Origin of the sequence: Rhodopseudomonas palustris (genome assembly GCF_003591005.1) — a bacterium.
Taxonomy (GTDB): domain Bacteria; phylum Pseudomonadota; class Alphaproteobacteria; order Rhizobiales; family Xanthobacteraceae; genus Rhodopseudomonas; species Rhodopseudomonas palustris_K.
In genome coordinates, this window is record NZ_QYYD01000034.1 from 1 (window position 1) to 45,100 (window position 45,100).

Genomic DNA, 45,100 nt, shown 5'->3' on the forward strand with positions numbered 1-45,100 from the left:
CGATCGACGCCCTGCTCAAACCGCCGCCGACCATCAAAGATCAGCGACAGTTGAGCCTCAGTATTGATCAAATTTAAACCGGACAGCCGTGGGACAAGCCCGGCCATGACGAAGTTTGTGAGCAAACTAAGCGAGCGATGATGGCCTTACCCCCGCAATGCAACGAAAAAGGCGCCCCGCGAGGGGCGCCCTGGTCGTCTCGGCGGGCCGGCGTTTGCCGGCGCGGCGCTCAGTAGGAGTAGTACATCTCGAACTCGACCGGGTGCGGCGTCATTTCGAAGCGCGCGACCTCGGTCATCTTCAGTTCGATGTAGGCGTCGATGAAGTCGTCGTCGAACACGCCGCCGGCCTTGAGGAAGGCGCGGTCCTTGTCGAGGCTCTCGAGCGCCTCGCGCAGGCTGCCGCAGACGGTCGGGATCTGCTTCAGTTCTTCCTTCGGCAGATCGTACAGGTCCTTGTCCATCGCCGGACCCGGATCGATCTTGTTCTTGATGCCGTCGAGGCCGGCCATCAGCATCGCCGCGAAGGCGAGGTAGGGGTTGGCCATCGGGTCCGGGAAGCGGACTTCGACGCGCTTGGCCTTCGGCGAGGTGGTGTAGGGGATGCGGCAGGAGGCCGAACGGTTGCGGGCCGAATAGGCCAGCAGCACCGGCGCCTCATAGCCCGGGACCAGACGCTTGTAGGAGTTGGTCGATGGGTTGGTGAAGGCGTTGATCGCCTTGGCGTGGGTGATGATGCCGCCGATGTAGTGCAGGCAGGTTTCCGACAGGTCGGCGTACTTGTTGCCGGCGAAGGTCGGCTTGCCGTCCTTCCAGATCGACTGGTGCACGTGCATGCCCGAGCCGTTGTCGCCGAACACCGGCTTCGGCATGAAGGTCGCGGTCTTGCCGTAGATGTGGGCGACCTGATGGATGCAGTATTTGTAGATCTGCATCTGGTCGGCCATGTGGGTCAGGGTGTCGAACTTCATGCCGAGCTCGTGCTGGGCCGAAGCGACTTCGTGGTGATGCTTCTCGACCTTGACGCCCATCCGGGCCATCGCGCCGAGCATCTCCGAGCGCATGTCCTGAACCGAGTCCTGCGGCGGAACCGGGAAGTAGCCGGCTTTGGTGCGGATGCGGTGGCCGAGGTTGCCGCCCTCATACTCGGTGTCCGAATTGGTCGGCAGCTCCGAGGAGTCGAGGCGGAAGCCGGTGTTGTACGGGTTCGCCGAATAGCGCACGTCGTCGAACACGAAGAACTCGGCTTCGGGGCCGACGAACACGGTGTCGCCGACGCCCATCGCCTTGACCTGGGCCTCGGCCTTCTTGGCGATGCCGCGCGGATCGCGGTTGTAGGGCTCGCCGGTCGACGGCTCGAGGATGTCGCAGGTGATGACCATGGTGGTTTCGGCGAAGAACGGGTCGATCACCGCGGTCGACGGATCGAGCATCAGCATCATGTCGGACTCGTTGATCGCCTTCCAGCCGGCGATCGAGGAGCCGTCGAACATCGTGCCCTCAGCGAAGATCTCTTCGTCGATCATCGAGACGTCGAAAGTGACGTGCTGCCACTTGCCGCGCGGATCGGTGAAACGCAGGTCGACGTATTTGACGTCGTTGTCCTTGATGGATTTCAGGACTTCTTTGGCGGTCGTCATGAGTACCCCTTGTTGTGCGGGTCGTCGTGAAACGGCGGCCCGAACGGGGCCGCCAGGTGATGCGGTCGATGCAGGTGATAGGCCGGGTGCTTAGATGGCGTCCAGTCCGGATTCGCCCGTTCGGATGCGCACGGCTTCTTCGATGTTCGACACGAAAATCTTGCCGTCGCCGATGCGGCCGGTCTGGGCGGCGCGCCGGATCGCGTCGATGGCTTTCTCCACCAGATCATCGGCGATCACGATCTCGATTTTCACCTTGGGCAGAAAGTCCACGATGTATTCGGCGCCGCGATACAGTTCCGCATGACCCTTCTGCCGGCCGAAGCCCTTGGCCTCGGTGACGGTGATACCCTGCAAACCGACTTCCTGAAGCGCTTCCTTGACCTCGTCGAGCTTGAACGGCTTGATGATGGCTTCGATCTTCTTCACTTAGACTCTCCCCGGACTTCCCAAGCCTTGAGACGAACCGTCGTAAGACTAGACGTCTCGAGACGGCTCGTCGTGAGACGGCAACTGTATGCCAGATTGCGCGGCGCTGCGCAGTGGATCGATAACACCGCGGGCCGATCGGGCAAGCAGCTCCGTTCGCGGTTGGGGCTGGGCCCGAAGCCGGAGACGGTCGCGCGCTGACCCCGCCAGGATCGGCGAGCGCGAGGGATCGAAACATGGCTTCCGTAAAAGCAGGGTCCATGCCAAGTTGCCGGGATGGCTGATTATGGAGCATTATCAGATTATTAAGGCCGCGTCCGCGTAGACTTTCGAGGCTCGCTGCAACGAGGTCTGATTAATTATTGGGCTGTAAGCCTAAATTTTGATCATTCAAGACGTCGTTATTGCCGCCAGATCAGCTTCGACTGCCTTCGTGTAAGGCGAGAGTAACGGGAATTGAGCATGGAGTTACTCACTCCGGTAGAAATGAACCGCGCGGACCTGCTGACAATCTCGGGCGGGTCGTCGGGGTTCGCGCTGATGCTGCACGCCGGCCGGCACGTCGCCCAGGCGGCGATCGAAATGGTCGAGAGCGGCCCCATTCTGGTGATCGCCGGGCCGGGCAACAATGGCGGCGACGGGTTGATCGCGGCGACCGAGCTTGTGGCACTCGGCCGCACCGTGCACGTCATGCTGCTCGGCGATCGTGAGGCGCTGAAGGGCGACGCCGCGCTGGCGGCGCGGGAGTGGAAGGGGCCGCTGCTGCCGTTTCTGCCGCAGTCGATCGGCGCCCCGGCGCTGATCATCGATGCGCTTTTCGGCGCCGGCCTCAACCGGCCGGTCAAGGACCAGGCGCTGGAGATGATCGAGGCGGTGAACGCCAGCGGCGTACCGGTGCTGGCGGTCGATCTGCCGAGCGGCATCAACGGCGCGACCGGCGCGGTGCTCGGCGCCGCCATCAAGGCGCGCGAGACCGTCACCTTCTTCCGTCGCAAGCCGGGGCACCTGCTGGTGCCGGGCCGGCTGTATTGCGGCAAGCTGCGCGTCGTCAATATCGGCATCGATCCGGCGGTGCTGGACGAGATCCGGCCGCAGGCGTTCGAGAACGATCCGGATCTTTGGCTCGGGCACTTTCCGGTGCCGCGCGCCGACGGCCACAAATACGGCCGCGGCCATGCCGTGGTGATTTCCGGTGAGCTGTCGCAGACCGGCGCGGCGCGGCTCGCCGCCCGCGGCGCGCTGCGCGCCGGGGCCGGGCTGGTGACGCTGGCGTCGCCGCGCGATGCGCTGGCCGTGAATGCCGCGGCGCTGACGGCCGTCATGGTGCGGGCGATCGACACGCCCGAGGAGTTGGCCGGGATGCTGAGCGATCGCCGCTTCAACGCGGTCGGGATCGGGCCGGGGGCGGGGATCGACGATCGCACCCGGGGCAATGTGCTGGCGGCGCTGGCCGCCGGCGCCGGCTGCGTGCTCGACGCCGACGCGCTGACGGTATTCGCCGGCAGCCCCGAGACGCTGTTCGAGGCGATCAAATCCGGCACCAATCCACAGGTTGTCCTGACCCCGCACGAGGGCGAATTCCCGCGGCTGTTCAGCGACATGAGCAACAAAAATCCACTTCGGTCGAAACTCGAAAGGGTCCGCGTAGCGGCGCAGCGGTCGGGGGCCGTGGTGCTGCTCAAGGGGCCGGACACCGTGGTGGCGTCGCCCGACGGCCGCGCCGCGATCGCTTTCAACGCGCCGCCCTGGCTGGCGACGGCTGGCGCCGGCGACGTGCTGACCGGCATCATCACCGGCCTGCTGGCGCAGCGCGTCCCAGCCTTCGAAGCCGCCTGCATCGGCGTCTGGATGCACGGCGAAGCGGCCTGCGAAGCCGGCCCGGGGCTGATCGCCGAGGATCTGACCGAGACGCTGCCGGCGGTGACGCGGCGGGTCTATGACGAGCTTGGCGTGGCGTATTGAACGGGTCCGCGTCCGCAGATTGGCCACGGGTCGACCAAAAAGTTCAGGCGCTTAGCTCTCCACCCGTCATGCCCGGCCTTGTGCCGGGCATCCACGCCTTGCTGCCGGAGATGCAGAGAAGGCGTGGATGGCCGGGACGAGCCCGGCCATGACGGCCGAGAGACCGGTGTTCGACCGAAATCCCTGCTGCGTCGAGGTCTTGGAACCCGGCCTTCAACTGACCAGATAGCTCCGCACCAGCCGCGGCGCCGACCATTTGGCGGCGAAGGCTTGCATCAGCCAGAGGCCGGGGTGCTCGGCTGCGAAAGCGATGCGCTGGGTTTGGCCGGCGTCGATCGCCAGCGTGTCGAGCCAGAACGGCTTCCAGCCATCGTCCAGCCGGTCGAGCAGGCGGAAGTGGTGGCCGTGCAGATGGAATACCATCGGCTGGGTGGCGCGATTGGTCAGCGCCAGCACGACGGTGCGGCCGCGTTTGGCGTGGAACGCCGGGCCGGATGCCGGCACGAATTTGTCGGGTGCGAACCAGTCGAGCTGGGCCGGGGCGAGGGCGCCGAGCGGCAGTTCGACCCGTAGCGCCGAGCCGAGCGGCAGCTGCGCCGGCAATCCGTAGCTGGGCAGAGCGGAGGGCGCTGGCAGCGGCGCGGCGCGCAGCGGCGGCTCGGACGAGGTGACCAGCCGGCCGAGCGGCACCGGCTTGCCGCCGTCGAGCAAGGTGATGGCGGAGGACGAGCCGGGCGGCCGCGTGGCGTCGATCAGCGCGTCGACCCGTCCGCCGGGTGTCAACACCAGTGTACCGCCTCGTGCCAGAAACGGCTCAGCCGGCTGACCGTCGAGGCCGATTACCCGGACGTCGAAATCATCGATTCGCACAGCGATCACATTGCGCTGGCAGCCATTGATGAAGCGCAGCCTGAACCGGCCATTGGAGCGCAGCGCGATATCGGCACTCGGCTTGCCATTGATCGTGTAAAGCCAGGCCGCGTCACCGGCGTCGACGCCCGCCGCAAGCGGTTGGCCGTTCGGGCCGAGCCGGGCGTCCTCGACCAGCACCACCTCGTCGCCGTCGACCTGCAGCGGCTTGTCGTCGTGAACCACCAGCGGCAGCACCGGCATCGGCACGCTGCCGTCGGCGCCGAGTCGCAGGTCGGCCAGCAGCGTGCCGGCGGAGCGCAGCGACAGTTTGAACTCGTCCCTGCCGCCGGGCGGCACCGGTCGGCGCGCCACCAGCGGCTCAGCCGACGCCGCGCCGTCGAGGCCACGAATCGTCATCAGGGCAGGCTGTTGCAGAGCATTCTCGAAGCGGATCGTGAGCTCGTCGCCGCGCTGCAGCGGCGCCTGGTCGGTCCACAGCAGGGCCGGGCGTGATACTGGATCGCCGCCCGGCTTGAGCACCGCCGGCTCAGCCGCGGCGCGCAGTGTCAGCGTCTTTCCCGCCGCCGCCGATGGCAGCGGCAGCGCGCCAGCGAGGGTGAGGCCGCCAAGGCCGGCGAGCAGGGTGCGGCGCGAGAGCGGTGCGGGTGTGTGCGTCATCGTGCGATGCGGACCATGTTCGTGCCGCGCTGTCCACTGCGGCAGCCCGACGCGGCGTGATGCAAGTGCGGGTTTTTCTTGATGCGCGACCTATATGTCATGTTATAAGCCCGCCGCCCGCGGCATCGCGGTCGGACATGATGCTCTAGCGGGCGTGGCGGAACTGGTAGACGCGCTGGATTTAGGTTCCAGTGACGAAAGTTGTGGGGGTTCGAGTCCCTCCGCCCGCACCACGCAAGTGCTCTGCTCATGACGAATTTCCGGCGGGCCGGGTCCTTCAGGACACGCGTTCGCCAAACCACAGGTGCAGGCTTTTCGCTGCGCATCGCCAACCTCGACACCTCCAGCCGCGCGGCTGGATCACACGGAAGAAGAAGATCGACGCCATGCAGGTCAAGGAAACCGTCGCCGACGGGTTGAAGCGCGAATTCCAGGTCAATGTCCCGGCAGCGGATATCGACGCCCAGATCGATGCGCGGCTGGTCGACCTCAAGGACAAGGTGAAGCTCAACGGCTTCCGCCCCGGCAAGGTGCCGGTTGCGCATCTGAAGCGCGTCTATGGCCGTTCGGTCGCCGCGGAGACCATCGACAAGCTGGTCCGCGAAACCAATGACGGGATCTTCGCCGAGCGCGGCTTCCGCCTCGCCACCGAGCCGAAGATCACGATGCCGCAGGACCAGAAAGAGATCGAGCAGATCCTCGAAGGCAAGTCGGACCTGACCTACACGGTCGCCATCGAGGTCGTGCCGTCGATCGAACTGGCCGACTTCAAGAGCTTCTCGGTCGAGAAGCCGGTGGTCGAGGTCGGTGAATCCGACGTCGATGAAGCGATCAAGCGCATCGCCGACGCCAATCGCGCTTATGCCGACAAGGGCGAGGGCGCCAAGGCCGAGAACGGCGACCGCGTCACCGTGTCGTTCGTGGGCAAGATCGACGGCGTGGCATTCGACGGCGGCACCGGCTCGGACATTCCGGTGGTGATCGGCTCGGCCAGCTTCATTCCGGGCTTCGAGGACCAGCTGGTCGGCATCGCCCAGGGCGAGACCCGAACCATCAAGGTGTCGTTCCCGGAGAACTATGCCAGCGACACGCTGGCCGGCAAGCCGGCCGAGTTCGAAACCACGGCGACCAAGGTCGAGACGCCGCAGGACACCACGATCGACGACGAGTTCGCCAAGACGCTCGGCATGGAATCGCTCGACAAGCTGAAGGAAGCCGCCAAGGCGCGGCTCGCCGCCGAATACGCCGGCGCCTCGCGGCTGCGGGTCAAGCGCCAGCTGCTCGACCGGCTCGACGAGACCCACAAGTTCGAAGCCCCGCCGTCGCTGGTGGAGCAGGAATTCGGCGTGATGTGGCAGTCGATCAACGCCGAGATGCAGCAGAACGGCAAGTCGTTCGCCGACGAGAACACCACCGAGGAAGCGGCGCGCGAGGAATATCGCAAGATCGCCGACCGCCGCGTCCGGCTCGGCCTGGTGCTGTCGGAGATCGGCGAGAAGAACAAAATTCAGGTTACCGACGACGAAGTCAGCCGCGCGGTGATCGAGCGCGCCCGGCAGATGCCCGGCCGCGAGAAGGAAGTCTGGGACTTCTACCGCAGCAATCCCGAGGCGCTGGCCCAGCTCCGCGCCCCGATCTACGAAGACAAGGTGGTCGATTACATCCTCGAGCTCGCCAACGTGACCGACAAGCCGGTCAGCCGCGAGGAGCTCTACAAGGACGACGACGACAAGACCGCGGCCTGATCGCAAGGCCCTGATCGTAAGGTTCGACCTATTCCAGCGGCCGTCGCGACGCTCGTCGCGGCGGCCGTTTTGCGTCCGCTGCCCGTTAACGATGCCGGCGGAAAGCGCGCCGAATCGATCGGAAAGCCGGCTGGCGGTTTTGCGGTAGACCGCCGAATCGGTATCAACTCCGCTCAGAAACGGGGCTCACCCTTGTGGCCGGGCAATCGGGCCATATCTGAGCACTCGCTTTCACGTCCTGCATCACGGGACGATCGCCGCGGCGGAGCCGGTCGCCAGACCGGAATTGCACCCCGCACGATCGTTTTCGACAACCCTCAGGTGAACTATGCGCGATCCGTTGGAGACCTACATGAACCTCGTGCCGATGGTGGTCGAGCAGACCAACCGCGGCGAACGAGCCTACGACATCTTCTCGCGCCTCCTGAAAGAGCGGATCATCTTCGTGACCGGCCCGGTCGAAGACGGCATGTCGACGCTGATCGTGGCGCAGCTGCTGTTCCTCGAAGCCGAGAATCCGAAGAAGGAAATCTCGATGTACATCAACTCGCCGGGCGGGGTGGTGACGTCGGGCCTGGCGATCTACGACACCATGCAGTTCATCCGCCCGCCGGTGTCGACGCTGTGCACCGGCCAGGCCGCCTCGATGGGCTCGCTGCTGCTCGCCGCCGGCTACAAGGACATGCGGTTCTCGCTGCCGAACGCCCGGATCATGGTTCACCAGCCCTCCGGCGGCTTCCAGGGCCAGGCCACCGACATCATGCTGCACGCCCAGGAGATCCTGAACCTGAAGAAGCGGCTTAATGAGATCTACGTTCACCATACCGGCCAGACCTACAAGGCGATCGAGGATGCGCTGGAGCGCGACAAGTTCCTCACGGCCGAGATGGCGCGCGACTTCGGCATTGTCGACAAGGTGATCGACAAGCGGGCCGAGGAAGCGGCCGCTGTCGCGAAAGCGACCTGAGCAGGGCCCGGCGGGATTGAGCTTGGTGAAAATCGCGGGGCGGGGATGGAATGTTCCGCTTTCGTGCCTGTGCTCGTGCCAATCCCGCAACGCTGCCTTGTTTTCGCCGATCAAGAGTCGCCCAACTGCAGCAAATCACGCTATTGTCACGCGTCCCGGCTTGGGGCGCGGTTAGTGAAATCTTGATAGACGGGTGACAGCATGATTGGCTGAACCTGATCGACGAAAGTGTTTGGGGGATTCGAAGCGGCCGCGATTGGTGCGGCCACAGAAGTGCGGGGGGCTTTTCTGGTACGGAATTTGCTCCATTTATACTGGGTCTGTCGGGTCCAACCGGGAGGCGCAGCTGCCAGAGAAGACCGAACCGCGGACGGAGAACGAAATGAGTAAGGTCGGTACGAGCGACTCCAAGAACACCCTGTACTGCTCGTTCTGCGGAAAGAGCCAGCACGAGGTCCGCAAGCTGATCGCCGGCCCCACGGTATTCATCTGTGATGAGTGCGTGGAACTGTGCATGGACATCATTCGCGAAGAGAACAAATCCTCGCTGGTGAAGTCGCGCGACGGCATTCCGACCCCGAAGGAAATCTGCAAGGTCCTCGATGACTACGTCATCGGCCAGAACCATGCGAAGAAGGTGCTCTCGGTCGCAGTCCACAATCACTACAAGCGGCTGAACCATCAGACCAAGCACAACGACGTCGAACTGGCGAAGTCGAACATCCTGCTGATCGGTCCGACCGGCTCGGGCAAGACGCTTTTGGCGCAAACTCTTGCTCGTATCCTCGACGTGCCGTTCACCATGGCGGATGCGACGACGCTGACCGAAGCCGGCTATGTCGGTGAGGACGTCGAGAACATCATCTTGAAGCTGCTGCAGGCTGCCGACTACAATGTCGAGCGGGCGCAGCGCGGCATCGTGTACATCGACGAAATCGACAAGATCTCGCGCAAGTCGGACAATCCCTCGATCACCCGCGACGTGTCGGGCGAGGGCGTCCAGCAGGCGCTGCTGAAGATCATGGAAGGCACCGTCGCGTCGGTGCCGCCGCAGGGCGGCCGCAAGCATCCGCAGCAGGAATTCCTGCAGGTCGACACCACGAACATTCTGTTCATCTGCGGTGGCGCCTTCGCGGGCCTCGAGAAGATCATCTCGTCGCGCGGACGGACCACCTCGATCGGCTTCGCCGCGCAGGTGCTGGCGCCGGAAGATCGCCGCACCGGTGAGATCTTCCGCCACGTCGAGCCCGAGGATCTGCTGAAGTACGGCCTCATCCCGGAATTCGTCGGCCGTCTGCCCGTGGTGGCGACGCTCGAGGATCTCGACGAGGCCTCGCTGAAGAAGATCCTGACCGACCCGAAGAACGCGCTGGTGAAGCAGTATCAGCGGCTGTTCGAGATGGAGAACATCGAGCTCACCTTCGCCGACGAGGCGCTGGGCGCGGTGGCCCGCAAGGCGATCGAGCGCAAGACCGGCGCGCGCGGCCTGCGGTCGATCCTCGAGAGCATCCTGCTCGAGACGATGTTCGATCTGCCGGGTCTCGAGGGCGTCGAGGAGGTGGTGATCTCCCGCGAGGTTGTCGACGGTACTGCGCGACCGCTCTACATCTACGCCGACCGCTCGGATCGGGCGGCCGAGAGCAGCGCCAGCGCATAATGATCAGCCATCGCACGGACTTCTCCGCGCGAAAGGGCCACGACGTTCGGGCTGCCGGGTTCTCTCGGCAGCCCGTTTTCGTCTCGCTTGTGACTGCGCGCGCTGCGCGCGGATACCTGACAAACCGGTGCTTTCTCCACGACTTGACACCCCCCGGGGGGATAGCCACCTAATGTTCACGGCGATGACAAGCGTTATCAGGATTCGCCATCAACCCGGACGAGTGGGGCCTAAGCCGGCCGAAACGCGCCGGTACACTCGGCACCTTGTGGTGGCTGCGCCGGTGGCGGGTCACGGGCAAGGGGGCACAATGAAAAGGAACGGGCCATGACCGCCACGAAACCCAGGCCAACCATCGTTTACGGCGAAAGCCACGCCTATCCAGTTCTTCCGCTGCGCGACATCGTCGTCTTCCCGCATATGATCGTGCCGCTGTTCGTCGGCCGCGAGAAGTCGATCCGCGCGCTCGAAGAGGTGATGAAGAACGACGCGCTGATCATGCTGGCGACGCAGAAGAATGCGTCCGACGATGATCCGGCGCCGGGCTCGATCTATGAGATCGGCACGCTGGCGAGCGTGCTGCAACTGCTGAAGCTGCCCGACGGCACCGTGAAGGTGCTGGTCGAAGGCCTCGCACGCGCCAAGGTCGACGCCTACACCGATCGCACCGAGTACTACGAAGCCACCGCGACGTCGCTCGCCGACACCGACGCGACCAGCGTCGAGGCCGAGGCGCTGTCGCGCTCGGTCGTGTCCGACTTCGAGAGCTACGTGAAGCTCAACAAGAAGATCTCGGCCGAAGTGGTTGGCGTCGTTCAGTCGATCACCGACTTCGCCAAGCTGGGCGACACCGTCGCGTCGCATCTCGCCGTCAAGATCGCGGATCGACAGGGCATCCTGGAGACGCTGTCGGTCACCGCGCGCCTGGAGAAGGTGCTCGGCCTGATGGAGAGCGAGATCTCGGTGCTGCAGGTCGAGAAGCGCATCCGCTCGCGCGTCAAGCGCCAGATGGAGAAGACCCAGCGCGAGTACTATCTCAACGAGCAGATGAAGGCGATCCAGAAGGAGCTCGGCGACGACGAGGGCCGGGACGAACTCGCCGAACTCGAAGAGAAGATCGCCAAGACCAAGCTGAGCAAGGAAGCCCGCGAGAAGGCGCAGCACGAGCTGAAGAAGCTGCGCCAGATGTCGCCGATGTCCGCGGAAGCGACCGTCGTGCGCAACTATCTCGACTGGCTGCTGTCGATCCCGTGGAACAAGAAGTCCAAGGTGAAGAAGGATCTGGCGTCGGCGCAGGCCGTGCTGGACAGCGATCACTACGGGCTGGAGAAGGTCAAGGAGCGGATCGTCGAGTATCTCGCCGTGCAGTCGCGCGCCAACAAGCTGGCAGGCCCGATCCTGTGCCTCGTCGGCCCGCCCGGCGTCGGCAAGACCTCGTTCGGCAAGTCGATCGCCAAGGCGACCGGACGTGAGTTCGTGCGCGTGTCGCTCGGCGGCGTCCGTGACGAGGCCGAGATCCGCGGTCACCGGAGGACCTACATCGGTTCGATGCCCGGCAAGATCATCCAGTCGATGAGAAAGGCCAAGACCTCGAATCCGCTGTTCCTGCTGGACGAGATCGACAAGATGGGCGCCGATTTTCGCGGCGATCCGTCATCCGCTCTGCTCGAGGTGCTCGACCCCGAACAGAACCAGACCTTCAACGACCACTATCTCGAGGTGGACTACGATCTGTCCAACGTGATGTTCATCACCACGGCGAATACCCTGAATATCCCGGGGCCGCTGATGGACCGCATGGAGATCATCCGGATCGCCGGCTACACCGAGAACGAGAAGGTCGAGATTGCCCGCAAGCATCTGATCCCGCTGGCGCTGACCAAGTACGGGCTGGATTCGAAGGAGTGGTCGATCGACGACGCAGCGTTGCTGCTGATGATCCGCCGCTACACCCGCGAAGCCGGCGTGCGTAATCTCGAACGTGAGATTTCGACGCTCGCCCGCAAGGCCGTCAAGGACCTGATGCTGTCGAAGAAGAAGACGGTGAAGGTCAACGAGAAGGCGATCGAGGAATATCTCGGCGTGCCGAAGTTCCGCTTCGGCGAGATCGAGAAGGACGATCAGGTCGGTGTCGTCACCGGTCTGGCGTGGACCGACGTCGGCGGCGAGCTGCTGACGATCGAAAGCGTGATGATGCCGGGCAAGGGTCGCATGACGGTGACCGGAAACTTGCGCGACGTCATGAAGGAATCGATCCAGGCGGCGGCGTCCTACGTCCGCTCGCGCGCGATCACCTTCGGGATCGAGCCGCCGTTCTTCGAGCGGCGCGACATCCACGTCCACGTGCCGGAGGGGGCGACCCCGAAGGATGGTCCGTCGGCCGGCGTCGCGATGGCCACCACCATCGTGTCGGTGCTGACCGGCATTCCGATCCGGCGCGACATCGCCATGACCGGCGAGATCACGCTGCGCGGCAGGGTGCTGCCGATCGGTGGTCTGAAGGAGAAGTTGTTGGCGGCGGCCCGAGGCGGCATCAAGACGGTGCTGATCCCCGAGGACAACGCCAAGGACCTCACCGAGATCTCGGACGCGATCAAGGGTGGTCTGAACATCATCCCGGTCGCCCGGATGGACGAGGTGATCGCCAACGCGCTGGTGCGTGCGCCGGTGCCGATCGTCTGGGAAGAGGAGCCCGCCAAGCTGTCCGGCAAGGAGAGCCAGGACGGCGACGAGGCGGCGGGCGGTCTCACCGCCCACTGAGCGGCCTTCGGCCTCACGATGCAATCAGCGGCGCCCGAAAGGGCGCCGTTTTGCGTTTGGCGGGCGACAACGCCCACATGCGAAGCTGTGGGAGGGATCGCAGCCGAGCGATCGCGCGGACTTGCGCCGCTTCCCGCCCAGAGGGTAAACAGGCGGGACGGGCGGCTAGCTCAGCTGGTTAGAGCATCTCGTTTACACCGAGAGGGTCGGGAGTTCGAATCTCTCGCCGCCCACCAGGTCTCCCTGCATATGCGATCGACGATCCGCCATGGTCGGCACCGCCGGGCCCCGGAGCCGCGGCGCTCGATATCGGCCGGCTGGCCGCGGGCGCGCCGCATGACATCGCCGCGCGGCCGAACATTCGGATTGAGGTCGTGAGTTGCCACCAATGGCGGTTTGGCTAGACGCTGCGGCTTCCTTCGGCGGCTTTGAGCGTCTGCCCGAGCAGATCGACGCGGCCGCCAAGTCGCGGAATGAATTCTCGTTGATCGAGCCCCCGACTCTCGGAATTCAGCTGAGCGAAGTAGAGGCTGAGCCAGCCGATCTCCTTCGGTTTCACCTGCTCTCCAAATCTCTTGTCCAGCGTGCGAGCCGACAGATTGTCCACCAGATTATCGAGATAGTGCTTGAGCTTTCCGGGAGGCGGAGGCAACTCCGAACCCAGATGCTGAAGGCGATAAAAGATGTAGAGCGGCTGCGCGCCGAAGTAGAAATAGTGAACGGCGCGCTGACCGCGACCAAGCTCGTGACTCGGTAGGCCTTCATCCGAGATATCGTCGATCGCGTGCTGGTACCAACTCGTGGCGATCGTCCGTGCCGCGCTGTCCTTGGTGATCGTCGATGCGGCAAGGACACTCATCGCCGCCCACGAGGTCAGATTGTTCTTCGTCTTGCGCTTCTGATAGAAGGCGATCACGTCCTTGGTTAGTTTTTCCAACCACGGGCGAATGTGGGGATCGGCCTCCGCGGCGTTCCGCAAATCGCTCTTCAGAATGACGAGGGCCAACGTGCCGAGCACCCAACCCTGGACAAACCTGCCGTTGGGCGTGTCCGGCTTGTCGAGAAACGCGCTGTTCTGAGCCCAGCTTCGAAGAATTTGAAGCAGGCAAGATCGCACGACGCCCGAACGATCTCGCAAGCTTGCGTCCGCCAAAATCGACACGACCGATTGGAAATGGCGGGTCGGTGCAACCAAATAGGTGTTCGTGGCCCACAGCCTGAAGTCCATCTCCGACCGTGTTTGATCGCCCTTGCGATAAACGCTGGTCGCTTCGATCTGCCGTATGACGGGGCCGACGGTCGGACACAGCAGGGCGCAGGCTGATCTTTGGCCGAACGCCGAGCCGACCGACGGTGCAACCAACACCAGCGGCCGTAAGGCAACTCGCCAGAAAACGGCTGCCAGACGCGCGCGGATCCCGTGAAGTTGCATGGGCGAGGGCCTGACTAAATGGCGGGGCCAAGGAAAGCGCAATGGGCATCGGCGGTGCGTCGACGCCTCGGCTCCGAAGCCGCGCCGCGGAGTGCCGTTGCCGACCGCTTACGTCCTGCGAGCATCCCCTCGATGTCGATCATCGGTCGCGCGGTCGGTGCAGTACAGCCGAAGCAAACACTATCTGCAAACGGGCCGTGCGCTTGGGTCTCAGGCGAAAGCATCATATCGGGAGCGAAGGCGAACGCCGGCTCGCGGGGAGCGGCATCGCTGCAATGGCGCCCTGGCTCATCCCGTGTTTGCTGAAGAGCATTCCATGCACCCCTGACGCACATCAACGAGCCGACGGACTCACCCGACATTCTCTGGCGTTCGGGTCTCGATGACGTTCGCCCGCAGTGCTGCAACTCTCTCCGTGATCGCCCTGTTCAGATATCTCCACAGGACCTCACCATATTCCTGATTTTTGTGACGGAGATTGTGCCTTGGTACTTGGTCCCATTGGGGGGCATGGCCGGACTCGAAGTTCCTCGAGCCGAGAGCTCCCTCGGAGTACTTGGACGGACATCGATATCCGTCGACGACTACCTCGGCCGGCACATTTAGCACGCTTATTCCATTTTCGCGATGATAGCGCCGGTACAGCTCCGCTTCATTCTCGCAGATCTCCCGCTTGGCGGCGGGCGCCAGTCTTGACCAGGCGTCGGGTGTGCGAAGCTCGGGGACGATTTCGGCTGCATCTTCCCGAACCATCGGACGCGGCAGGAAGAAAACGGGGCGCTCCGGATTTCCCGACTGAATCCCTTCGGCCAGCTTGATCGTGCTCGCAATGGTGCGCTTGTAGTCGCAGGAAGCCTTGAACAGCGCGTAGGACATCGGCGGCGAGTCGATGAACCTCTCGACGGAGTATCCCGCCGCGTTGATGTTGTTCATCTGCCAAGGGTTGACGGGCGGAACCACGCAGGCAACCAGAACAACGTCGAATGGCGACATATCGAAGGGCCCGTCCGATCCTGTCGTGAGCGCCCAGAGGTGTCTTTGTGCAGGATTCTCTGCGCTCGGACCGCCCAAGCTGACGCGATCGTCCTCGAACTCCAGGTCATTCAAGATCTGACTCGAGCCGGCAGCAAAACTGACTTCGAAATCCGACTTATCGACCGCTGCGCGAAGGGTGGCAGCGTGGGAATTTCCAAGTACCAGAAGCTTCATGGAGTCGCTTCCGCGCCCGCGGGCGGAGCAAATGCGGCGAGGATCGCTTCGTCGCAAACGATCTCGTCTTCGGCTTTCTCCAGATTGTCCAGAACCGAATCCGAGCGAACAGAAGGAGCGAGCGGAGCTATCGGTTCGTGGGCGTGAGCCGCGAAGAAGGTTGCCATCACGTGCTCGACGCTCTCCGGGCGAACGTCCCGGAGATTCTGAGTGTAGTGGACGGTGCTGCTCCAGGAATTGGTGATGATCTCGTAGGATGGGAAATAGTCCACGTCATCGTAGCGGTCGGCGAGCAAGCCGGCGACGGAGCGCAGCGTGGATTTCGAATAGCTCGTCGCAACCATCACGTGGTTGCTGGTTGCGGTCGCCGCGAGTGGGACGGGCGAGACCGTGACCAGAAAGCGCGCATTGGGTTGCTGAGCCCTGATGAGTTTGCGACATTCTTCGAAATCGTCCAGGACTTCGCTGAAACTCAGATTCCTGAAGCGGTGGCGCGACGGGTCGAACGAGCCCGCGATGGTGCCCGGCGCCGAGGGATAAACCGTCCCCGAGGGATGGTGCTCCCAGACCTCAGTCAATCCGAATGTGAAGATGAACACGTCCAGCTGGCGCATCAGATCTCGTACTTGCCGCAGGTGGTACTCCCTGTGACGCCGGACCTCGTCTTCGCTGTCGAAGCCGCTCGGCTCGATCGAAGGGCGCAACGCGTCGCAGAACCCACCGTCCTTCGCCTGCCAGACGGCATCGGTCGGACTGAAGAGCCCGAGCGACTCTCTCAGCAATTGCAGCAGCTGTCTGGTCGTGTAGACGTTTCCATAGCGCGCGGAAAACATGCCGAAGCCGAACTGCCCGTATTGCTGTTTCGGCAGATTTTCAGGAGCAGGCTCCGCGTCCAGAACCTGGAAGCCTCGTCTCCGCAATTGATGTCCGATGTGCTGTGCAAAGCAGCTGCCGGCGGTCATGATTTTGTCGCTCGGCAGGATAGGCCATTTCGGGCGATAGATGTTTATCGGCAGCCCGTCCTGACTGAGAGCGCTTTTCCAATAAGCCTTTCGACCCAGGTTATGGTAGGGATTTCTTGCCATCTGTGAAGCGCTCCTGACGGGCGTCCCGTTAAGTTGCGAGATCAGACGAGGTTGCCGAGATCCGATGTTCGATACTACCCGACCATCGGCGGCAAGCCAAGCAGCCGAAGCGTCTGCAGCAAGAGAGCCATGGTGTCGCAGGAGACAGATAGAATTGTCGCCGAAGCCTGAAGACGCCAAACTCGGAAATCTCGCGAAGCGGTTGATGGTTCCTGACGGCGCGACACGCTTGGTGTTACGACAGCAACTATCTTGGAGACAGCGCGCCTTCTAGCGCCGCGCATGTTTTAGGTTAAATTGTGCTCACCGAAAGTTTCAAGAACAGAACGATGCAGGAAACTCTCAAGCAGAAAGTCCCGGGATCCGGCGGCGAAGCGACGCAATTGCAGGCGGAAGATCTCTATATCTGGAGCACATTCAACGACTACGAGAAGCAAACCAACGAAGGCTTTCGGCCGCGAAAGGATCGGCCTGCGGTCCGGCTGGTTGTGCCCATCGACTGGGCGCTGAGCCCATTTGAAGACTCGAACTGGCTGTTCCATTTGCACAGCTGGCGCATGATCGACCCGATCATGAAGGAATGGTTCGCGCGGCCGAACTCAGCGCTGGTCGAGGAAATGTGGTCCTACGCCGCCGACTGGTGGCGATATCACAAGAACGGTGGCCGATGTGCAATGAGCTGGTACGACATGGCTGTCGGCGTTCGTGCAATCCGGCTGGCTTTCTTCCTGCAACTGCACCGTGATGGCCAGCTCACGCTTTCCGCGGCGGACCAGACCACTCTTGCTGAACTCGTGAACGCACATGCTGCCGATCTTCGCGACCCGGCCAAGCTTGCCAGATCAAACCACGGGATATTTCAGGCAGTCGGTTACAGGTTGCTCGGTCGCCAAGCGCCGGCCTGTGAGTTGCTTGCCGATAGCGAGGTCGGATCGGCCGCGTACATGCAGGAGATCTTGGACGCGCAATACACCCCGGAGGGCATTCAAAAAGAGCACTCGCCGGGGTATCACATCTGGGTTTCGGGATTGCTCCGTGACCTCCGCGTTGCCGAGTGGTTCGCGGAGGTTCCTCTCATCACGCAGCGTGTCCAGGCGGCGATCGAGAATCAGGGCTGGTTCATCCAGTCCGATGGCGTGGTGGCCCGGATTGGTGATACGCGCGCCAGAAGGGAGCCGCCGAAATCGCTGTCTCCGTCGCCGGGCTGGGAAACGAACGAATACGCGGTCGGGGATTTCTCAAAATCTGGTTGGATCATCATTCGGTCCCGACCTCAGGTGCCGATCGAACAGCAATCCATGCTGTTCTTTACGGCCATGGCACACAGCTATACGCACAAGCATGCGGACGACCTCAGTTTCGAATGGTTCGACCGTGGGCGCAGGATCCTGATCGACAGCGGCCTGTATTCGTTTCATCGGGACGAAATGAGGCACTATGTGGAAACCTCGGCCGCGCATAATACGGTCGATTTCGCCGATCGCAGCATAGGGCGTTCGGACACCGCCCCGTACGGATCGGGTCTGGCCGCTCCGCAGTTTGCCGAGGATGGTTTCGTGCTGTCGGGCAAAGTGTGCAAACGAGCCAAGAAATTCGACCACTCCCGCAGATTGATTTGGAAGCCAGGCCGGTCTTTGGCTATCAGCGACCATCTGGTGGCCGAGAAGACCTACAAATTTGTCAGCCGGCTGCATTTCGATACGAATCTGACGCTGCACAATCTGGGTGCGGACATCGTCGCCGCATTCCGGGGCAGGGCGATCGCAAAAATCGTCCCTCCATCGGAAGCATCCGTTCAAATTGTCCGAGCCAGGGAAGGGGATTTGCTCGGCTGGGAATCGCCGGATTATCGGGTGATAAAGCCCGTCAGTGTGATCGAAGCCTATCTGCCAGAACAACTGGAAATGATTTCCGAATGGACGTTAACTCTCATTTAGCGTTCGAAGGAAGGAACGAGCGAATGTCGGACGGCATATCAGCGAACGAATACTGGAATAAGAGGAAGACACAGCTCTACTATCAGGTGGTGCAAGTTCTTTCGCAAAAGCTGGCGGTGCGGGCGAAGTCGGTCGTGGACGTGGGATCGAACCAGTGTCCCTACCTCGAGTGGTTTCCGGATGTGCCGCATCGAACCTCACTCGATCTGCGAAAGCCCTTCGTCGGACCGGGGATCAAATCGATCAAAGCGGACTTTCTCGCCTGGGACGCAGGCCGGACTTACGACCTGGCGTTGTGTCTGCAAGTCCTCGAGCATATTCCACGCGCCGATCTAGCGGCGAAGAAGCTTCTCGACGTGGCGAAGACGGTCGTCGTGAGCGTTCCATACAAATGGCCTGTCGGCACGGTCAGTACTCATGTGCACGATCCGGTCGACGAACAAAAAATGCTGGACTGGTTCGGTCGAAAGCCCAATTTTTCGTACCTGTGCCGGGAGGTCAACATAGACGCCGACCGGCTCATTCACGTCTATGAAAGAAACGATCTGGCCTGGAAGTTCACCAATCAAAGGAACGCGCTTCTCAAACAGATGAAGACGGCCGGAGGTGAGGCTGGTCCGTCGGCCGTAGCGAGCGCGTGAGAGCCGGGTTGTCGGCGTGGCTGGCCTTGTATAAGTCACGCCGACTTTATCATCGTTGGGACGATGGCCGGACGTGCGTCATTGGTTGCGATGGCGCTGGTGTCCGTCGTCGATGGTCGAGGGCAGCGCTGAACTGAGACCCGAGGTCGGACGCCGCGTCTCGTCAGGTCACCGCGATCTCGTCGGGCGCAACGAACTGCCTGGGGTTATGGCCGATCGGGATGATCATCGATTTGCCGGCCAGGATGTTGTCGAAATGCCAGCCGACCCAGTTCTCCCAGTATTTCAGACGCACCGGCGAATACCTGAACTCGTCGAAGGCGGTGACGCCGGCGGTGGTCAGTGAATTCTCATGGTGCAGGCCGAGCGCCAGGACGTCATCCATCTCCTCGACATTGGCAGCGCCGAAAGAGCTTTTGATCCGCCAGAGCATCTCGGTGTCGGCGCCGGTGCGGACGGAATCGAACACGCCGATCTTGTCGAACACCGCGCGCCTGATGAAGGTCGACGCCGGATTTCGGTGAACGAAACCGCCCCCCTTGCGGAGGATCGACTCGCCTTCCGACGTCATCCTGATCCAGCTCGACACGGTCGTGATCAGATCACGCTCGGTCATCCGCTTCAGGTGCGTCTCCAGTCGTTGCGGATGCATCCAGTCATCGGAATCGTGGAACGTGATGTATTCGCCCTTGGCTTCGACGACGGCCTGGTTCTTCGAACAATAGGTCCCCATATTGTAGTCGTTGAAGATGTACTTCACGCGCGGGTATCGCAGAGCCAGGTTCTTGATGATCGCGCGGGAATTGTCGGTGCTGCAATCGTCGACGATGATCAGTTCGAAATTGCCATAGGTCTGGTTGACGATGCTCTTGACCGCATGCTCGATGGTGGCCGCCGAATTGAACGACGTCATGACGATCGTGATCAGTGGATGATCGAGCTTCTTGTGGCTGAGCCGTTCGCCGAACCCGAACAGTGAGTTGGAGTCGTCGATGAGAAGGTCTTTGCCCGTGAGTCCCTGAGACTCGAAATGATTGCACATGTGCTGGCGCCAGGCCGATTTCGATCCGTGCCGGAGTGCAAAGTTCGCGAAGCTCGTATGGACGTCGGGGTGGGGCCGCTCGCGCTCCTTCAGGCCTCTCAGCAGCCGTACCGCCGTGGCCTGATCGCCGCGCCGATGCAGAAAATCCGCGATCGACACGATCTGGTTGGGATTGAGCTCCTTTCCGCATTCCATCGAGGTGCGGAGAAGTTGCTCGGCCTTGTCCGGAGCCGTCTGCATGATGAAATCGCCGAGCAGGAAGTAGGCTTCCCAGTCGAGCGGGTAGGTGGCGATGAGCTCCTCGTATTGCCTGATTCCGACGTCGGCGCGGCCCGATCGGACCGCAGCCAGCGCTCGCAGCTTGTACAACCGGTTGATCTCGGATTCCGAGAACAACACCAACTCGCTGGCTCTGGAGTGCAGATTGTCGGCCAGCTGGAAAGCGGTCTCGCTCATGAAGAATTTGAGAAACACACGCGCGGCAGTGAACGTCACGTAGTCTCTGACCGGCTTCTTGATGCTCGGGTTCTTCTGACACTGGTGATAGAGCCAGATTACTCCAGGGCCCGGATCCTTTTTATGAAGATCGAGGATCTGTCCGCGCGCGCTCTTGTCCTGGCCCGTGAGAATTTTCTCGAACACCTTGACGGCGGCATCGGTCGCCCCTTCGGAAAGGGATCGCGACGTACCGAGCTCGACGGCGGGTGCCGCGGGCGTAACAGGCGTGGCGGAAGAGGCCGGAGCGGCAGCGGCGGCTGATGGGGCGTCGTTGTTCGACTCTGAAGGCGCGGGCGCCGTCGACACGCTGGCGATCGCGTCCATAAAGGCTTCGACACGGCCGCTGTCGCCCAGCGTCTTCTTCAACTGTCGGCAGAGGTCGGCATCCGTGACGATGAGCCGCATCAGGTCCGACCAGTTCTTCGTCGTAGACAGGCTCTTGATCGAGGCTGCACCGAGCGGGATGTGCGCCTTGACCCATCTGATGTCGTCTGCGTCCAGATGCAGACGACGCTCTTCATGAACAGTTTCGCGCCGCTCCAACAGAGGCTCGATGGCGCTCGACCGGAATTCGGCGCTGGTGACGATGTTGCAGACAGATTCCGTGATCGAGCGAGCCTGCAATTCGATCATTGCTTTCTCGGAGGGTAGCCTTCCGAGCAGGATGCGCATCAGCGCCACAACGTCCGATTTTGAGGTCATCACCAATGCCGCGCTTAGGTCCTTGCCTGAAGGGTCGATCGGGAGACGATGATCTAGATCGGCTTGCGTCTGATCATCACCTGCGAGCCCTTCCAGAGGACGTCGTATTCGCCGGCCTTGTAATCCAGAAACGCGTTGATGGCGTCGTGCGGCCGCTGATCTGCGGGCCGATCGAGCTTCCACTGATAATCGTCCCAAATCATGACGCCGCCTTCGCGGAGCATCGCCCAGGCCATGATCGACATCACCAAGGTGGGATCCCGCATCTTGCCGGCATCGAGATAGATGATCTGGTAGCGCTTCTTTTGAGCGATCAAGTCGTCAAGGTGAGAAATCGCCTTGCCCTTGAGTTTGGTGACGCGGTCGCCGAATTCGGCGAGGTTGCTGTCGAAGCGGTTCTCGAATTCGCCGTTGAACAGATCGATGCAGGTCAGGTGGGCTTGGGGGAAGTGGTTGAGGATGAAAATCGCGGAGCGACCCTCGAAGCTGCCGAGTTCTAGAAACCTGATCGGCCGCTTAGTGAAGCCTTTGAGGTGCGTGGTCCAATGTGGGACCTTGGAAGTGAACCAATCTGAGGTCAGCTCTTTGCCCGCATACCACTCTTCGAGGTTGCGGGCATCTTTTTCTTTCAGCTTCATAAGTGCGCCTTGTTTCGAGAGCGATAATCAGTCGCAAATATGTGACTCAGAACTCGACTCTTTTCAACGAAAAAAGCAATCGCAGGTAGGGATGGGGTCGCTATTCGGATGACGATGACAGGACGACGACAGTTAGGGTTAATGTCGCGGTGGTTGATCGGTCTCATTCCGGTAATCGGAGTGATCTTATCATCGTCTGTTGTTAGTGCGTTGGAGTGCCCAAATACTGGGCCGGTGATAGCCAAAATTGAGGCATCTCGCGTCTATTCGCGCAACGATCCTACGTACTCCATCGTTGACGCAGCGGCCTACGAAAAGAACAGAGAACTGGTCGGGCCCACGCGACACTTTCAAGCCGTCATCTCGCGTTTGGCCGACGCGTCGCAGAGTGGAAGCAGCGAATTAAGTCGAAGCTGTCTGCATCAAATTCTTTCGACGTGGGCGCGAGGAAATGCGTTCCTTTCCGCGCCGAAAGCTCATCAGGAAGTACTTGTTCTGACATGGGTGCTTTCGACTGTGGCACTGGGGGTTGTGAAGGCCGACATGATCGACGAGGTCCGCGCCGATCCTCAGATCATGGCGTGGTTGGAAGAATTCCAGGCGCGGGTCGTTGCCAATGTCGAGGCGCGTAAGACAATCAACAATCACAATTACTGGGGCGCGCTGGCTGTATTCGTCAGTGGAGTCATTCTCAACAGGCAGGACTTGATCGAGCTTGCAGACGGATGGCACACGCAGGCGCTGGGCAACATCGATCAGGACGGATATTTGTCTGAAGAGCTGAAGCGTGGCGCGCGTGCTTATCACTACCACTACTTCGCGGCGCAGCCGCTGTTCGTGCAAGAGCGTCTTCGGCAGCTTGCCTTTCCAAGAAGGGCTGTTCCAGCTTCCCTGGGGCGATTACTTAATATGCTATCCCGCTCCGCGCTTCCCGCGCGTTTCCCTGTTCCGCAGCAGCCTGCGAAGGAAACCGGCTGGATGTCGATATACTGCCGTCAGGCTTCCTGCCAGCAGCAGTTCGACGCACATGAGTTCATCCCGCGGTTGGCGGGCCGCGTGGATGTGCTCGATGCGACGATGCAGAAACTGGACACGGCGACGCCGGCTGTTTCGTTGCATTGAGGCGGGCGGAGGTCGAGATCCCGTGACGATCGGGCGCACGCGCCAACTCCGGCGGCGCCACCCGGCGCAACAGCGCTTTTGATCATTCGCAGTTCGATAAGCGAAGCACCTCTACCGCGCACGGCGCGGCGCAGCCGGCGCCTCAGGGCGCGAACATGTCGTCGGGGCGTGTGCCGCGCGCGAAGGCGCCATTGTGAAGGTGGGCAGAAAGCAAGCGATCTGGAGCGGCGCCTACGCCCGCTCTTCCCAGATCATCGCCAGATGCACGATCGTCCGCACCGCGGCTTCCATGTCCTGGCGGCTGACCCATTCGAGGCGGGAGTGGAAGGCGTGTTCGCCGGCGAAGATGTTGGGGCAGGGCAGGCCCATGAACGACAGCCGCGAGCCATCGGTGCCGCCTCGGATCGAGGTGGTGACCGGCTCCAGGCCGGCGCGGCGGATGGCGTCGCGGGCATTGGCGACCAGCTCGGGGTGGCGGTCGAGCACCTGCTTCATGTTGCGGTACTGCGGCTTGATGTCGACGGTGGCGGTCGAGCGCGGGTAGCCGCGCATCACTTCGTCGACGATTGTTCGCAGCAGAGCGCCCTTGTCCTGCAGGCCGGCCTCGGTGAAGTCGCGGATGATCAGGCTCAGCGTCGCCTGCTCCAGCGTACCGGCGATGCCGATCGGATGCAGGAAGCCGTCGCGGCCCTCGGTCGTCTCCGGCGAGCAGGTGTCTTTCGGCAGCCGCTCGACGATCGCCGCGGCGATCTTGATGGCGTGTTCGATCTTGCCCTTGGCGAAGCCCGGGTGGGCGCTGACGCCGGTGATGGTGACGAGCGCGCCGTCGGCCGAGAACGTCTCGTCCTCGATATTGCCGGCGGTCTCACCGTCGATCGTGTAGGCGAAGTCGGCACCGAGCTTGTTGAGGTCGACCTTGTCGACGCCGCGGCCGATCTCTTCGTCCGGCGTGAACAGGATCTTGAGCGGACCGTGCTTGATCTCGGGATGCGCGATCAGGAAGGCCGCGGCGTCCATGATTTCGGCGATGCCGGCCTTGTTGTCGGCGCCGAGCAACGTGGTGCCGTCGGTGGTGATGATGTCGTGGCCGATCTGCTGCGCCAGCGCCGGGTGCTCGGCGAAGCGGATGACCTGGGCCGGATCCGCCGGCAGGACGATGTCGCCGCCCTGATAATTCTTCACGATCTGAGGTTTGACCCCGGCGCCTGAACAATCGGGCGAGGTGTCCATGTGCGAGCAGAAGCAGATCACCGGGACGTTCGGCTTGTCGGTCGTCGCCGGGATCGTGGCGTAGACGTAGCCGTGGTCATCGAGATGGGCGTCGGCGAGGCCGAGGTCGCGCAACTCCTGCGCCAACAGGGCGCCGAGAGTCTTCTGCTTGTCGGTCGAGGGGCAGGTCGGCGAGGCGGGATCGGACTGGGTGTCGATCGCGGCGTAGCGCAGGAAGCGCTCGGTGACGCCATGGCTGAAGGCGATGTCGCGGGTCGGTGAATTGCTCACGTCGGGGACCGCCGGACTTGATGGTGCCCGGCAGGCCGGGCTTTGCAGCAACACGATCCCGGGAGCCGTTGGCCGCCCGGGATCGCGAGAAGCGTCGGAAGCAGAGCTTAGATGGCTTCCTTGAGTTCCTTGGCGGCGCGGAACGCGACCTTCTTGCTGGCCTTGATCTGGATGGTCTCGCCGGTGGCCGGGTTGCGGCCGGTGCGGGCGGCACGCTTGCGGACCTGGAGGATGCCGAGGCCGACGATGCGGATGCGCTCGCCCTTCTTCAGGTGCTTGGTGATGCGGGCGACCATGTCGCCGAGAATCGCTTCGGTCTGCTTCTTCGACAGTTCGTGCTCCTCGGCCAGCGCGGCGGCGAGATGCTTCAGGGTCACGGTCGTGGGGGTCGCGGCTTTCGCGACTGCTTTCTTCGCCATATTTAGCCCTCCGGGTTTTGTAGCGGCTTAGGAAACTAAGACGTAGCAGGCCTTAAACGATTCGGGTGGCGCCTGCATACGCTGTTTCCCCTGAAAACAGCGGTTTTTTCGCATTGCCTGTTCAAAAACCACCGGCAGCAAAGGACATTTGCAATACCGCGCACGCGAACCCACAACCTTCGCGCAATCGGCTTGACTTGCGGATGGCGCCCCGGTAGATCGACCGCCTGCGCGGGACGCAAACCACGCGGGAGTAGCTCAGTTGGTTAGAGCGCCGGCCTGTCACGCCGGAGGTCGCGGGTTCGAGCCCCGTCTCTCGCGCCATTTAGCCCTGTTCAATCAGGCGTTTGGCGAAGCCGCAGAAAACTCCGGAAAGACTGTCTGACTGCAGCGCTTGGGCGTTGAGGCTGCGTGCTGCGTTCGTGCTTTGCAATGCTTCGAGCATGCGGCCGGCGGATGCGTGGGCATGCTCGCAGTCGGGTGCGTCACGCCGCGGCGGCGCTTTGCGATTCATTCAGCACGTTTTGCAGAAGTCGGGGATTCATCCCGGCATGTCCAGCACGACCGGGCGTCGGCGATCGTGCGGCGCGCGCCGGGGCCGGCTGCTCGACAACAAAAAGGCCGCCCGAAAGGCGGCCGCCGTCAACCCTCTGTGAGGCGCGATGCGCGGAGCGATCCGCGCGCCTATCTCACCGTCGAGGTCTCGGAGCTGGTGACGGTGATCTGCTTCGTTGCCTTCACGACGTGGGCGGTCTGGCTGTAGTCGGACGAGACCCGCGCTGAAATTCCGAGCACCGCGACCGCAATGCCGGCCACCAGGGCCACCACCACGATCTTCAGGTGGGTCGCACGATCCGCCGAATGGATGGAGTGATTCATCTGCCGCCTCCCACGAAGGAGCTTGCTGCTGCTTCGATGGCGGGAGTCATACGGGCCGTGTGTTTCCGGATAGTTTCGCGGGGTTTGGAAATGGTTTCGTCGGATCTGGATATGGTTTCCGGCACGTTTACGGTGTGGCGGCGAGCGCGGTGGGGCGCGCGCCCGTGCTGGGGCGTCATTCCCGCGAGATGCGGGGATGAGTATTGAAGAGCGTTTGCTGTTCGCTGCAAAGGTTTGGGATACTGGGTCGCCCGCCTCCGCGGGCAACGACGGTCGTGTGGGCAGGGCCGCCTCAGTCGCAGCGTCGGAGTGCTGCTGAGGGTGCTCCACAACGATAAGGGTGGTGCATAGGAACGTAGCGCCTTGAGGCGCGTGAAGATGTGAACCGCGGTTTGTGCATGTGTCCGGGAGAACCCATGTCTTGTCAGGAGAGGCCGTGGACGCGTTGTCAACACAGCTTGCCTTGCGCCCCCTGTTGCACTGCGCTAAGCGGTAGAACAATTCAAATGCAAACGAGTCTGCGGCGGTGCACAACCGCGGGATAGGGAACGGTAATGAGCGGCATTCTGCCGAATTATCTGCCAATCGTGGTGTTTATTATCGTAGCGGCTGGTCTGAGCTTCGTGCTCCTGGTGGCGCCTTTTGCCGTCGCCTACCAGCAGCCTGATCCGGAAAAGCTGTCGGCTTATGAATGCGGGTTCAACGCTTTTGGCGATGCCCGCATGAAGTTTGACGTGCGGTTCTATCTGGTCGCGATCCTGTTCATCATCTTCGACCTCGAGGTCGCTTTCCTGTTTCCCTGGGCGGTCGCGTTCGGGAAGCTGGGTGCGACCGGCTTCTGGTCGATGATGGTGTTTCTCGGTGTGCTCACCGTCGGCTTCGCGTATGAGTGGAAGAAGGGTGCACTGGAATGGGATTGAGGTCAGCCTCGATGCAGCAGACGCCGTCGGCCAATCCGATCGGGGCTCAGCCGCTGGTCGCGCCGGCGCCGCGCGGCATCATCGATCCGAATACCGGCAAGCCGATCGGCAGCGACGATCCGTTCTTCCAGAACGTCAATCGCGAACTGTCCGACAAGGGCTTCTTCGTCGCCGCGACCGATGACCTGATCACCTGGGCGCGCACCGGCTCGCTGATGTGGATGACGTTCGGTCTCGCCTGTTGCGCGGTCGAGATGATGCAACTGTCGATGCCGCGCTACGACGCCGAGCGGTTCGGCTTCGCGCCGCGTGCGTCGCCGCGCCAGTCGGACGTGATGATCGTCGCCGGCACGCTGACCAACAAGATGGCGCCCGCGCTCCGCAAGGTCTACGATCAGATGCCGGAGCCGCGCTACGTCATCTCGATGGGCTCCTGCGCCAACGGCGGCGGCTATTATCATTATTCCTATGCAGTCGTCCGCGGCTGCGATCGCGTGGTTCCGGTCGACATCTACGTGCCGGGCTGCCCGCCCACCGCCGAGGCTCTCCTGTACGGCATGCTGCTGCTGCAGAAGAAGATCCGCCGGACCGGTACGATCGAACGCTAAGAAGGCTGCTTCATGGACGACAACGGGCTCGACACCCTTGGTCAGACGATCGTGGCCGCCTTGCCGGGCGCCGCGATCGGTCACTCGGTTGCGCATGGCCAGCTCGAGATCGCGATCGATCCGCTCAAGGTCGTGGACATCGTGCGGGTGCTGCGTGACGATCCGCGGCTGCGCTTCGTCAGCATCATCGACGTCACCGCGGTCGACTACCCGGGCCGCGAATTGCGGTTCGACATGGTCTACCACTTCCTGTCGCCGACGCTGAACGAGCGGGTGCGGCTGGTCGGGCAGGTCGGCGAGACCACGATGGTGCCGTCGATCATCAGCGAGTTCCCGGGCGCCGACTGGTTCGAGCGCGAGGTCTACGACCTCTACGGCATCGTCATCACCGGCCACCCCGACATGCGCCGGATCCTGACCGACTACGGCTTCGACGGCCATCCGCTGCGCAAGGACTTCCCGCTCAGCGGCTTCGTCGAAGTGCGTTACGACGACGACCAGAAGCGGGTGGTGTACGAGCCGGTGCGGCTCAACCAGGAATTCCGCAAGTTCGATTTCCTCTCGCCCTGGGAAGGCGCCGACTATCCGATCCTCCCCGGAGACGAGAAGGCTGGGGTGAAGCCGTGACGCCATTCGCTACTCGCCATTCGCTATTCGCCAGCAAGCGGAGCTTGCCCCATGGCTGACGCCGCCACCGAGGCCGCTGGTCTCCGCAATTTCACCATCAATTTCGGCCCGCAGCATCCGGCGGCGCACGGCGTGCTGCGGCTGGTGCTGGAGCTCGACGGCGAAGTCGTCGAGCGCGTCGATCCGCATATCGGCCTGCTGCATCGCGGCACCGAGAAGCTGATCGAAGCCAAGACCTATCTGCAGGCGATCCCGTATTTCGATCGGCTCGACTACGTCGCGCCGATGAGTCAGGAGCACGCCTTCTGCCTGGCGACCGAGAAGCTGCTCGGCATCGAGGTGCCGCGCCGCGCGCAGCTGATCCGCGTGTTGTTTTGCGAGATTAGCCGCATCCTGTCGCACATGCTCAACGTCACCACGCAGGCGATGGACGTCGGCGCGCTGACGCCGCCGCTGTGGGGCTTCGAAGAGCGCGAAAAGCTGATGATGTTCTACGAGCGCGTTTCCGGCAGCCGGATGCACGCGGCGTATTTCCGCGTCGGCGGCGTGCACCAGGACATGCCGAAGCAGCTGATCGACGACATCGACGTGTGGTGCGACAACTTCGTGCAGACCGTCGACGATCTCGAAACGCTGCTGACCAACAACCGCATCTTCAAGCAGCGCAACGTCGACATCGGCGTGATCTCGCTCGACGATTGCTGGAAGTGGGGCTTTTCCGGCGTAATGGTGCGCGGCTCGGGCGCGGCCTGGGACCTGCGCAAGGCGCAGCCCTACGAGTGCTACGCCGAGATGGAATTCGACGTTCCGATCGGCAAGAACGGCGACTGCTACGATCGCTACTGCATCCGCGTCGAGGAGATGCGGCAGTCGGTCAAGATCATGAAGCAGTGCATCGCCAAGCTGCGCGCGCCGGACGGGCAGGGCCGTGTCGCGGTCGACGACAACAAGATCTTCCCGCCGCGCCGCGCCGAGATGAAGCGCTCGATGGAATCGCTGATCCATCACTTCAAGCTCTACACCGAAGGCTTCCGCGTGCCGGCCGGCCAGGTCTACGTCGCGGTCGAGGCGCCGAAGGGCGAGTTCGGCGTGTTCCTGGTCTCGGACGGCACCAACAAGCCCTACAAGTGCAAGGTTCGCGCGCCGGGGTTCGCGCACCTGCAGGCGATGGACTACATGAACCGCGGCCATCTGCTGGCGGACGTGTCGGCCATCCTCGGCTCGCTCGACATCGTGTTCGGAGAGGTCGATCGGTGATCCCACCCGCGCCCATCCAGTTCGATCGCGCGACCGGCGCTCTCGAGGGGGCTAGCGCCCTCGAGCGCGTCGCCGCGTACGCACTGGTGATGGGCGCGCGCGTGTCGTCGGCGTTCTCGTATCGCGGCTACAATGCCGCGGCGAACCTGATGCGCAAGGCGCTGCCGGAGCGCGACATCGCGATCAAGCTCAACAGCGACGCGACGTTCGTGTTCCCTTATGGCGATGGCTACTGGAGCAAGCTGCTCGAACGCTCGTATCGCTACGAGATCGAGCTCGATCTGCTGTTTGCGCATTCGGCGGACGTGGACTACACGTTCGTCGATTGCGGTGCGAATTACGGCTACTGGTCGGTGCTGGTGTCGAGCCGCCCGTTCGGCGCGCATCGCACTATCGCGATCGAGCCATCGCGCTCCAATTTCGCGCGGCTGGCGCACAACGCCAAGGTCAACGGCGACCGTTTCGAGACGTTGAAATGCGCGATCGGCGCGGCGCGCGGCACCGCGCGGCTGTCGGGCACCAAGCACGAGGCGCTGAGCATCGTCGGCCATGACGACGCGACGGGCGAGGACGTGCCGGTGATCCGGCTCGACGATCTGATCGACGACGGCCACCTGGCGGTCGGCGGCAAGTATCTGGTGAAGCTCGACGTCGAAGGCGTCGAGATCGACGCGATCCGCGGCGGCGAACGGCTGCTGCAGGGCGACACCGCCATTTTGTGCGAGGAACACGGCAGCGACCGGGCTCATACCGTGTCGCGCTTCATCCTCGAAAATACGCCGTTGAAGCTGGTGGTCTACGATCCCGGCAGCAACAAATTCGAGGCCGTCGTCGACCTCGCCATCCTCGACCGGATCAAGGTCGCGTCGAATGTCGGCTACAACGTCGTCGGCACTGCGAGCGCGTTCTGGCAGGCCCGGATCGAAAACCTGAATGCGAGCGCCGCCAAGCGCGCGATGAGAAACTGATCATGTCCGTCCGTCGTCTGGCTCCGAAAGAGCTGCAACCCGCCAGCTTCGCGTTCACCGAGGACAACCTCGCCTGGGCGCAGCGCGAGATCGCCAAGTACCCGCCGGGCCGCCAGTTCTCGGCGGTGATCGCCATGATGTGGCGGGCGCAGGAGCAGTGCGGCGGTTGGCTGCCGGAAGCTGCGATCCGCGTGGTCGCCGACATGATCGAGATGCCCTATATCCGCGCGCTGGAAGTCGCGACCTTCTACACGATGTTTCAGCTCAATCCGGTCGGAAAGAAGGCGCATGTGCAGGTCTGCGGCACAACGCCCTGCATGCTGCGCGGCGCCGGCGAACTGATCGAGGTCTGCAAGAGCCGTATCCATCACGATCCCTTCCATCTGTCGCCGGACGGCGATTTTTCGTGGGAGGAGGTCGAGTGCGCCGGCGCCTGCGTGAACGCGCCGATGGTGCAGATCTGGAAGGACACCTACGAGGATCTGACGCCGGAGCTGCTCAACAAGGTGATCGACGGCTTTGCCGCTGGCAATCCGCCGAAGCCCGGCCCGCAGAACGGCCGGCAATACGCCGCGCCGATCACCGGCCCGACGACGCTGAAGACCGGCGGCATCAATGTCGAGCCGGGCGACAACAAAGGTCCGGCGCTGACCGATAACGAGCCAAAGCGGACGACCGCCGAGGCGAACGTGCGCGAACGGCCCGATCCCAAGGCGCCGACCGCTGACGCTACCGAGAAGAACCCGCCATGATCGCGCCGATGAGCACCGGCCGGAGCGGGGCCGAGGGGACTGGATCGATGAGCAAGCCGCTCTACATCGCGATGCACGCTTGCATCGCCGCCGTCTTCATCTTCGTGCTGCAGCGCTACGCGCTCAGCGCGACATTCGAGTCGAGCCTGATCTGGGCGCTTACCTTCGGGGGATGCGCCGCCGGGCTCGCTTACATGCAATCGAATCGCTGACAGGGAACGTCGCAAGCCATGCTCGACGACAAGGACCGCATTTTCCGGAACCTGTACGGCCTCGACGACTGGGGCCTCAAGGGCGCGCGCCGTCGCGGCCAATGGGAAGGCACCAAGGCGATCATCGACAAGGGTCGCGACTGGATCATCAGCGAGATGAAGGCGTCGGGCTTGCGCGGCCGCGGCGGCGCCGGCTTCCCGACCGGCCTCAAGTGGTCCTTCATGCCGAAGGACAACGCCGACGGCCGGCCGAGCTATCTGGTCGTCAACGCCGACGAGTCCGAGCCGGGCACGTGCAAAGACCGCGAGATCATGCGGCACGATCCGCATACGCTGGTCGAGGGCTGTCTGATCGCCGGCTGCGCCATGGGCGCCCATGTCGGCTACATCTACGTTCGCGGCGAGTTCATCCGCGAGCGCGAGCACCTGCAGGCGGCGATCGATCAGGCCTATGACGCCAAGCTGATCGGCAAGGACAACGTCCACGGCTATCCGTTCGATCTGTATGTGGCTCACGGTGCCGGTGCTTATATCTGCGGCGAAGAAACGGCCCTATTGGAAAGCCTCGAAGGCAAGAAGGGGCAGCCGCGCCTGAAGCCGCCGTTCCCGGCCAATGTCGGCCTGTACGGCTGTCCGACCACTGTCAACAACGTCGAGTCGATCGCGGTGGCGCCCGACATCCTGCGCCGCGGCGCGGCGTGGTTCTCCGGCATCGGCCGGCCGAACAACGTCGGCACCAAGCTGTACGGCATCTCCGGCCACGTCAACGCACCGTGCGTGGTCGAGGACGCGATGAGCATCCCGTTCCGCGAACTGATCGACAAGCACGCCGGCGGCATCCGCGGCGGCTGGGACAATCTCCTGGCGATCATTCCCGGCGGCGCGTCGTGCCCGCTGATCCCGGCGGCGGATTGCGAAGAGCTGATCATGGATTTCGACGGCACCCGCGCGGTGAAGTCGAGCTTCGGCACCGCCGGCGTCATCGTCATGGACAAGTCCACCGACGTCGTCGCCGCGATCGCCCGCATCAGCTACTTCTTCAAGCACGAGAGCTGCGGCCAGTGCACGCCGTGCCGCGAAGGCACCGGCTGGATGTGGCGCGTGCTGAGCCGCATGGTCGAGGGGCGCGCCCACAAGCGCGAGATCGACATGCTGCTCGAAGTGACCAAGCAGGTCGAAGGTCACACCATCTGCGCGCTCGGCGACGCCGCGGCCTGGCCGATCCAGGGCCTGATCCGCGCCTTCCGTCCGGAGATCGAGCGCCGCATCGACGATTTCTCGCGCAAGGCCACGCTCGACGACCAGGGCGTGCTCGATCCGGCGCATATGGTGGCGGCGGAGTAGGGAGGCGAAGGATGGCGGAGCAGCCGGACAATCTTGTGCTGACTTATTTGCGGCGGCTGGACGGCAAAATCGATCGCGTGCTCGATGACGTTCAGGACCTCAAAGTTCGCATGACCGCCGTCGAGGAAGGGTTGGCCGGTGTGAACCGGCGGCTCGACCGTCTAGAAGTTCGTGTCGACCGGATTGAACGCCGCCTTGAATTGTCCGAACAACCGCATTGATCGCTTGCCGACAATGAGAGTGACTGAAGCCCAATGATCAAGATCATCGTCGACGGCAAGGAAGTCGAGGTTCCGCCGGAATACACGCTGCTGCAGGCCTGCGAACAGGCCGGCGCCGAGATTCCGCGGTTCTGTTATCACGAGCGGCTGTCGATCGCCGGCAACTGCCGCATGTGCCTGGTCGAGCTGAAGGGCACGCCGAAGCCGGTCGCGAGCTGCGCCTGGGGCGTGCGCGACTGCCGCCCGGGCCCGAACGGCGAGCCGCCGGAGATCAATACCAAGACTCCGATGGTGAAGAAGGCCCGCGAGGGCGTTATGGAGTTCCTGCTGATCAACCATCCGCTCGACTGCCCGATCTGCGATCAGGGTGGCGAGTGCGACCTGCAGGATCAGGCGATGGGCTACGGCGTCGACACCAGCCGGTTCGCCGAGAACAAGCGCGCGGTCGAGGACAAGTATCTCGGCGCGCTGGTCAAGACCTCGATGAACCGCTGCATTCAGTGCACCCGCTGCGTGCGCTTCGCCGCCGAAGTCTGCGGCGTGCCGGAAATGGGCGCGATCGGCCGCGGCGAGGATATGGAGATCACCTCTTATCTCGAGAGCGCGCTGACCTCGGAGCTGCAGGGCAACCTGGTCGACATCTGCCCGGTGGGCGCGCTGACCTCCAAGCCGTACGCCTTCGCGGCGCGGCCCTGGGAACTCGGCAAGACGCAGTCGGTCGACGTCATGGACGGCGTCGGCTCGTCGATCCGCGTTGACACCCGCGGCCGCGAGGTGATGCGCATCCTGCCGCGCGTCAACGAGGCGATCAACGAGGAGTGGATCTCCGACAAGACCCGCCACATCGTCGATGGCCTGCGCACCCAGCGGCTCGACCAGCCTTACGTCCGTGAAGGCGGCAAGCTGCGTCCGGCGAGCTGGCCGGAAGCGTTCGGTCTGATCAAGGCCAAGATTGCTGCCGCCGATGCCAGGAAGATCGGCGCGATCGCCGGCGATCTCGCCGCGGTCGAAGAGATGTTCGCGCTGAAGCAACTGCTCGAGCAGCTCGGCTCGTCGAATATGGCGGCCGAGAGCGTCGCGGCGTTCAGCCCGAAAGCGGGCAGGGCGTCCTACATCTTCAACCCGACCATCGCGGGCATCGAGCAGGCCGACGCGCTGCTGATCATCGGCTCTAACCCGCGCAAGGAGGCGTCGATCGTCAACGCCCGGATCCGCAAGCGCTGGCGCACCGGCCAGCTGGCGGTTGGCGTGATCGGCGAGCAGTCGGAGCTGACCTATTCGTATGACTATCTCGGCGCCGGCGCCGAGACGCTCGCCGACCTCGCGGCCGGCAAGCACTCGTTCGCCGAGACGTTGAAGAACGCCAAGAACCCGATCGTGCTGATCGGCGCCGCGGCGACCTCGCGGCGTGACGGCGCGGCGCTGCTGGCGGCCGCCGCCAAGCTCGCTGGCGACATCGGCGCGGTCAAGGAGGGCTGGAACGGCTTCGCCGTGCTGCACCCGGCGGCCTCCAGCGTCGGCGCGCTCGACATCGGCTTCGCGCCGGGCGAGGGCGGCAAGGACCTGGCGCAGATGACGACCCAAGGCGCGATGGACGTGGTGTTCGCGCTCGGCGCCGACGAGGTGAAGCTGCCGGACGGCGCCTTCGTCGTCTATATCGGCACCCACGGCGACCGCGGCGCGCACCGCGCCGACGTCATCCTGCCGGGCGCGGCCTATACCGAGAAGTCGGGCATCTACGTCAACACCGAGGGCCGGGTGCAGATCGCCAACCGCGCGTCGTTCCCGCCGGGTGACGCGCGCGAGGACTGGGCGATCATCCGGGCGCTGTCCGACGCGCTCGGCGCCAGGCTGCCCTACGATTCGCTGCAGGCGCTGCGCAAGGCGATCTTCGCCGCCGTGCCGCATCTGATGCGTGTCGACCAGATCGAAGCCGGCGACGCCGGCGCCGTGCGCACGCTGGCCGCCGCGGGCGGCAGCATCGATAAGGCGCCGCTCAAGCCGGCGATTGCGGATTACTACATGACCAACCCGATCGCGCGGGCCTCGGCGGTGATGGCGGAATGTTCCCGTCTCGCTTCCGGCCAGATGCTGACGGCGGCGGAATAGGCAGGACCGATGGCTGATTTCTTCATGACCAACCTGTGGCCGCTGATCATCGTGATCGGCCAGAGCGTGCTGCTGCTGGTCATCCTGCTGATCTCGATCGCCTACATCCTGCTCGCCGACCGCAAGATCTGGGCGGCGGTGCAGATCCGGCGCGGCCCCAACGTGGTCGGCCCGTGGGGCCTGCTGCAATCCTTCGCGGACCTGCTGAAGTTCGTGCTGAAGGAGCCGACCGTTCCGGACAGCGCCAACAAGGGCGTGTTCCTGCTGGCGCCGCTGGTGACCTGCGTGCTGGCGCTGTCGGCCTGGGCCGTCATTCCGGTGAGCGCCGGGTGGGTGATCGCCGACATCAATGTCGGCGTGCTGTTCATCCTCGCGGTGTCGTCGCTGTCGGTCTACGGCATCATCATGGCCGGCTGGTCGTCGAACTCGAAGTACCCGTTCCTCGCGGCGCTGCGCTCCGCGGCCCAGATGGTGTCCTACGAGGTCTCGATCGGCTTCGTGGTAATCTGCGTGCTGCTATGCGTCGGTTCGCTGAACCTGACCGCGGTGGTCGAGGCGCAGAACTCGAAGTGGGGCATGCTCGGCTGGTACTGGCTGCCGCTGTTCCCGATGTTCGTGGTGTTCTACGTCTCGGCGCTGGCCGAAACCAACCGCCCGCCATTCGACCTCGTCGAAGCGGAATCGGAACTGGTCGCCGGCTTCATGGTCGAATACTCGTCGACGCCGTATCTGTTGTTCATGCTCGGCGAATACGTCGCCATCGTCACGATGTGCGCGATGGGCACGATCCTGTTCCTGGGCGGCTGGCTGCCGCCAGTGCCTTACGCCCCGTTCACCTGGGTGCCGGGCATCGTCTGGTTCGCGCTCAAAGTCCTGTTCATGTTCTTCCTGTTCGCGATGGCGAAGGCCATCGTGCCGCGCTACCGCTACGACCAACTGATGCGTCTGGGCTGGAAAGTGTTCCTGCCGTTGTCGCTGGCGATGGTGGTGGTCGTGGCCGCAGTCCTGCAATTCGCAGGGCTGGCGCCGAAGTGAGGCTCTGATGAATATCAACGCAACCGCCCGCTCGCTGCTGCTGACGGAATTCGTATCGGCGTTCTTCCTCGCCATGCGCTATTTCTTCAAGCCGAAGCCGACGATCAATTATCCTTTCGAGAAGAACCCGATCTCGCCCCGCTTCCGCGGCGAGCACGCGCTGCGCCGCTATCCCAACGGCGAAGAGCGCTGCATCGCCTGCAAGCTGTGCGAGGCGGTGTGCCCGGCGCAGGCGATCACCATCGAGGCCGGTCCGCGGCGCAACGACGGCACCCGCCGCACCGTGCGCTACGACATCGACATGGTGAAGTGCATCTATTGCGGCCTGTGTCAGGAAGCCTGTCCGGTCGACGCCATCGTCGAGGGGCCGAATTTCGAGTTCTCCACGGAGACCCGCGAAGAGCTTTACTACGACAAGGCCAAGCTGCTCGCGAACGGTGACCGCTGGGAGCGTGAGATCGCCAAGTCCATCGCACTCGACGCGCCGTACCGGTGAGCTGACGCCATGTCCATGCCTGTCCTGTTCTTCTATCTCTACGCCGGCGCCGCGATCGCCGCCGCCGTCATGGTGGTGTTCGCGCGCAATCCGGTGCACTCGGCGCTATTCCTGATCCTGGTGTTCGTCAACGCCGCCGGCATGTTCGTGCTGATGGGTGCCGAATTCCTGGCGATGATCCTGATCGTGGTCTATGTCGGCGCCGTGGCGGTGCTGTTCCTGTTCGTGATCATGATGCTCGACGTCGATTTCAGCCAGCTGCGCGAGGGCTTCCTCGAATATCTGCCGTTCGGCCTGTTGATCGGCTTCATCTTCCTCGCCGAACTGCTGCTGCTGGCCGGCGGCTGGGTGATCACGCCGACCGTCACCAAGACGATCACGGCGCCGATCCCGACCGATGTCACCAACACCGAAGCGCTCGGCCTGGTGCTGTACACGCGCTACATCCATTACTTCCAGATCTCGGGCATGATCCTGCTGGTGGCGATGATCGGCGCGATCGTACTGACGCTGCGCCACAAGAAGTCGGTGAAGCGGCAGAACATCGCTGAGCAGAACGCGCGCTCCAAGGAGACCGCGATGGCGATCCGTCAGGTCAAGCCGGGGCAGGGACTGTCCGACAGCGACTCCGCGGAGTGGGTGCGATGAACGAGATCGGTCTGGGTCACTTCCTGTCGGTCGCCGCCGTGCTGTTCACGCTCGGCATCCTCGGCATCTTCCTCAACCGCAAGAACGTCATCATCATCCTGATGTCGATCGAGCTGATCCTGCTCGCCGTGAACATCAACCTGGTGGCATTCTCGATCTTCCTCAACGACATCGTCGGCCAGGTGTTCGCACTGCTGGTGCTGACAGTGGCCGCGGCCGAGGCCGCGATCGGCCTCGCGGTGCTCGTGGTGTTCTTCCGCAACCGCGGCACGATCGCGGTTGAAGATATCAACCTGATGAAGGGCTAGGGCATGATCGTCCATCAATCGTCGCTGACCCGCGACGCGATCCGGCTCGAGGCGAAGGCGCGCGCATGATCCAGGCTATCGTATTCCTGCCGCTGATCGGCGCGCTGATCGCGGCCGTCATCGCCCTGTATGGCGCGCACGCCCGCAACCCGAGCGGCGACACCGTCGAGCATCACGACGACCACGGGCATGGCCACGGTCACGCGGCGCCGGTCGGCGGCGACGCCGCGTTGATCCACGAGACGCATTCCGAACCGGTCGGCCAAGACGCCCACGCGGCGCACGGTCACGACGACCATGCCCACGACGATCACGCCCACGGCCCGGTCGAACCGGCCGCGGCCGGTTCGCGGCTCGCCGAGATCGTCACCACGACGCTGTTGCTGATCTCGGCGGCGTTGTCGTGGGTGACGCTGGTCGACGTCGGCTTCATGCACCACGACATCCGCGTCCCGGTGATGCCCTGGATCAATTCCGGCGATCTGCAGGTGGCGTGGACGCTGCGCGTCGACACGCTGACCGCGGTGATGCTGGTGGTGGTGACGACGGTGTCGTCGCTCGTGCATCTGTATTCGATCGGCTACATGCACGAGGATCCGCATCGTCCGCGGTTCTTCGGCTATCTGTCGCTGTTCACCTTCGCGATGCTGATGCTGGTGACCGCCGACAATCTGCTGCAGCTGTTCTTCGGCTGGGAAGGCGTCGGTCTGGCGAGCTATTTGCTGATCGGCTTCTGGTATCAGAAGCCCTCGGCCAATGCCGCGGCCATCAAGGCCTTCGTGGTCAACCGCGTCGGCGACTTCGGCTTCCTGCTCGGCATCTTCACGATCTTCGTGCTGGTGGCGTCGACCGATTTCGACACCATCTTCGCGGCCGCGCCGGGCCTGACCGGCAAGACCATCAACTTCTTCGGCTGGCACGCCGACGCGCTGACGCTGGCCTGTCTGCTGCTGTTCATGGGCGCGATGGGGAAGTCGGCGCAGTTCCTGCTGCACACCTGGCTGCCGGACGCGATGGAGGGCCCGACCCCGGTGTCGGCGCTGATCCACGCCGCCACCATGGTCACCGCCGGCGTCTTCATGGTGGCGCGGATGTCGCCGCTGTTCGAACTGGCGCCGACCGCGCAGGCCGTGGTGATGTTCTTCGGCGGCACCACCGCGCTGTTCGCGGCAACGATCGGCTTGGTGCAGAACGACATCAAGCGCATCGTGGCGTATTCGACCTGTTCGCAGCTCGGCTACATGTTCGTGGCGCTGGGAGCAGGGGCCTATTCGGTCGGCATGTTCCATCTGTTCACGCACGCCTTCTTCAAGGCGCTGCTGTTCCTGGGCGCCGGCTCGGTGATCCACGCGATGCACCACGAGCAGGACATCCGCCACATGGGCGGCCTCAAGGACCGCATCCCCTTCACCTATGCGGTGATGGTGATCGGCACCCTGGCGCTGACCGGCTTCCCGCTGACCGCCGGCTACTTCTCCAAGGACGCGATCATCGAGGCGGCCTACGTGTCGCACAACCCGATGGCGTTCTACGGCTTCCTGATGACGGTGGTCGCGGCGCTGCTGACCTCGTTCTACTCGTGGCGTCTGATCTTCAAGACGTTCCACGGCGAGCCGGCCGATCGCAAGCACTACGAGGCCGCGCACGAGAGCCCGTTGACCATGACGATCCCGCTGTTCGTGCTCGCCTTCGGCGCGCTGGCGGCCGGCTATCCGTTCAAGGAGCTGTTCGCCGGGCACGGGGTCGAGGAGTTCTTCCGCGAGTCGCTGAAGATGCATCCGGGCATCATCGAGGAAATGCATCACATTCCAGCCGGCATTGCCTATCTGCCGACCGTGATGATGGTGGTGGGCTTCCTGGTTTCGTATCTGTTCTACATCCGCCGGCCGTATCTGCCGGTGGAGCTCGCGACCCAGCACCCGCTGCTGTACAATTTCCTGCTCAACAAGTGGTACTTCGACGAGCTGTACGACGTCATCTTCGTGCGACCCGCGAAGTGGATCGGCCGCCAGCTCTGGAAGAAGGGTGACGGCATGCTGATCGATGGCCTCGGCCCGGACGGCATCTCGGCCCGCGTGCTCGACGTCACCCGCGGGGTGGTCAAGCTGCAGACCGGTTATCTCTATCACTACGCATTCGCGATGCTGATCGGCGTGGCCGGTCTGATTACCTGGTTCATGCTCGGCGGGGGAGGCCGGTGATGTCGGCTTCAATCATGACCTGGCCGATCCTGTCGGTCGTCACTTTCCTGCCGCTGGTCGGCGCGGTGCTGGTTTATCTGGCCCGCGGCGACGACGAGGCGGCACGCCGCAATGCGCGCTGGATCTCGCTGTGGACCACGCTGATCACCTTCGCGGTGTCGCTGATCCTGGTGGCGCGGTTCGACGCGTCGAACCCGGGCTTCCAGTTCGTTGAAAAGGCGCCCTGGCTCGGCAACACGATCAACTACCATATGGGGCTCGACGGCATTTCGCTGCCGCTGGTGATCCTGACCACGGCGATCATGCCGTTCTGCATCCTCGCCAGCTGGAAGTCGGTGACGTTCCGGGTGCGCGAGTACATGATGGCGTTCCTGGTGCTGGAAACGCTGATGATCGGCACCTTCTCGGCGCTCGACCTGGTGCTGTTCTATCTGTTCTTCGAAGGCGGCCTGATCCCGATGTTCCTGATCATCGGCGTCTGGGGCGGTCCCCGCCGGGTGTACGCGTCGTTCAAGTTCTTCCTGTACACGCTGCTCGGCTCCGTGCTGATGCTGCTGGCCATCATGGCGATGTACTGGACGGCGGGCACCACCGACATCCCGACGCTGATGACCACGGCGCTGCCGCGCAATCTGCAGACCTGGGCGTGGCTTGCGTTCTTCGCCTCGTTCGCGGTGAAAATGCCGATGTGGCCGGTGCACACTTGGCTCCCCGACGCGCACGTCGAGGCGCCGACCGCCGGCTCCGTGGTGCTGGCGGCGATCATGCTGAAGATGGGCGGCTACGGCTTCCTGCGCTTCTCGTTGCCGATGTTCCCCGATGCCTCGGTGTATTTCGCGCCGCTGGTCTACACGCTCTCCGTCATCGCGATCGTCTACACCTCGCTGGTCGCGCTGATGCAGGAGGACATCAAGAAGCTGATCGCGTACTCCTCGGTCGCGCATATGGGCTTCGTCACCATGGGCATCTTCGCCGGCAACACTCAGGGCGTCGCCGGCAGCGTGTTCCAGATGGTCTCGCACGGCATCGTGTCGGGCGCGCTGTTCCTCTGCGTCGGCGTGATCTACGACCGCATGCACACCCGCGAGATCGCCGCCTATGGCGGGCTGGTCAACCGCATGCCGCTGTATGCCTTCGTGTTCCTGGTGTTCACCATGGCCAATGTCGGCCTGCCGGGCACCTCGGGCTTCGTCGGCGAATTCCTCACGCTGATGGGCACCTTCCGGACCAACATTCCGACCGCGACCTTCGCGTCGCTGGGTGTGATCCTGTCGGCCGCCTACGCGCTGTGGCTGTATCGCAAGGTGGTGTTCGGCGCGCTGACCAAGCCGTCGCTCGCCTCGATCAAGGATTTGACGCTGCGTGAGAGCGTCATCCTGGCCCCGTTCGTGGTGCTGACCATTCTGTTCGGCTTCTACCCGAAGCCGATCCTCGACATGTCGGCCGCTTCGGTCCAGCACCTCGTCAACCAATACGCCGCCGTCGCGACTGCCGTGAAGGCAGCTGCGCTACCGTAACCGGCAAGGACTGCATGCTATGAATTTAGATATCGCCGGTTATTCGCTGGTCCCGGTCCTGCCCGAACTCGTGCTGGTGGTCGGCGCGATGCTGCTCTTGATGCTCGGCGCCTATCGCGGTCCGCGCACCACCGGGCTGGTCGCAACGCTCGCCGTCGTGCTGCTGATCGTGGTCGGGGCACTGGTGGTGATGCTGCCGGCGGGCAAGCTGGTCACCTTCGGCGGCAGCTTCATCGTCGACGACTTCGCCCGCTTCCTGAAGGTGCTGGCGCTGATCGGCTCGGCGGTGACGCTGATCCTGTCGGCCGAGAACCTTGCCGATCCGACCAAGCGGATGTTCGAATACGCCATTCTGGTGCTGCTGTCGTCGGCCGGCATGATGCTGCTGATCTCGGCCGGCGACCTGATCATGCTGTATCTCGGCCTCGAACTGATGAGTCTCGCGCTCTACGTCGTCGCCGCCAGCAACCGCGAGGACGCCAAGTCCAACGAAGCCGGCATGAAGTATTTCATCCTCGGCGCGCTGTCGTCCGGCATGCTGCTGTACGGCGCCTCGCTGATCTACGGCTTCACCGGCACCGTGCAGTTCGCCGGCATCGCGGTCGCGGCCAAGGACGGCAATATCGGCCTGGTATTCGGCCTCGTCTTCCTGCTCGCCGCGCTGTGCTTCAAGGTCTCCGCCGTGCCGTTCCACATGTGGACGCCGGACGTCTATGAGGGCGCGCCGACCCCGGTTACCGCGTTCTTCGCGTCGGCCCCGAAGGTGGCGGGCCTTGCGATCTTCACCCGCGTGACGCTGACGGCGTTCCCCGGCATCGTGCCGCAGTGGCAGCAGATCGTGGTGTTCGTGGCGATCGCCTCGATGGCGCTCGGCTCGTTCGCCGCGATCGGCCAGAAGAACATCAAGCGCCTCCTGGCCTATTCGGCGATCGGCCATATCGGCTTTGCGCTGGTCGGCCTCGCGGCCGGCACCGTCGAAGGCGCGCAGGGTGTGATCGTCTACATCTCGATCTATGTGGCGATGACGCTGGGCGCGTTCGCAGTGGTGCTGTCGATGCGCCGGGGCGGTCTGCACGTCGAAAACATCAGTGATTTCGCCGGGCTGTCGCGCACCAATCCGACGCTGGCGTTCTTCTTCGCGATGCTGCTGTTTTCGATGGCCGGCATCCCGCCGCTCGCCGGGTTCTTCGCCAAGTTCTACGTGTTCATGGCGGCCATCAAGGCCGGGCTGTTCGCGCTCGCGGTGATCGGCGTCGTCACCAGCGTAGTGGGTGCCTACTACTATCTCCTGATCATCAAGGTGATGTATTTCGACGAGCCGGCCCCGGGCATCGACCGGGTGCGGCCGGAACTGCGCGGCGTGCTGGCGGTCGCCGGCCTGTTCAACATGCTGTTCTTCATCTACCCGGCTCCGCTGGTGAATGCGGCCACGGCAGCAGCCAAGTCGCTGTTCTAGGATGGCGCTACGCCTCGGGTCGAAAGCGGAAGCGGCGGGCTATCGGCTCGCCGCTTTCGATTCGATCGGCTCGACCAACACCGAGGCGCTGGCCCGCGCGCGGGCAGGTGAGGCCGGTCCGATCTGGTTCGTCACCACCGAACAGACCTCGGGCCGCGGTCGCCGCCAGCGCGCCTGGATCGCGCCGCGCGGCAATCTGGCGGCCTCGGTTCTCGAAGTCCTGCGGGTGCCGCCGAGCGTCGCCGCGACGCTGAGCTTTGCCGCCGGCCTCGCGCTGGAGCACGCGCTGCAGCAGGTCAGCCTGGAGGCCCGCGCGCGCGGTGGCGCCGCCGCCACCTTTACGCTCAAATGGCCGAACGACGTGCTGGCCGACGGCAAGAAGCTCACCGGCATTCTGCTCGAGGCCGAGACTGTCGGCCCGGATCGCCTCGCGGTTGTGGTCGGCATGGGCACCAATGTGGTCGCCGCGCCCGACGACACGCCATATCCCGCCGCATCGCTGCGCGGGCTCGGCATCGAGGTCAGCGCCGAGGATCTGTTCGCGGCGCTGTCCGACGCCTGGACCGAGATCCGCGGCATCTGGGACGAGGGCCGCGGCTTCGGCGAAATTCGCAAGCAATGGCTGGCGCGTGCGACTAAGATCGGCGAGCCGGTGTCGATCCAATCCGGTGCGTCGACCGTCGACGGCATTTTCGAAACCATCGACGAGACTGGCTGTCTCATCGTCCGCACCGCCGACGGAAGGAGGGTACCGATCTCCGCCGGCGACGTGTATTTCCGCTCCGCCGCGTCATCAGGAGCCGCGTAATGGCACGACCCGACGAACTCACCTTTGCACCCTTGGGGGGCGTCGGCGAGATCGGCATGAACCTCTCGATCTACGGCCTCGGCAACCGCGCTCAGCGCAGTTGGCTCGCCGTCGATCTCGGCGTGTCGTTCGGCGACGAGGAGCATCTGCCCGGCATCGACCTGATCATGCCGGATATCCGCTTCCTCGAAAAAGAAAAGAAGAACCTCGTCGGGCTGGTGCTGACGCACGCCCATGAGGATCATTTCGGCGCGATCATCGATCTGTGGCCGAAGCTGAAATGCCCGATCTACGCCACCAAATTCAGCGCCTCGCTGTTCGCCGCCAAGCTCGCGGCCGAACGCACCACGCTGAAGATCCCGATCACCGAAGTGCCGTCGGGCGGCACGATCAATCTCGGCCCGTTCAGCGTCGAGTTCATTCCGGTCGCGCATTCGATCCCGGAAAGCCACGCGCTGGCGATCCGCACCTCGGTCGGCACCGTGCTGCACACCGGCGACTGGAAGATCGATCCGACCCCGGTCGTCGGTCCGCCGACCGACGAGAAGCGGCTGCGCGAGATCGGCGACGAGGGCGTGCTGGCGCTGATTGGCGACAGCACCAACGCGGTGCGCGACGGCCGATCGCCGTCGGAAGCCGAAGTCGGCGTGTCGCTCACCGGGCTGATCAAATCGGCCAAGGGCCGCGTCGCGGTGACGACGTTTGCGTCGAATGTCGGCCGCATCCGCGCCGTTGCCGACGCCGCGCAGGCGGCGGGCCGCGAGGTGGTGCTGGTCGGCCGGGCGATGGACCGGGTCTCGAACGTCGCCCGCGAATGCGGCTATCTCGACGGCGTGCCGAGCTTCCGCGGGCCGGAGTACTATGGGCATTTTCCGCCCGACAAGGTGCTGGCGCTGTGCACCGGCAGCCAGGGCGAGCCGCGCGCCGCGCTGGCGCGGATCGCGCGCGACGATCATCCGGAAGTCACGCTGAACAAGGGCGACTGCGTGATCTTCTCGTCGCGCACGATTCCGGGCAACGAGAAGGCCGTCGGCGGCATCATCAACGGCTTGGTCAATCAGGGCATCGAGGTGATCACCGACCGCGATCACCTGGTCCACGTCTCCGGTCATCCGCGCCGCGACGAGCTGCGCGAACTGATCTCCTGGGTGCGGCCGCAGCTCTTGATTCCGGTGCACGGCGAAGCGCTGCATCTCAACGAGCACGCCAAGCTGGCGCGGCAGATGGGCGTGCCGAAGGTGATGACCTGCCGTAACGGCGACCTGATCCGGCTCGGCCCGGGCGATCCGGCGGTGATCGAACAGCTGCCCTCCGGCCGGCTCTACAAGGACGGCAACATCCTGGAGGAGGAGAAGTCGCGCGCCGTGGTCGAGCGCCGTAAGCTGGCCTTCGCCGGCTGCGCCTTCGTGGCGCTGGCGCTGACCGAGGCCGGCGAACTGGTCGACGATCCGGACGTCGATCTGATCGGCGTGCCGGAAAACAACAGCGCCGGCGAGCCACTCGAAGAAATCGTGTTCGACGCCGTGGTGGCGACGGTCGAGGGCCTGCCGCGAGCCAAGCGGCGCGACCCGGACGCCGTCGCCGAGTCCGTCCGCCGTACCGTGCGCTCGATCGTCCAGCAGCATTGGGGCAAGAAGCCGCTCTGCGTCGTCCACGTGCTGACGGCGTAGGGTAGCGCGGCGGTCTGACCCGCCCAGAGCTGTCAATCGATCGCGGCCGTGCTCCTGAGGTGGCCGCCCGGGCCGGCGCGGGGGGGGGCGGCCGGGCCCGGGAGGTGGGGGCCCAGGGCCCGCCCCACCCTGGCGGGGCGCGGGGGGGGG

Annotated in this window: 39 protein-coding genes and 3 tRNA genes; 30 read left to right on the forward strand and 12 right to left on the reverse strand. The window is 63.7% G+C overall.

What is annotated here, in order from left to right; translation table 11 throughout:
* Positions 1 to 229 precede the first annotated feature (229 nt).
* Both glnA and D4Q52_RS23425 read right to left on the reverse strand, forming a co-directional pair.
* Entirely contained in the window at positions 230 to 1,639 is a 1,410-nt protein-coding gene (gene glnA, locus D4Q52_RS23420; protein WP_119858994.1) for a type I glutamate--ammonia ligase, read from the reverse strand.
* A gap of 90 nt (positions 1,640 to 1,729) precedes the next feature.
* On the reverse strand, positions 1,730 to 2,068 hold the full coding sequence (locus D4Q52_RS23425; protein WP_022723564.1) for a P-II family nitrogen regulator: 339 nt from the start codon (positions 2,066 to 2,068) through the stop codon (positions 1,730 to 1,732).
* 462 nt (positions 2,069 to 2,530) lie between these two features.
* On the opposite strand from D4Q52_RS23425, the gene D4Q52_RS23430 reads away from it, so the two are divergent.
* The gene (locus D4Q52_RS23430) at positions 2,531 to 4,030 is read left to right on the forward strand and encodes an NAD(P)H-hydrate dehydratase (RefSeq protein ID WP_119858995.1); all 1,500 of its coding nucleotides are present in this window, start codon (positions 2,531 to 2,533) and stop codon (positions 4,028 to 4,030) included.
* 213 nt (positions 4,031 to 4,243) lie between these two features.
* Here D4Q52_RS23430 and D4Q52_RS23435 read toward each other — a convergent pair whose 3' ends face one another.
* Positions 4,244 to 5,560 (reverse strand): multicopper oxidase family protein, encoded by a 1,317-nt coding sequence (locus tag D4Q52_RS23435; protein WP_119858996.1) that lies wholly within the window; start codon positions 5,558 to 5,560, stop codon positions 4,244 to 4,246.
* 148 nt (positions 5,561 to 5,708) lie between these two features.
* Between D4Q52_RS23435 and D4Q52_RS23440 the strand changes: the two genes are divergently transcribed.
* The 6 genes from D4Q52_RS23440 (at position 5,709) to D4Q52_RS23465 (ending at position 12,925) form a co-directional block, all read left to right on the forward strand.
* Positions 5,709 to 5,793 (forward strand) — tRNA-Leu (locus D4Q52_RS23440).
* A gap of 153 nt (positions 5,794 to 5,946) precedes the next feature.
* A complete protein-coding gene (tig, locus tag D4Q52_RS23445; protein WP_119858997.1) occupies positions 5,947 to 7,305 on the forward strand; it encodes a trigger factor in 1,359 nt (452 codons plus the stop codon).
* A 328-nt stretch (positions 7,306 to 7,633) separates the two neighbouring features.
* Positions 7,634 to 8,272, forward strand: a complete 639-nt coding sequence (locus tag D4Q52_RS23450) for an ATP-dependent Clp protease proteolytic subunit (RefSeq protein WP_119858998.1) — start codon at positions 7,634 to 7,636, stop codon at positions 8,270 to 8,272.
* A gap of 382 nt (positions 8,273 to 8,654) precedes the next feature.
* Positions 8,655 to 9,929, forward strand: a complete 1,275-nt coding sequence (clpX, locus tag D4Q52_RS23455; RefSeq protein ID WP_119858999.1) for an ATP-dependent Clp protease ATP-binding subunit ClpX — start codon at positions 8,655 to 8,657, stop codon at positions 9,927 to 9,929.
* A 327-nt stretch (positions 9,930 to 10,256) separates the two neighbouring features.
* Positions 10,257 to 12,689 carry an endopeptidase La gene (gene lon / locus D4Q52_RS23460; RefSeq protein WP_119859000.1) on the forward strand — a complete coding sequence of 811 codons (2,433 nt, stop codon included), beginning with the start codon at positions 10,257 to 10,259 and terminating at the stop codon, positions 12,687 to 12,689.
* A 159-nt stretch (positions 12,690 to 12,848) separates the two neighbouring features.
* A tRNA-Val gene (locus tag D4Q52_RS23465) sits at positions 12,849 to 12,925 on the forward strand.
* 164 nt (positions 12,926 to 13,089) lie between these two features.
* Here the strand turns inward: D4Q52_RS23465 and D4Q52_RS23470 are convergent.
* From D4Q52_RS23470 to D4Q52_RS23480, 3 genes are all read right to left on the reverse strand, one after another.
* The gene (locus D4Q52_RS23470) at positions 13,090 to 14,121 is read right to left on the reverse strand and encodes an alginate lyase family protein (RefSeq protein ID WP_119859001.1); all 1,032 of its coding nucleotides are present in this window, start codon (positions 14,119 to 14,121) and stop codon (positions 13,090 to 13,092) included.
* A 351-nt stretch (positions 14,122 to 14,472) separates the two neighbouring features.
* Positions 14,473 to 15,330 carry a hypothetical protein gene (locus tag D4Q52_RS23475; protein ID WP_119859002.1) on the reverse strand — a complete coding sequence of 286 codons (858 nt, stop codon included), beginning with the start codon at positions 15,328 to 15,330 and terminating at the stop codon, positions 14,473 to 14,475.
* Positions 15,327 to 16,415, reverse strand: a complete 1,089-nt coding sequence (locus D4Q52_RS23480; RefSeq protein ID WP_119859003.1) for a GSCFA domain-containing protein — start codon at positions 16,413 to 16,415, stop codon at positions 15,327 to 15,329. Before D4Q52_RS23480 ends, D4Q52_RS23475 begins: the two co-directional genes overlap by 4 nt.
* Before the next feature lie 329 nt (positions 16,416 to 16,744).
* On the opposite strand from D4Q52_RS23480, the gene D4Q52_RS23485 reads away from it, so the two are divergent.
* Together D4Q52_RS23485 and D4Q52_RS23490 are read left to right on the forward strand one after the other, a co-directional pair.
* Positions 16,745 to 18,352 carry a heparinase II/III family protein gene (locus D4Q52_RS23485; protein WP_119859004.1) on the forward strand — a complete coding sequence of 536 codons (1,608 nt, stop codon included), beginning with the start codon at positions 16,745 to 16,747 and terminating at the stop codon, positions 18,350 to 18,352.
* A 23-nt stretch (positions 18,353 to 18,375) separates the two neighbouring features.
* Positions 18,376 to 18,993: a class I SAM-dependent methyltransferase gene (locus D4Q52_RS23490; RefSeq protein ID WP_119859005.1), complete on the forward strand. Its 618-nt coding sequence runs from the start codon at positions 18,376 to 18,378 to the stop codon at positions 18,991 to 18,993.
* A gap of 163 nt (positions 18,994 to 19,156) precedes the next feature.
* Here D4Q52_RS23490 and D4Q52_RS23495 read toward each other — a convergent pair whose 3' ends face one another.
* Positions 19,157 to 21,235 (reverse strand): glycosyltransferase, encoded by a 2,079-nt coding sequence (locus D4Q52_RS23495; RefSeq protein WP_182915421.1) that lies wholly within the window; start codon positions 21,233 to 21,235, stop codon positions 19,157 to 19,159.
* Positions 21,236 to 21,288: 53 nt separating this feature from the next.
* Entirely contained in the window at positions 21,289 to 21,873 is a 585-nt protein-coding gene (locus D4Q52_RS23500) for an O-methyltransferase (protein WP_119859007.1), read from the reverse strand.
* Positions 21,874 to 22,014: 141 nt separating this feature from the next.
* On the opposite strand from D4Q52_RS23500, the gene D4Q52_RS23505 reads away from it, so the two are divergent.
* Positions 22,015 to 22,995 (forward strand): alginate lyase family protein, encoded by a 981-nt coding sequence (locus D4Q52_RS23505; protein ID WP_234831309.1) that lies wholly within the window; start codon positions 22,015 to 22,017, stop codon positions 22,993 to 22,995.
* Positions 22,996 to 23,226: 231 nt separating this feature from the next.
* Here the strand turns inward: D4Q52_RS23505 and pepT are convergent, their stop codons facing one another.
* Both pepT and D4Q52_RS23515 read right to left on the reverse strand, forming a co-directional pair.
* Positions 23,227 to 24,495, reverse strand: a complete 1,269-nt coding sequence (gene pepT / locus D4Q52_RS23510) for a peptidase T (protein WP_182915423.1) — start codon at positions 24,493 to 24,495, stop codon at positions 23,227 to 23,229.
* A gap of 107 nt (positions 24,496 to 24,602) precedes the next feature.
* Positions 24,603 to 24,914: an HU family DNA-binding protein gene (locus D4Q52_RS23515; protein WP_054160665.1), complete on the reverse strand. Its 312-nt coding sequence runs from the start codon at positions 24,912 to 24,914 to the stop codon at positions 24,603 to 24,605.
* 247 nt (positions 24,915 to 25,161) lie between these two features.
* On the opposite strand from D4Q52_RS23515, the gene D4Q52_RS23520 reads away from it, so the two are divergent.
* Positions 25,162 to 25,238 (forward strand) — tRNA-Asp (locus D4Q52_RS23520).
* 1 nt (position 25,239) lies between these two features.
* On the opposite strand, the gene D4Q52_RS26305 is transcribed toward D4Q52_RS23520, so the two are convergent.
* A complete protein-coding gene (locus D4Q52_RS26305) occupies positions 25,240 to 25,428 on the reverse strand; it encodes a hypothetical protein (protein ID WP_147407849.1) in 189 nt (62 codons plus the stop codon).
* A gap of 170 nt (positions 25,429 to 25,598) precedes the next feature.
* Positions 25,599 to 25,793, reverse strand: a complete 195-nt coding sequence (locus D4Q52_RS23525; RefSeq protein WP_119859009.1) for a hypothetical protein — start codon at positions 25,791 to 25,793, stop codon at positions 25,599 to 25,601.
* 554 nt (positions 25,794 to 26,347) lie between these two features.
* Here D4Q52_RS23525 and D4Q52_RS23530 point away from each other — a divergent pair.
* The 19 genes from D4Q52_RS23530 to D4Q52_RS23620 all read left to right on the forward strand — a co-directional run bounded on the left by D4Q52_RS23530 (position 26,348) and on the right by D4Q52_RS23620 (position 44,950).
* A complete protein-coding gene (locus D4Q52_RS23530) occupies positions 26,348 to 26,713 on the forward strand; it encodes an NADH-quinone oxidoreductase subunit A (RefSeq protein WP_022722609.1) in 366 nt (121 codons plus the stop codon).
* A gap of 11 nt (positions 26,714 to 26,724) precedes the next feature.
* A complete protein-coding gene (locus D4Q52_RS23535; protein WP_119859010.1) occupies positions 26,725 to 27,321 on the forward strand; it encodes a NuoB/complex I 20 kDa subunit family protein in 597 nt (198 codons plus the stop codon).
* Positions 27,322 to 27,333: 12 nt separating this feature from the next.
* Positions 27,334 to 27,948 carry an NADH-quinone oxidoreductase subunit C gene (locus tag D4Q52_RS23540; protein ID WP_119859011.1) on the forward strand — a complete coding sequence of 205 codons (615 nt, stop codon included), beginning with the start codon at positions 27,334 to 27,336 and terminating at the stop codon, positions 27,946 to 27,948.
* Between the two features lie 51 nt (positions 27,949 to 27,999).
* Entirely contained in the window at positions 28,000 to 29,205 is a 1,206-nt protein-coding gene (locus D4Q52_RS23545) for an NADH-quinone oxidoreductase subunit D (RefSeq protein ID WP_119859012.1), read from the forward strand.
* Positions 29,202 to 30,173, forward strand: a complete 972-nt coding sequence (locus D4Q52_RS23550) for an FkbM family methyltransferase (RefSeq protein WP_119859013.1) — start codon at positions 29,202 to 29,204, stop codon at positions 30,171 to 30,173. The genes D4Q52_RS23545 and D4Q52_RS23550 overlap by 4 nt, the downstream gene beginning before the upstream one ends.
* Before the next feature lie 2 nt (positions 30,174 to 30,175).
* Complete coding sequence (nuoE, locus tag D4Q52_RS23555) at positions 30,176 to 30,925, forward strand: NADH-quinone oxidoreductase subunit NuoE (RefSeq protein ID WP_119859014.1); 750 nt, start codon at positions 30,176 to 30,178, stop codon at positions 30,923 to 30,925.
* Complete coding sequence (locus tag D4Q52_RS23560; RefSeq protein WP_119859015.1) at positions 30,922 to 31,137, forward strand: hypothetical protein; 216 nt, start codon at positions 30,922 to 30,924, stop codon at positions 31,135 to 31,137. The genes nuoE and D4Q52_RS23560 overlap by 4 nt, the downstream gene beginning before the upstream one ends.
* Positions 31,138 to 31,155: 18 nt before the next feature.
* Complete coding sequence (nuoF, locus tag D4Q52_RS23565) at positions 31,156 to 32,481, forward strand: NADH-quinone oxidoreductase subunit NuoF (protein WP_119859016.1); 1,326 nt, start codon at positions 31,156 to 31,158, stop codon at positions 32,479 to 32,481.
* Positions 32,482 to 32,492: 11 nt separating this feature from the next.
* Positions 32,493 to 32,702, forward strand: a complete 210-nt coding sequence (locus D4Q52_RS23570) for a hypothetical protein (RefSeq protein ID WP_119859017.1) — start codon at positions 32,493 to 32,495, stop codon at positions 32,700 to 32,702.
* Between the two features lie 33 nt (positions 32,703 to 32,735).
* Positions 32,736 to 34,811 carry an NADH-quinone oxidoreductase subunit NuoG gene (gene nuoG, locus D4Q52_RS23575; RefSeq protein WP_119859018.1) on the forward strand — a complete coding sequence of 692 codons (2,076 nt, stop codon included), beginning with the start codon at positions 32,736 to 32,738 and terminating at the stop codon, positions 34,809 to 34,811.
* A gap of 9 nt (positions 34,812 to 34,820) precedes the next feature.
* Positions 34,821 to 35,846, forward strand: a complete 1,026-nt coding sequence (gene nuoH / locus D4Q52_RS23580) for an NADH-quinone oxidoreductase subunit NuoH (protein ID WP_119859019.1) — start codon at positions 34,821 to 34,823, stop codon at positions 35,844 to 35,846.
* A 7-nt stretch (positions 35,847 to 35,853) separates the two neighbouring features.
* A complete protein-coding gene (gene nuoI, locus D4Q52_RS23585) occupies positions 35,854 to 36,342 on the forward strand; it encodes an NADH-quinone oxidoreductase subunit NuoI (RefSeq protein ID WP_119859020.1) in 489 nt (162 codons plus the stop codon).
* A gap of 9 nt (positions 36,343 to 36,351) precedes the next feature.
* Positions 36,352 to 36,990, forward strand: coding sequence for an NADH-quinone oxidoreductase subunit J (locus D4Q52_RS23590; protein WP_119859021.1), 639 nt, complete (start codon positions 36,352 to 36,354; stop codon positions 36,988 to 36,990).
* Positions 36,987 to 37,298, forward strand: coding sequence for an NADH-quinone oxidoreductase subunit NuoK (nuoK, locus tag D4Q52_RS23595; RefSeq protein ID WP_054160652.1), 312 nt, complete (start codon positions 36,987 to 36,989; stop codon positions 37,296 to 37,298). Before D4Q52_RS23590 ends, nuoK begins: the two co-directional genes overlap by 4 nt.
* A gap of 65 nt (positions 37,299 to 37,363) precedes the next feature.
* Positions 37,364 to 39,499 (forward strand): NADH-quinone oxidoreductase subunit L, encoded by a 2,136-nt coding sequence (gene nuoL / locus D4Q52_RS23600; protein WP_119859022.1) that lies wholly within the window; start codon positions 37,364 to 37,366, stop codon positions 39,497 to 39,499.
* Positions 39,499 to 41,016, forward strand: coding sequence for an NADH-quinone oxidoreductase subunit M (locus tag D4Q52_RS23605; protein ID WP_182915424.1), 1,518 nt, complete (start codon positions 39,499 to 39,501; stop codon positions 41,014 to 41,016). Before nuoL ends, D4Q52_RS23605 begins: the two co-directional genes overlap by 1 nt.
* Before the next feature lie 19 nt (positions 41,017 to 41,035).
* Entirely contained in the window at positions 41,036 to 42,472 is a 1,437-nt protein-coding gene (gene nuoN / locus D4Q52_RS23610; RefSeq protein ID WP_119859023.1) for an NADH-quinone oxidoreductase subunit NuoN, read from the forward strand.
* A 1-nt stretch (position 42,473) separates the two neighbouring features.
* Positions 42,474 to 43,280, forward strand: coding sequence for a biotin--[acetyl-CoA-carboxylase] ligase (locus D4Q52_RS23615; RefSeq protein ID WP_119859024.1), 807 nt, complete (start codon positions 42,474 to 42,476; stop codon positions 43,278 to 43,280).
* Positions 43,280 to 44,950 (forward strand): ribonuclease J, encoded by a 1,671-nt coding sequence (locus D4Q52_RS23620; RefSeq protein ID WP_119859025.1) that lies wholly within the window; start codon positions 43,280 to 43,282, stop codon positions 44,948 to 44,950. Before D4Q52_RS23615 ends, D4Q52_RS23620 begins: the two co-directional genes overlap by 1 nt.
* Positions 44,951 to 45,100 lie beyond the last annotated feature (150 nt).

Coding starts and splice junctions, on each gene's coding strand:
- glnA (WP_119858994.1), bottom strand. CDS start 1,639: ATGACGACCGCCAAAGAAGTCCTGAAATCCATCAAGGACAACGACGTC.
- D4Q52_RS23430 (WP_119858995.1), top strand. CDS start 2,531: ATGGAGTTACTCACTCCGGTAGAAATGAACCGCGCGGACCTGCTGACA.
- D4Q52_RS23435 (WP_119858996.1), bottom strand. CDS start 5,560: ATGACGCACACACCCGCACCGCTCTCGCGCCGCACCCTGCTCGCCGGC.
- tig (WP_119858997.1), top strand. CDS start 5,947: ATGCAGGTCAAGGAAACCGTCGCCGACGGGTTGAAGCGCGAATTCCAG.
- D4Q52_RS23450 (WP_119858998.1), top strand. CDS start 7,634: ATGCGCGATCCGTTGGAGACCTACATGAACCTCGTGCCGATGGTGGTC.
- clpX (WP_119858999.1), top strand. CDS start 8,655: ATGAGTAAGGTCGGTACGAGCGACTCCAAGAACACCCTGTACTGCTCG.
- lon (WP_119859000.1), top strand. CDS start 10,257: ATGACCGCCACGAAACCCAGGCCAACCATCGTTTACGGCGAAAGCCAC.
- D4Q52_RS23470 (WP_119859001.1), bottom strand. CDS start 14,121: ATGCAACTTCACGGGATCCGCGCGCGTCTGGCAGCCGTTTTCTGGCGA.
- D4Q52_RS23475 (WP_119859002.1), bottom strand. CDS start 15,330: ATGAAGCTTCTGGTACTTGGAAATTCCCACGCTGCCACCCTTCGCGCA.
- D4Q52_RS23480 (WP_119859003.1), bottom strand. CDS start 16,415: ATGGCAAGAAATCCCTACCATAACCTGGGTCGAAAGGCTTATTGGAAA.
- D4Q52_RS23485 (WP_119859004.1), top strand. CDS start 16,745: ATGCAGGAAACTCTCAAGCAGAAAGTCCCGGGATCCGGCGGCGAAGCG.
- D4Q52_RS23490 (WP_119859005.1), top strand. CDS start 18,376: ATGTCGGACGGCATATCAGCGAACGAATACTGGAATAAGAGGAAGACA.
- D4Q52_RS23495 (WP_182915421.1), bottom strand. CDS start 21,235: ATGACCTCAAAATCGGACGTTGTGGCGCTGATGCGCATCCTGCTCGGA.
- D4Q52_RS23500 (WP_119859007.1), bottom strand. CDS start 21,873: ATGAAGCTGAAAGAAAAAGATGCCCGCAACCTCGAAGAGTGGTATGCG.
- D4Q52_RS23505 (WP_234831309.1), top strand. CDS start 22,015: ATGTCGCGGTGGTTGATCGGTCTCATTCCGGTAATCGGAGTGATCTTA.
- D4Q52_RS23515 (WP_054160665.1), bottom strand. CDS start 24,914: ATGGCGAAGAAAGCAGTCGCGAAAGCCGCGACCCCCACGACCGTGACC.
- D4Q52_RS26305 (WP_147407849.1), bottom strand. CDS start 25,428: ATGAATCGCAAAGCGCCGCCGCGGCGTGACGCACCCGACTGCGAGCAT.
- D4Q52_RS23525 (WP_119859009.1), bottom strand. CDS start 25,793: ATGAATCACTCCATCCATTCGGCGGATCGTGCGACCCACCTGAAGATC.
- D4Q52_RS23530 (WP_022722609.1), top strand. CDS start 26,348: ATGAGCGGCATTCTGCCGAATTATCTGCCAATCGTGGTGTTTATTATC.
- D4Q52_RS23535 (WP_119859010.1), top strand. CDS start 26,725: ATGCAGCAGACGCCGTCGGCCAATCCGATCGGGGCTCAGCCGCTGGTC.
- D4Q52_RS23540 (WP_119859011.1), top strand. CDS start 27,334: ATGGACGACAACGGGCTCGACACCCTTGGTCAGACGATCGTGGCCGCC.
- D4Q52_RS23545 (WP_119859012.1), top strand. CDS start 28,000: ATGGCTGACGCCGCCACCGAGGCCGCTGGTCTCCGCAATTTCACCATC.
- nuoE (WP_119859014.1), top strand. CDS start 30,176: ATGTCCGTCCGTCGTCTGGCTCCGAAAGAGCTGCAACCCGCCAGCTTC.
- D4Q52_RS23560 (WP_119859015.1), top strand. CDS start 30,922: ATGATCGCGCCGATGAGCACCGGCCGGAGCGGGGCCGAGGGGACTGGA.
- nuoF (WP_119859016.1), top strand. CDS start 31,156: ATGCTCGACGACAAGGACCGCATTTTCCGGAACCTGTACGGCCTCGAC.
- D4Q52_RS23570 (WP_119859017.1), top strand. CDS start 32,493: ATGGCGGAGCAGCCGGACAATCTTGTGCTGACTTATTTGCGGCGGCTG.
- nuoG (WP_119859018.1), top strand. CDS start 32,736: ATGATCAAGATCATCGTCGACGGCAAGGAAGTCGAGGTTCCGCCGGAA.
- nuoH (WP_119859019.1), top strand. CDS start 34,821: ATGGCTGATTTCTTCATGACCAACCTGTGGCCGCTGATCATCGTGATC.
- nuoI (WP_119859020.1), top strand. CDS start 35,854: ATGAATATCAACGCAACCGCCCGCTCGCTGCTGCTGACGGAATTCGTA.
- D4Q52_RS23590 (WP_119859021.1), top strand. CDS start 36,352: ATGTCCATGCCTGTCCTGTTCTTCTATCTCTACGCCGGCGCCGCGATC.
- nuoK (WP_054160652.1), top strand. CDS start 36,987: ATGAACGAGATCGGTCTGGGTCACTTCCTGTCGGTCGCCGCCGTGCTG.
- nuoL (WP_119859022.1), top strand. CDS start 37,364: ATGATCCAGGCTATCGTATTCCTGCCGCTGATCGGCGCGCTGATCGCG.
- D4Q52_RS23605 (WP_182915424.1), top strand. CDS start 39,499: ATGTCGGCTTCAATCATGACCTGGCCGATCCTGTCGGTCGTCACTTTC.
- nuoN (WP_119859023.1), top strand. CDS start 41,036: ATGAATTTAGATATCGCCGGTTATTCGCTGGTCCCGGTCCTGCCCGAA.
- D4Q52_RS23615 (WP_119859024.1), top strand. CDS start 42,474: ATGGCGCTACGCCTCGGGTCGAAAGCGGAAGCGGCGGGCTATCGGCTC.
- D4Q52_RS23620 (WP_119859025.1), top strand. CDS start 43,280: ATGGCACGACCCGACGAACTCACCTTTGCACCCTTGGGGGGCGTCGGC.